Genomic DNA, 48,043 nt, shown 5'->3' with positions numbered 1-48,043 from the left:
CCGCACAGGGGCAACGCTAATAGACCACTAACAAAACAAGGAAAGGCCAAAACCCTAAGAGCACGGACAAAAGCGCCGCACAGGCAAAAAATCAACCCTGCCGAAGGCAATACCCAGCAACAGCATCCAACACCCCTTCATCCTCGCCAACGGCAACAGCACACCGAATCTCGACAGCTGGATACACCCCCCGACACCTCTCAATCACCTCCGGCAGATCCCTCCGCACATGCCCACCTTGCCCAAAAAACACAGGCACAACAGTCACAACAGAACACCCGTCGGAGACAAGATCCCCAACAGCAGTAGGCAAATCCGGCTCCATCAACTCAAGAAAAGCCAACAAAACCGCCCCGGCATCAGAGCCGCGCGCAGCGCGAACCTTCTCAGCAAGCCTCTCAAACGGCTCCCGCCACCGCACATCCCTTGCGCCATGCGCAAACAAAACAAGTCCATGCGTAGCCATGACAAAGGCCCCTAATGGCGATCAACCCACTTCAACCCGACCAGCCCGAGCACGAGATAAACAAGCCCAGGCGTAGCCGCGGTCAACGGCGCAGGCCACGTATTCAACGTGCCGATATGCGAGAACAGCGTATTGAACAGCTGGAAACTCATCCCCAGCATGATCCCGCCGAAAACCTTCACCCCCACCACGCCGGCACGCGTATGCAGATACGCAAACGGCAACGACAACACCAGCATCACGAACACCGCAAACGGATACAGCAGCTTGCGCCACAGCGCAATTTCATACCGCTGCGTGTCCTGATGATTCTCGGTCAAATGCTGGATGTAGCGGAACAGGTTGAACATCGACATCCGGTCCGGCGACACCAACAGCACCGACAAGATCTGCGGCGTCAGTTCCGAACGCAGCGAATACGCCGGCAACGCCACCTGCTTTGCACGGTACACCGGATTCAATGCATCTGCCGGCGTGCCCGCAGGAGGGGGGACGTCGATCAGTTGCGTGTCCGTCACATCGGTCAGCTGCCAATGACCTGGCGGCTGATACGTGCCGCTCTTCGCAATCCGTACGTTCGAGAGACGGAACTGCGAATCGAATTCGTAAATGCGCACGTTGCTGATCGTCGCGTCCGGCTTCAATTCGCCGACGTTGACGAAGCGCGTCACCTGCTCGCCGTCCGCGCGCGCCGTGAGCGTGTCCTTCACCCACACGCCCGACTCGAAGTTGCTCGATACCGACGACCCCAACGCCTCAAGCCGCACGCGTTCCGACAACTGATCCGTGTACGGGCCGACCACTTCGCCGATCAGGTAAGTCAGGAACACCAGCGGAATGCCGATCTTCATGAGCGAGCGCAGCGCCTGATTGGTGGCGAGGCCGGACACGCGAAAAATCGTGTACTCGGAGTTCGCCGCCATCTGCGCGAACACGTAGATTGCGCTGATCAACGCAGCAACCGGAATGATTTCGTAGAAGCGCGACGGCGTTTGCAGCGCGACGCGCAGCACCGCGTACTGGAACTTGTAGTTACCGTGGCCGACGGAATTCAGTTCGTTGATCAGGTCGAAGAAGAAGAACAGACCCGAAAACGCAAACAGAATGAAGATGAACGTGAGATAGATCTGACGCGCGAAGTACCTTTCATAGATGCGCATCGGTCAGCTCCCCTGCGAACGGCTGAACATCGCCCGCGTGAACAGCGGCCGGTTGCGCACGCGCAGCCAGAAGATGAACGCGACGATCACCGCCACGACAACGTGCAGGCCCACCAGTCCAGCCGCGAACGACATCCTGCCTTGCTCGATCCACGACTGCACGACGTTCAACAGATTGGAATACGTCAGATAGATCAGGACGGCCATCACCAGATTGATCGTGCGGCTGCGCCGCGGGTTCTGGTGCGCGAGCGGAATCGCCAGCAGCATCAGATTGATCGCGATCAGCGGCAGCCCCGCGCGCCAGGCGAACTCGGCGAGATTTTCATCGGTAGGGTTACGCAGGAGCGTCAACGTGGGCAAGCTGGTGGTAGTGGGCGTATTGACGACCGGCTGGCTCTGGATCTTCAGGCCGTAGCGTTCGAATTCCATGATGCGGAAATCAGGGTGGCCCGGTTCGCCGTCATAGCGGCGGCCGTTTTCCAGCACGACAAAGCGGTCGCCGTTCTTATGAGTTTCGGTGTGGCCGGTTTTCGACACGACCACGTTGACCTTGCCGTTCTCCGTACTGGTCACGAAGACGTTCTCGACACGCGCCTGGTCGGGCGACATCTTCTCGATGAAGAACACGCGGTGGTTGGTGGCCGACTCGCGGAATTGACCCGGCGCGAGCAGCGAGACTTCGTCGCGCTGCTGGAAACGCGCGCGCAGCAGCTTGTTCTGCTGGTTCGACCACGGCCAGCCGACGAACACGAAGAACATGATGAGGATGATGATCGGCGTGGAAAAAATGGCGATCGGCTTGATGAATTGCGTCAGGCTGACCCCGGAGGACAGCCACACGACCATCTCGGAGTCTTTGTACCAGCGTGTCAGGACGAACAGGATCGACACGAACAGGGTCGCGACGAGCATGATCGCCAGGTAGCCGATCACAGTCAGGCCGATCAGGACCAGCACGTCGCGCGGGTCGATCTCGCCCGAGGCCGCGAGGCCGACGATGCGGATCATCATCGTCGTTAGCACGAGCGTGAGGAGAACCATGAACACGGCACCAGCCGTATACGCGAGTTCGCGCTGGAGGGAGCGTTCGAAGATCATTATTGATGATGAGGTGGGGCGCTCTCGGTGACGTACGGATTGGTTCCCGTCACGCCTCCGGTGCAGCCGCCGCGGGAAAAATAGCGGATAATTGCGGCTTTCATCCTAAGCCCAGATTTTATCCGAGGACAAGCGCGATGGACTTTAGCATAAAAGCCTGTGATTGGACCAAAGGCTCGTCAAACGGTTTCCTGACCGGGAAATCCGATTGCATCGTAATCGGCGTGTTCGAGTCGCAAACGCTCTCGGGCGCTGCGCTGGAGATCGACGCGGCCACCAAGGGCCTCCTGACCCGCATCATCAAGGCCGGCGACATGGACGGCAAGGCCGGCACCACCCTGTTCCTGCACGAAGTCTCAGGCATCGGCGCTTCGCGCGTGCTGCTGGTCGGCCTCGGCAAGCAGGATGCTTTCAGCCAGAAAGCCTACGGCGAAGCCGTGCGGGCCGCCTGGCGCGCACTGCTCGGCACCAAGATCGTCCAGGTCACCTTCACGCTCGCCCAACTGCCAATCCTCGAGCGCTCGGTCGATTGGGGCGTGCGCGCCGCGATCCTCGCGCTGCGCGAACTGAGCTACCGCTTCACGCAGATGAAGAGCAAGCCGGACAACGCGCCGCGCGCCCTGAAGCGCATCGTGTTCAGCGTCAACACCGGCGACGAGAAGGCCGCCAAGCTCGCGGCCAAGCAGGGCGCAGCGCTCGCCAATGGCATGGATCTGACGCGCGACCTCGGCAACCTGCCGAGCAACGTCTGCACGCCGACCTATCTTGCCAACACCGCGAAGAAGCTCGCCAAAGACTGGAAGCTGAAAGTCGAAGTGCTCGGCGAAAAGCAGTGCGAAGCCCTGAAGATGGGCTCGTTCCTGTCGGTCACGGCCGGCTCGGTCGAACCGGCCCAGTTCATCGTGCTGCAGTACCAGGGCGGCGCCGCGAAAGCCGCGCCGGTGGTGCTGGTCGGCAAGGGCGTCACGTTCGATACCGGCGGCATTTCGCTGAAGCCGGGCGAAGGCATGGACGAAATGAAGTACGACATGTGCGGCGCCGGTTCGGTGCTGGGCACGTTGCGCGCCGTCGCCGAAATGGGCCTGAAAATCAACGTGGTCGGCATCATCCCGGCCGTCGAGAACATGCCGTCGGCCACCGCCACGAAGCCTGGCGACATCGTCACCAGCATGAAGGGCCTGACGATCGAAGTGCTGAACACAGACGCCGAGGGCCGGCTCATTCTGTGCGACGCGCTGACCTATGCCGAGCGTTTCAAGCCGGCGGCGGTGATCGACATCGCCACGCTCACCGGCGCCTGCATCATCGCTCTGGGTCATCACAACAGCGGTCTGTTCTCGAAAGACGACGCGCTGGCGGGCGAGCTGCTCGATGCCTCGCGTGAAGCCTCCGACCCGGCCTGGCGCCTGCCGCTCGACGACGAGTATCAGGATCAGCTCAAGTCGAACTTCGCGGATCTGGCCAACATCGGCGGCCGTCCGGCGGGCAGCGTGACGGCCGCGTGCTTCCTGTCGCGTTTCACTGACGCGTATCCGTGGGCCCACCTGGACATCGCCGGCACCGCGTGGAAGAGCGGCGCGGCGAAGGGCGCCACTGGCCGCCCGGTGCCCTTGCTCGCGCAGTTCCTGATCGACAGGGCCGCGGACGGTCGCGCTGCACAATGACGCATTGCAGTAAGCTTGCAGGCGTTGCTGTAGACGCAAAGCGGAGCCGCCGATGACGAGAATCGATTTTCACTCGAACGTCGGCGATTCGCTGCTGTATGCGTGCCGCCTGATCCGCAAGGCGTATCAGGCGGGCCAGCCGACCATCGTGCTGGCGGAGCCCGAGCGTCTGCGGGCTTTCGACGAGCAGTTGTGGACCTTCTCACCCCTCGACTTCGTGCCGCACTGCATGGCGGGCACGGCGCTTGCCGCGCAAACGCCAATCGTGCTGGCCTCGAACCTCGATGATGTGCCGCATCATCAGGTGCTGCTCAATCTCGGCGCCACGGTGCCGGCGCAATTCGCCCGCTTCGAAAGATTGCTGGAAGTGGTCGGTAACGCACACGACGAACTCGCGGCTGGCCGCGAACGCTATCGTTTCTATCGCGATCGCGGCTATGCTTTGAACAACTACAAGCAAGGCAGTTAGGCCCCCAGCCGGGTCCTATTTCGCCCGCGTCGCGTGATGTTTTTGTCGGATGGATTCGACGCGCGCGCGGCCTGCCTCGGCTTGGACTCAAACACGGAGAGCGCGCGTGTCCGATCCTAACGATAGTTCGATCCCGGTTTTGAACGAGATTCTCGTGCCGGGCAATCCCGCCCAAGCGCGCCAGGCGGAGGGCGGCGCAGCGGCGCCGACTACCCAGCCAGTGTCCGATCGCGCCACTGCGCAAGAACCGGTCCTTACGCCGGAACCCACACACGAGCCTGAGCCGGTGCCTGCGCCTGCGCCAGAATCCCAGCATGCGCCAAAGGAGCCGACGCTCGCGCCGGAGCCCGCGCACGTGTCGGAGGAAGCGCATCCGGCCGAGCACCACGCCCACCCGAAAAAGCGTTCGAGGGCACACCACGCTTCCGATCACCGGCACGGGCATGAGCCGGCCATGGCGCCGTCAGCAGGCGTCTTCGATCGGGCTGAACCGCATGCGCCGATCGAGGCGGGTACGATCGTGCCGCCGGATATCGCTTATGAAACGCAGCCGCAACCGAACCTCGATGCCGATGTCATCGCCGAACGTCTGCGCGGACGGTTCGCGGGTTTTCTGACGGGAGATGGGCGCGGCGTCATCGAAGCGCGTTGCCGCGATGCGTTGCAGGATCACACATCCTGGCTCGTCAACCAGATCACGCGCGAAGTGGCGCTGGCGCTGGAGACTGAATTGACCGGCTGGGTCAGGGAAGCGGTCGATCAGGAGATCGCGCGGCGCTCGGGCAGCGCCTGATCGTGGCCGAGGGCGCGCCGCGCTACGGGCGCTCTCACCGCTTTCATCAAGCGGTGTTCATTTGAGTCTTCGTTTACGTGTGATTATTTGAGCGTCAGCACCCAGCTCGCCAGCGTAGCCGCCTGATCGGGCGTGAGTTGCGTATTCGCGGGCATCGGCACCGCGCCCCACACGCCCGTGCTGCCATCCAGAATCTTGTGCTTCAGATAGGTGGCGGCATCTTCGCGGCCGGCATATTTCGAGGCGACGTCATGCAGCGCCGGTCCCATGAATGGACGCGTCACCGAGTGGCAGCTCATGCAGTTTTCTTGCTGAGCCAGCGCGAGGGCGGCGGGCACCTCCGCGTGCGCCGCCGGACTGCCGGCGCCTAACATAGCGCTCAGCACGCTGGCCGACGCGAGCGCTGCATACGACATTGATTTCATTCTGGTCTCCGTCGGTGCAGATGCCCGACTCGTGGTCCACGCATTATAAAAGGAAAGGGGCGCACGGTTTCCCGTGCGCCCCTTTGCGCTTTTTCGTAACTGACGCAGCCGATATGGCGTTGAGCGATGCTACGCATTAGCCCCGGCGAATCGAGGTGAATCGAGGCGGATCAGCGTAGTGTGCTCAATGCCCGCTTAGCCCGTCACTGCGCCCTTGTTGGCCGGCAGCGCCAACGCGGAGTACTTCGCCAGCACGCCACGCGTGTAGCGCGGCTTCGGTTGCTGCCATGCAGCGCGGCGGCGTTCCAGTTCGGCGTCGTCGATGTTCAACTGCAGAAGCAGCTTGTGCGCGTCGATCGTGATCGAGTCGCCTTCCTGCACGAACGCGATCGTGCCGCCCACGAACGCTTCCGGCGCCACGTGACCGACCACCATCCCCCAAGTGCCGCCCGAGAAGCGGCCGTCGGTGATCAGGCCCACGCTTTCGCCGAGTCCCTTACCGATGATTGCGGAGGTCGGCGCGAGCATTTCCGGCATGCCGGGGCCGCCCTTCGGGCCGAGGTAGCGCAGCACGACCACGTCGCCGGCGACGATCTTGTCGGCCAGAATCGCTTCCAGCGCGCTTTGCTCGTCGTCGAACACGCGGGCCGGGCCGGTGATGACCGGGTTCTTCAGGCCGGTGATCTTGGCGACGGCGCCGTCTACGGCGAGGTTGCCCTTCAGGATCGCCAGATGGCCTTCCTTGTACAGCGCCTGCTCGATCGGGAAAATCACCTGCTGATCGGCGCGCGGCTTGCTCGGCACGTCCTTCAGCTCTTCGGCGATCGTCTTGCCGGTGATCGTGATGCAATCGCCGTGCAACAGGCCCGCGTCGAGCAGGATCTTCATGACTTGCGGAATGCCGCCGGCCTTATGCAGATCGGTCGCCACGAACTGGCCCGACGGCTTCAGGTTGCAGATCACCGGCACCTTCTTGCGCATGCGCTCGAAGTCTTCGATGGTCCATTCCACTTCAGCCGCGTGGGCGATGGCGAGGAAGTGCAGCACGGCGTTGGTCGAGCCGCCCGTCGCCATCAGCACGGCCACGGCGTTTTCGATCGCCTTCTTCGTGACGATGTCGCGCGGCTTCAGATCCTTCTTGACCGCTTCGACCAGCACGCGTGCCGATTCGGCTGCCGAGTCGACCTTTTCCTGGTCCGGATTGGCCATCGTCGACGAATAAAACAGCGACATGCCCAGCGCTTCGAACGACGAGCTCATCGTGTTGGCGGTGTACATGCCGCCGCACGAACCCGTAGACGGGCACGCGTTCTTTTCGACCCCTTCAAAATCTTCTTGCGACATGCGGCCGGCCGTGAACTCGCCCACGGCTTCGAACGAGGACACGATGGTCAGGTCGGTGCCCTTCCAGTTGCCCGGACGGATCGTGCCGCCATACACGTAGATGCTCGGCACGTTGGTGCGCAGCATGCCGATCATGCCGCCCGGCATGTTCTTGTCGCAGCCGCCGATCACCACCACGCCGTCCATCCACTGGCCTTGCACGCACGTCTCGATGCAGTCGGAGATGACTTCGCGCGACACGAGCGAGTACTTCATGCCTTCGGTGCCCATCGACATGCCGTCCGAAATCGTCGGCGTGCCGAAGATCTGCGGATTCGCGTCGGCGCCCTTGACCGCGGCGACGGCCGCGTCGGCCAGACGTTGCAGGCCGGCGTTACACGGCGTGATGGTCGAGTGGCCGTTGGCGATGCCGATCATCGGCTTGTCGAAGTCGGCCTTTTCGTAGCCGAGTGCGTAGTACATCGAGCGGTTCGGTGAGCGCGCCACGCCTTGCGTGATGTTCTTCGAACGACGGTTGTATGCCATGGGGAACTCCAATCTGTTTTGTTTTGATCCGTGCTGCGTGTGCGGGACTCAAGTGCTGCCGCAGAGGCTTGCGGTGACGCTGCAATGCGTTGCCGGCGGCGTCGGCCGATACGGCGGTTCTGGTCAGTTCAGTTTAGTTCCGACGCGTTGCGCAAGGGTGCAGTTTTGCGAAGCGCGTGTCCAATATATTATTCAGGCTCGATTAGGTCGTAAAATGTATTAATCATGTTGCCTACGATTCCTGACCTGCGCCAGTTGCGCTATTTCGTGACCGTCGCCGAAGAAAAGCACTTCGGGCGGGCAGCCGTGCGTCTTTCCATGACGCAGCCGCCGTTGTCGCAGGCGATTCGGGCACTGGAGGACACGCTCGGCGTCGAGTTGTTCGCGCGCACCAAGCGCTCGGTGGAGCTGACTCCGGTGGGCGCTGACCTGTTGCCCGAAGTGCAGCGCCTGCTGGCGAGCGCCGAGGGGCTGCGGCCGCTGGCGCAGAGCCTCGCGCGAGGCGAGGCCGGGGCGCTCTCGCTGGCTTTCGTCTCAACGGCGGATTACGGCCTGCTGCCGCTACTGCTGCGTGATTTCGGCGCGCGCCATCCGCGGGTGCGCCTCGAACTGACCGAAGCCACCAGCGACGTGCAGATCGACGAACTGGTGGCCGGGCGAATCGACGCAGGTCTTGTGATCGCGCCGCTGCCGTCGCGCCATGCCACCCAGCTCTCGTGGCTGCCGATCGCCCGCGAGCCGCTGGTGATCGCGATGTCGACGGACATGGCAAAGCGCGTGGGCAGTGCCGCGGGCTCCAGGGTTGACTCGCCCGCGGAGTGGCTGGATACGCCCATCAGCCTGCGCGACGTCGCCGACGAGCCGCTCGTGATCTTCCCAAGACGTCTGGCGCCAGGCTTTTATGACATCATTATGGATTGCTACGGCGTGGCGGGCCTCGCGCCCCGGGTCGGCCAGGAGGCGATCCAGATGCAGACGATCGTGAGCCTCGTGTCGGCCGGGATGGGCGTCGCACTGGTGCCGCAATCGTTGCGTAATCTGCGCCGCACGGGTGTCGTGTACCGGCCGCTCTCCGAATCGGTGCCGGCGATCGAGACGGGTTTGGTCTGGCGCACGGCGGAGGTGAGTCCGGTGCTGGCCGGCTTCATCGAGATCGTGCGGGCGCATGCGGCCACCATGGAGGCGCAGTTCGCGGCGCCTCGTGTTTAGGCGAGCTTAGGTGAGCCGCTGCCGCGAACGCATTGCAAGCGGAACCGTCCAACGCATGCGCCGCATGATGCGCACACCGCCGGCTGCTACTTGAAACCCGACTAGAAATCCGCTTCTGAACCTGAACTGCCCATAACAACACGATGCTCATTCACCCGAATTTCGACCCCGTTGCCATTCATCTGGGGCCGCTTGCTGTGCGCTGGTATGGACTGATGTACCTCGTTGCGTTCATCGCGGCGATCGTCGTCGGCCGCTTGCGGCTGCGTTTGCCGTACGTCGCCGCGCAAGGCTGGACCGCTAAAGATATCGACGACATGCTGTTTTATGGCGTGCTCGGTACGATCCTCGGCGGCCGGCTCGGCTATGTGCTGTTCTACAAGGCGAGCTTTTACTTCGCGCATCCGCTCGACATCTTCAAGGTGTGGGAAGGCGGTATGTCGTTTCACGGCGGCTTCCTCGGTGTCACGCTGGCAATGGTGCTGTTCGCCTATCAGCGCAAGCGCTCGTGGCTGCAGGTCACCGATTTCGTCGCGCCGATGGTGCCGACCGGGCTCGCAGCAGGGCGCCTCGGCAACTTTATCAACGGTGAGTTGTGGGGCCGCGTGACCGACCCGTCGGCGCCCTGGGCAATGCTGTTTCCAGGCGCCGCGCCGGACGACGCCACGTGGCTCACCACTCATCCGCAACTGGCCGCGCAATGGCATCTGAACGAAGTGTTCGCGCAATATCACATGCTGCCGCGTCATCCGTCGGAGTTGTATGAGATCGCGCTCGAAGGTGTGGCGCTGTTCTTCGTGCTGTTCTTCTTCTCGCGCAAACCAAAGCCGTTGGGCGCGATTTCCGCGGTGTTCCTGATCGGCTACGGTCTCGCGCGTTTCACGGTGGAATTCGCGCGTGAGCCGGACGATTTCCTTGGGCTCCTGGCAATGGGTCTCTCGATGGGCCAATGGCTCTCGCTGCCAATGATCCTCGTCGGCATCGGGATACTGGTGTGGTCATATCGCCGTGCGCGGCGTGAACCGGCGCAGCCAGTCGGCGCAAACTGAGCGCTACGTTTTATCGTAGTGAGAAGCCAACAAAAAAAGCCACGGCATGCCGTGGCTTTTTCTTTTACAGCAGGACATCTGGTGTAAAACGCGTTACTTCATCTGCACCGAGCCCGACACATTGACCGTGACAGTCGACGTGCCGCCTTCGATCGGCACCGGCGCGGATGCCTTCGCATCGGCACCCATTGCGCGTGCGCTCATCATCATCATTGGGCGCGGCATGACACCGTTGTGCCCGACGTTGACCTCGCGAATCGAATAGCCGTTGTAGCCGAATGCCTGCGCCGACGAAGCGGCTTGCTCGCGGAACGACTTGATGGCTTCGCCGGTGAGCTTCTGCTCCGCGGCACGCTGCGCTTCCGGCGACAACGAGAACTGCACGTTGCCGACCTGCATGATCGATGCCATCTGGCCCGCGAGCTTCGACGCCGCGGCGAAGTCGTGCGATTCAAGCACAACTTCAGTACGGCCGCGCCATGCGGAAATGCGGCCGTCACGATCGGTGGACGGGTAGATCGAGAAGGAGCCGGTGCGAGCCGTTACGCCGTTCACGCCCTTGGCTTTTTGCAGCGCCGCATCGGCGCGTTGGTTCAGCGTGGAGGTGAGCACGGACGGATCACTCGCTTCCTGCTCATAGAACAGCGTGATATCGACGACGTCTTGCGGCACTTCCGAGCTTGCTTGCGCATTCAGCGACAGCACGCCCGCGGGTTGATATTGCGTCACGCCCTGCGCGCGGGCCATGGCCGGCGTCAACGCGAGCGCAGCAGGCGCGGCGCATACGAGAGCGAGAGCGAGTGCACGTGCGGTGTTTTTCGTCATTCTTGGACTCCTTGCTTGAACAGGTTGTGCACGATTGGAGCGAACGCCATGCGCGTGGCACAACGTTTGCGAGTCCGTTAGGCGCTTGTAACCTGAGCTTGGTTCCCTAATTTGACGTTTGCTGAACGTTTGTGTTCATCGGCCACAGACATGCGCGTGACACAAGCGGCAACGGGTCACGTGCGCGTATGCAAGGTCAAACAAGACGTTTGGTGATGAAGCGCCATTCAGCTTCGGTCACCGGTGTGATCGACAGGCGGTTGCCTTTGACGAGCACACGCATGTCCTTCAATTCTTCATGCTCGCGCAGCGCGGCAAGCGGAATCAAGGGGATCTTCTTCTTGAACACAACATCGACGAGTAGCCAGCGCGGCGTTTCCTGCGACGACTTCGGGTCGTAGTAGGGGCTCTTCTTGTCGAATTGAGTGGGGTCCGGATACGCGGTGGACGATACCTCCGCGAGCCCCGCAATGCCCGGCTCCGGGCAACTCGAGTGATAGAACAGCACACCGTCGCCGACCTGCATCATGTCGCGCATGAAGTTGCGCGCCTGATAGTTGCGCACGCCGGTCCACGGCAACGTGTGGTGCGGTGCCTCTGCGAGATGGTCGATGCTTGCTTCGTCCGGTTCGGACTTCATTAGCCAGTAGCGCATGAATCGAGTTGAACGTTAAAGGTTTGATACAGCAAGAAAAATCGAGGCCCAAAGAAAAACGGCACCGAACCGAAGTCCGATGCCGTTTGAATAAGGTCCCCGCCTTAGCCGCTAGGCCGGCATCCTGAACCGGGAGTTCAGAATTGGTCGCAGTTAGCAGCACTTCGGGTACATCAGACAGAGTGACGCGCACACCCGTGCTACAAATTTCCACAACCGTGCACATGGCATTGGTTCAAGGAATATATGACCTTGGCGAACCAGGCAGGGAAGTCAAACCGATTGAATTCAAGACGTTTGCATGAATCTTTGCTCATGCACCTCGTTTGAATCCGCAGCCGATCTCAGGACCGGCTACAAGATACTTTTACATGCTGTACTGCTGAATCACAGTACCCAGTTGCTCGTTCATTTGGTGCATTGTACGCCGGATTTCTTCAGCGGGAAATGCTTCTCCGTGCCGCACGCTGCTTTGCAGCTTAAGCAGTTCTGATGCCAGCGACAGCGCGGCCATGACGGCAATGCGATCCGTGCCGCGCACGTTGCTGCTATTGCGGATCTTCGACATCTCGGCGTCGACGCGAGCAACCGCTTCAAGCAACGCGCCTTCAGTTTCCGGCGAGCAGGCGAGACGATAGGGCACGCCGAGAATCGATACTTCGATCTGCTTGGTGGTCATGCATTTTCTCCATGGCGGGTGACGTCGCTCTCCGCTTCTTCCTCATGCGGCGCGGCCTCGAGCAGATCGAGCTGATTATCAGGCTCGCTGTGCGCGCGGGCCCGCGGCAGTTTTTCGAGGATCGCATTGAGGCGCACCTGTGCGTCGTCGATCTTTGCCGACAGCGCGTCGCGTTCCGCCTGCAGCGCATCGCGCTCCTCGCGCATCAGCGCGAGTTCCGTGCGCGTGGCCTCGGCTTCGGCACGCGTTTGGGCGAGCTGATCTTCGAGCGCGAGCCGCGCTTCATTGTGGCGTTGGCTGATCGTGATCAGCTTGCCGATATTCTGTGAAAGTGTTTCGAGTTCGGTGAGCATCTGCTGCGTCCTCTAAAGACATCGCATTTTAGCGCGGAATGTCGCAGGTTCCGACAATTGTCTCGTTTCGAGACGTAACAACATCGCTTTGTGCCGGCTTTTATCGACCATATGATGAAAAACAACTCATGCATCGGACAATAACCTGCACTTAACAGAACAGTTTGCGCACGGATTAACCATTCTTGACGGACCCGAGGGCCGCTCCTAAACTGGCCGCACTTTGGTGCCCGCGCGCGCTTTTCCACAGTGTGCGCAGTTAAACGGGAAGCAGGGCGCGCGCTTCGCCTGAACGCGCCAACCTGCGCTGCCCCCGCAACGGTAAGCGACCGCATTCGTCATGCAGGTCGATCCTGATCGCGTGTTTGATGCTTAACACGCGAGTGTGCCACTGCGCGTCACGCGTGGGAAGGCGGGATCGATGTGTCGCCAGCCCGGATACCGGCCAGAGGGAGAGGCTCGTTCCCGCGCAAACGTAAAACAACGCGGGCGCCTCGTTACGCATCGGCCCGCGGGGAAGCGGGCCGCGCACGCTATCCACAGGAATGTCATCCCATGCTGTCCCCTATCGCTCGCGCGGCGTTGCTCGCCTTTGCGAGCCTGCCGCTCGTCGTGCATGCGCAAGCTGCTTCTTCTCCGTCGCCGTCTTCATCTTCTTCTGCCGATACGGGGGCGAGCGGTTCGTCAGCCGCGGTGTTGTCGCCCGTTGTCGTGACCGCGGAGCGCGGGCCGCAACCGCTCGCCGATGCGATCCCGCAGACCACGCTGTTCGACCAGCAGGACATCGCCGATACGACCGCGACCGATTTGCCCGGCCTGCTGCAACTCGCGCCCGGCGCGCAAATCTCGCGCACCGGTGGTCCGGGTTCCACGACGAGCCTGTTTCTGCGCGGCGCGTCGTCGACGCAATCGCTTTTGCTGATCGACGGCGTGCGGGTCGACTCCGTGAGCCTGGGCGCGCCGCAACTCGCGCAGATTCCGCTCGACCAGATCGATCACGTCGAAGTGGTGAATGGCAACGTGTCCGCGCTTTACGGCTCCGGCGCAATTGGCGGCGTGGTGCAGGTGTTCACCAAAGACGGCGGCGACCATCCGCCGCGTTTCAATTTTTCGGTGGGCTATGGCAGCTATCACACGCAGACGCAGCAGGCCGGCGTGAACGGCTCGCTGGATAAAGACGGCAACACCACCTTCAGCATTTCGCTCGCGCGTTCGAAAGACGACGGCTTCTCGTCGCTCAATCCGTCGCAGGCGCCCAACGCGAATCCGAACGCGAACGGCTATCTGAACGAAAGCATCTCGGCTTCGCTGCGTCACAAGTTCAGCGACAAGTGGGACGCGGGAGTCACCTATTTCCAATCGAACGGCAATAACAGCTATGACAACGCGTACGGTGTGCCGACCGATCTGAACAACCTCTACAGCAAAGTGCGCCAGATGTCGGTGTTCGCGAACGGCAAACTGACCGACCGGTGGACCACGCACTTCATCGTTTCCGAAGGCGACGACCGCAGCGTGGCGAATACCAACGGCATCTACAACGGCCGCTTCGATACCGACAATCGCCAGTACACGTGGCAGAACGATTTTGCGCTCGCCGCGCAGCAGAAACTGCAGGTCGGCTATGAGCATCTGGATCAGAGCCTCGACTCGGATACATTCACTGCGCCCGACCGGCATGTGGATTCGGGCTTTGTCGGCTACACGGGGCGCTTTGGGCGCAATCAGATTCAGGCCAACGTGCGGCGCGATCAGTATTCCGATTTCGGCGGGGCGAACAGTTACTATCTCGGCTACGGTTTCGATATCACCGAGCATTGGAAGGCGACTGCAAGCTATTCGGATTCATTCCGCGCGCCGAGCTTCGACGATCTGTACTATCCGCTCAGCGGCAATCCGTCGATCCAGCCCGAGCGCAGCCATTCGATCGAAGCAGCGTTGCAGTACGCATCGAACGCGCTTGGCGTGATGCGTCTGAGCGCGTTCCAGACGCGTTATTCGAATCTGATCGACTACGAGCAGGTTACGCCCGGCATCTTTTTGGCCGAGAACGTCGGCCGTGCGAAGGTGCAGGGGCTTGAAGGATCGTGGAGCGGCCATATGGGCAAGACCGACGTGCGCGCGTCGCTAACGCTGCAGAATCCTGTCGACCTCGATAGCGATACCGATCTCGTGCGGCGTGCAAGGCGCTTCGCGTCGCTGGCGGTGAATCGCAGCATTGCAGGGTGGCGTGTCGGCGGCGAGTGGATCGTCAGCGGCGCGCGTGAAGATAGCAGCGGCACGCTGGGCGGCTACGGCGTGGTGAATCTGTCGGCGCGCTACAACATCACGAAGGCATGGTACGTCGCCGCGCAGATCCAGAACCTGTTGAACAAGGACTATGAAACGGCCTACTCGTATAACTCGCTGCGGCGCGGTGCGTATGTCACGGTCGGTTGGCAGCAGCAATGACGAACGTACTTGCACGAGAACGCGCCGATGAACCGTAGCTCGAGCCCGATGCCCACGACCACGTTGCGCGTGATGAGCGCAAAGCGCGCGGCCGCGATCTGGCTCGTGCTCGCGGCAATCGCGCTGGTTGTGCTGATGGCGTCGCTCGCACTGGGCAGTGTGTCGCTCGCGCCGGCGCGCGTGTTGGCGGCGTTGCTGCCGTCGCACGCGTCGCATGTGGCGTCCGGCGATCTTGCCGGCGAGATCGTGCGCACGCTGCGTTTGCCGCGCGCGCTGGCCGGCTTCGCGTGCGGTGCGTTGCTTGCGCTGGCGGGGGCGTTGCTGCAAGTGCTGTTGCGTAATCCGTTGGCCGAGCCCTACGTATTAGGCGTGTCGGGTGGCGCGGCGACGTTCGCGCTGGTCGCGATGATCGCCGGTTGTGCGTGGTGGATCGTCGACGCCAGCGCATTCGCCGGCGCATTCGTGTCGATCCTGCTGGTGCTCGGACTCGCACGCCGTGAATTGTGGCGGGGCGAGCCGCAGGATACATCGCCGCGTTTGCTGCTGACCGGCGCGGTAATCGCGGCCGGCTGGGGCGCGGTCATTACCCTGTTGCTTAACCTTGCGCCGGACAATCGGCTGCGCGGCATGCTGTTCTGGCTGACCGGCGATCTGAACGGCGGCGCGATGCCATGGACAGCGCTCGCCGCGCTCGGCGTCGTGCTGATGGCGATCGTACCCGCTGCGCCGCGTCTGAACGTGCTGCTGCGGGGCGATGCCGCCGCGCAGGCGCTCGGTGTTGCGGTGATGCCGCTGCGCCTGCGCGTGTATCTGGTGGCGTCGCTGGCGGCAGCCGCGGCGGTGACCACAGCCGGCACGATCGGTTTTGTCGGGCTCGTCGTGCCGCATATGTTGCGGCTCGCGTTCGGCAACGATCAGCGCATGCTGCTGCCCGCAGCGGCGCTCGGTGGCGGTGTCGCGGTGATGGGCGCGGACCTGATTGCGCGTACGGTGATCGCACCGGCGCAATTGCCGGTCGGCGTGATCACGTCGATCGTCGGCGTGCCCGTGTTCCTGTGGATGCTGTTGCGCAGGCGCCGATGATGAACGCACACAACGCTCCGCATTCGGCGCTTAGCGTGCAACGCCTGACCTTGCGTGCGGGCATGCGCACCTTACTCGACGCATTCACGCATACGTTCTATGCGGGCGAGATCTGGTGCATCGCGGGCCCCAACGGCGCGGGCAAGACGACCTTGCTATCCACGCTTGCCGGTCTGGCGCAGCCATCGGCGGGTCATGTCGAACTCGACGGCGTGCGTCTCGCCGACTGGCAGCCATTGCCGCTCGCGCAGCGTCGCGCGCTGATGCCGCAAAGCGCTGCGGACGCCTTCAGCGCGACCGTGCTCGACATCGTGATGCTGAACCGCTTTCCGCATTTGACCGGCTGGGGTTGGGAGGGCGAGGCCGATCGCGCGGCCGCGCATGCCGCACTGGACGTTTTGGGCCTCGCCGCATTCGCTGCGCGCGACGTGCTGTCGCTTTCCGGTGGCGAACGTCAACGCGTTGCGCTCGCGGGGGTGTTATGCCAGGAAGCGCCGTTGTTGCTGCTCGACGAACCGCTCTCGCATCTGGATCTGCACCATCAGATCGACTGTCTCGAAGCGCTGACCGCCTGGACACGCGAACCTCGGCGTACAGTGATGTTTTCGTGCCACGACTTGAACCTGGCGCGCCGCTTCGCAACGCATGCGTTGCTGCTCGACGGCAACGGCGGCGCGTATGCCGGGCCGGTGCACGACGTGCTAACGCCGACGCTGACGAGCCGTGCGTTCGGCTATCCGTTGATTCTGATTCGCGACGGCGAGCATGAGGCGCTGATTCCCGCGCCGCGCTCGCGTCACGAATCGCCTGCGGCGCATGACACGTCAGCAGGCTAAGCGCTTGATAAAAACACTCTCTTTTCTAGAAACGTCTATGACTTCTTTACCAGGATTGCCGGGATTGCCGGGATTGGCGGGATTGACCGAAGTCGAACCGCTCGATCAAACGCTGCGTGCCGAACTGCAACACATCATCGATACCAAGACCAAGCCGCCCGGCAGTCTTGGGCGGCTGGAAACGCTCGCGCGCCAGATGGGGCTGATCCAGCGTACGACGCACCCCACGGTCGCACGTCCTGCGATGATTGTGTTCGCCGGTGACCACGGTATTGCGCAGGAAGGTGTGAGTCCGTATCCGCAAGCGGTGACCGCGCAAATGGTCGCTAACTTTCTCACGGGCGGCGCGGCGATCAATGCGTTGAGCCGCGTCTCCGGCGTCGAGCTCGAAGTGGTCAACTCAGGCATTGCCACGCCGCTGCCTTCGACGGAGGGTCTCATCGACATTCCGGTCGCAGCCGGCACGCGCAACTTCGCGCACGAACCCGCCATGACGCACGAACAGGCGCTGACCGCGATGCAGGCGGGTGCGGCTCGCGTGCGGCATCACGCGGCGCTCGGCACGAATGTGATCGGCTTCGGTGAAATGGGGATTGCGAATACGTCGTCGGCCGCGTGTCTGATGAGCCGCTTGTGCGGCGTGCCGATCGACGAATGCGTAGGCCGCGGGACCGGTCTCGACAACGCGGGGCTTGCAAAAAAGCGCAACGTACTCGCCTCTGCAGTCGCGCATCACGCGGCGTCCAGCGATCCGCTCAACGTGCTCGCCACCTTCGGCGGCTTTGAAATCGCCATGATGGTGGGGGCATACCTTGCTGCCGCGCAAGCGCGTATGACGATCCTTGTCGACGGTTTTATCGCAACCTCGGCGTTGCTGGTGGCCGATGCGTTCGCACCGAACGTCCGCGAGTATTGTGTGTTCGCGCATGCGTCGAATGAGGCGGGGCATCGGCGCATGCTCGATCATTTCGGTGCGCTGCCGTTGCTTTCGCTCGATATGCGTCTCGGCGAAGGCACCGGCGCGGTACTCGCGGTGCCGTTGCTGCGCGCAGCAGCGGCGTTCATTAACGAAATGGCCAGCTTCGAATCGGCCGGTGTCGCCAATCGCGATGCGTGAGCCGTTATACGAAGCGCAGTCATACAGAAACGTGCGTTCGGCTCACTCATGAATCCGCTCGCTGAACTCCGCTATTTCTTCACGGCGCTCGGCTATTTCACGCGCGTGCCTGTGCCGCGCTGGGTCGGCTATGAGCCGCACTATCTGAATGCGGCGGCGCGTTATTTCCCGCTCGTCGGTCTATTGGTCGGTGGATTGAGCGCGCTGGTCTATCTCGCGGCGTTGCATGTCTTTCCCGCGGGCGTGGCGGTGCTTCTGTCGATGGCGGTGTCGCTTCTCGTCACCGGCGCATTTCACGAGGACGGACTCGCCGATTGCGTCGATGCGTTCGGTGGCGCCTATACGCGCGAGGACGTGTTGCGCATCATGCATGATTCGCGCATCGGCGCTTTCGGCGCCATCGCGCTCGTGATTGCGCTAGCACTGAAGTGGCAAACGCTCACCGCGTTGCCGCCGATGCGCGCCGCAAGTCTGATGATTGCAGCGCATGCCGCGAGCCGTGTGTTCGCCATCAGCTATCTGGCCACACTCGACTACGTGCGAGCCGAAGGCAAAGCCAAACCGGTTGCGCAACGCTTGAGCGGCCCCGCGTTGCTCTGCGCCGCGGTGTTCGGTCTGCCCTTGTTGTTCTGGCCGAACTTGCTGGATTCGCCGAATTGGCGCTTCGCCTGCGTGACGCTTGTCATACTGGTGGCGTTGCGCTTTGCATTGGGCCGCTATTTCGTCAGACGCATTGGTGGCTACACCGGCGACTGCCTCGGCTTTGCGCAACAGATCTTTGAACTGAGCATCTACCTCGTGGGGCTCGCATGGATATCGTCCTGATCCGTCATCCTGCCGTCGCGCTCGATTCAGGGGTGTGCTACGGCCACAGCGACGTAGCGCTCGCCGAAGACGTCGAGATATCGGCAAGTGCTCTTGCGCTGAAACTGGCGACCTTGCAGATACCGCCGCCGCGTGTGCTGATGTCGAGTCCGTTGACGCGTTGCGCGACACTAGCTGCGGTCATGGCGAACGATTTCGGTTGCGCGCTCAGTCACGACGATCGTCTGAAGGAAATGAATTTCGGCGATTGGGAGGAGCAGCGTTGGGACGCAATCGATCGCGAACTGCTCGACGCCTGGGCGGCCAACTTCGAGCACGCGCGTGCGCATGGCGGCGAGAGCGTCGCGCAATTCGTCGCGCGGGTGCGAGCGTGGTTCGACGCGTTTGCGCTGACGCGCGAGTTGTCGCCCGCGTACGTGGTCACGCATGCCGGCGTCATACGGGTGATCGCTTCGCTGGTGCTGGAGGTGCCGGTGGAAAGCTGTCTGCGCTGGTCGTTGGAGATGGCGGGGATTGTCTGGCTGCGCAGGGATGATGAGACGCAGCAGTGGTCGTTGGTGAGGTGGAATGTGTGAGGGAAGAAGCTTGGTTCCCGCAGTCCGCCGAATCGCGTCAGTCCAGCCTTATTCGTGACACTTTTTCAGGGAATTTGTCGCGAAAACAGAAATAGTGACACTTTTAGACGAAAAAAGTGTCGCGATTCGTGCGATTTGTGCCACAATGCCATGAAAAGTGTCGCGATTATGAGTTATCGCGACACATTGGCAAGAGGTGGCGCGTATGAACAGCAGTGGCATCAAGCAGGAACTGGATCTGATCGAGCAGCTCATCGCGGCAAGCGCCGAGGGGCGAGGCGTTCGTGCGCTTGCCGCGGCACTTGCCGGGCGCCGCCATCCCATGCAACGCCGTACGCTGCAACGTCGTCTTGACGTGTTGCTCGAAACGGGCCGGATCGTCTCGGAAGGTGCCGGCCGGGCAGTGTCCTACAAGCAGGCTGCGGCTCCTGCCGTGGCTGTTTCCCCCACCCAGCCTATCGCTGGCGCAAGCACTTCCGGCGAGGCCTACGTGCCCGTATCGAGTGCGGGCCTCGAGGTGCGCGCGGAAGTGAACAGGCCGCTGCACGAGCGCCGGCCGGTCGGCTATAACCGTGCGTTTCTCGAACGCTATCGTCCGAATCAGGATGCGTATCTATCGCAAGCGCAGCGTGAACGGCTGCATGAATGGGGCCGCACGTCGGCGGATGTGCGGCCGGCCGGCACATACGCACGCGACATCATGAGCCGGCTTCTGATCGATTTGTCGTGGGCGTCGTCGCGGCTCGAGGGCAATACCTACACGCGGCTCGACACCGTGCGGCTGATCGAGCAAGGGCACATTGCGGAAGGCAAGGACGCTCAGGAAACGCAGATGATCCTGAACCACAAGGCCGCGATCGAAATGATCGTCGAGAGCGCGGACGAAGTGGGCTTCAATCGATTCACCGTACTGAATCTGCACGCGATTCTCTCCGACAACCTGATGTCCGACCCGTTCGCCAGCGGCCGTTTGCGCGCGCGCGAAGTGGAGATCAGCGGCACCGTATTTTTTCCGCTCGCCGTACCGCAGCAAATCGCGGAATGCTTCGAGGCGGTGTTGAACAAGGCCGCCCAGATCGACGATCCTTTCGAGCAGGCTTTCTTCAGCATGGTGCATCTGCCCTATCTGCAGCCGTTCGAAGACGTCAACAAACGGGTCTCGCGTCTGACCGCGAATATCCCGCTGATCCGGCAGAATCTGTGTCCGCTGTCGTTCATCGACGTTCCCGCAAAGGCCTACGTCGACGGCACGCTCGGGGTGTACGAGGCCAATCGCGTCGAGTTGTTGCGCGATGTCTTCATCTGGGCGTACGAGCGCTCGTGTCAGCGTTATCTGGCGATTCGACAATCTATCGGCGAGCCGGACGCGTTTCGCCTCAAGTATCGCAATGCGTTGATACAGGTCGTGCAGGAGGTGATTCGCGGCGGCCTTGCTGGTACGCGCGGTGAGATTGAAACGCTCGCACAGAATCAGGTGGATGCGGCGGAGGTATCTTCGTTCGTCGATGCGATTCAGTCCGATCTCGATCAACTCTACCTGGGTAATGTTGCGCGCTATCGGCTGCGGCTTTCCGAATTCGAACACTGGCCGTTCAAGCGGGCGGACGCCGTCTCGCGCTAACGCGGCGCTGCCTGCTTCACAGCTTTCGCAGCGGTATCACTGCGTGCCGTTCTTCCTGCGCGAGCGCGCTAGCTCCAGGTCTTCGCACATTTGCTTTGCCCCCTGCGCTATACGAGGCGCCGGCCGGTTGATCAGATCGCCGTCGATGGCGAACAGATTGTTGTTCGCCACTGCTTTAAGGCTCGGCCACGCGCGCCATGTATCGAGTTGCGGCAAGGCGGTGTCCGGTTTGGTTGCGCCGGGTGCCGCGGTGACGATCGCTTCCGGATTCGCGGCTAGCACTGCTTCGGTCGAGACGGTCGGCACCAGCGGTTCGAGTTTCGCAAACACATTGCGGCCGCCGCATAGCGCGATCACGTCGCTGACCATATGTTCGCCGTTGAGCGTCATCAACGGCTGATCCCACACCTGATAGAACACGCCGACAGGCGGGCGGCCCGCATAGTGCGTACGCAGTCGTGCGATGTCCTGACGGTATGCCGCCGCTGCGGTATCGGCGGTCGGCGAGGTGCCGAGCAATTGCCCGAGCTTCGATAGCGACACGGCAACATCGTCGAGATGATGCGGCTCACTGAAAAACAACGGCACATGCATCTCACGAAGGCGATCGAGCTGGCGCTGCGCATTGCCATGCCGCCATACGACGATCAGATCGGGCTTCAACGCGACGATTCGTTCGAGGTCGAGCGCCTTGTTGTCGCCGACACGCGGCAGTTGCTTCGCTTCGGGTGGATAGTCGCTGTAGGACACGGCGCCGACCAGTTTCGCGCCACCGCCCGCGGCGTACAGCAGTTCGGTGACGTGCGGCGCGAGACTGATGACGCGTTGTGCGGGAGCGGACAGCGTGACGGTCGCGCCGGTGTCGTCGGTGACGGTGATCGCGGCGTGCGCGTGCAACGTGCTCGCTCCAAGTGCTGCGGCGATGACGAAGCGCGCGAGTCGAATCATCGAACAGCCTCGCGCAGACTCTCTTCAAAGCGTGTCCATTCCGTGTCGCTGGCAGGCAGCCCGAAACGCACGCTGCCCGTTGCTGTGAAGAGGCGTGTCCACACGCCGCGTTGCGCTAACGCTTCATGCAGGGCGGCGGCGCGTGCGTCGTCGGTCCATGCGAAGAGCGGTGTGCTGTGCGTGGCGAAACCGTGTGCTTGCAACAGACTTACCAGACGGGCGCTCTCGGCTTCGAGCAGCGTGCGCATCTGCTGCTGCCACGCCACGTCTTCAAACGCGGCTTTGACGGCGTGACGAGCCGGGCCGCTGACAGTCCATGCCCCGAGCGTAAGCCGCAAAGCGTCGAGCAAAGACGGCGCACCGAGTACGAAACCTGAGCGCACACCCGCGAGCCCGAAGAATTTCCCCGGCGAACGCAGCACGATCAACCCATCGCGATGAGTACTTGCCGCGAGCGACGCCGAAGGCATCGTATCGGCGAATGCCTCGTCGATCAGCAGCGTGCCGCCGCGTGCGATGAGTTGCTTATGCCAGCGCAGCAGCTTGTCGGCGTTGAGATGTTCAGCGGTCGGATTGTTAGGATTCACGACGACAACGTGAGTGAGCGCGTCGGGTAAAGTGTCCCAGGACACATCCAGTGGCACGACCTCGTGCCCAGCACGCTCGAATGCGGGCGCATATTCGCTATATGTGAGCGGCGCGATGCCAACCCGGGCACGTGGCAAAAGCACCGGCAGTGCGCGAATCGCTGCCTGGCTGCCCGCGACGGGTAGCACATGGGCTGCATCGGGCGCGCCATAGTAACGCGCAGCGCAGGCTGCAAAATCGTCACCGTCGTCGGGCAGGCGGCGCCAGGCATCGGCGGGAACCGGCGGCACCGGATAGCCGTGCGGATTGATACCCGTCGACAGGTCGAGCCATTGCGCGTACGGAATGCCGTAACGCTCAGCCGCTTCGTGCAGATTGCCGCCATGAACCACGGCATTGAAGGTGGTGCCGGAATTGGTCGTGCGCTCAACCATTCGATCAACCATGAAAGGGCACACTCAGCAACGCCAGCACGATCAGCACAGCTAGCCAGAGAATGACCGTCCGTTCGACCAGCATCAATGCGGCCGTAACGTGACTGGCCTTCGCAGCGTGTCCGAAACCAAGCGTCGGCCTGTGTTCAAGCGTACCGTGATACACCGCAGGCCCGCCGATCAACACGTTCAGACTGCCAGCACCCGACGCCATGACCGGCCCGGCATTCGGACTGTCCCAACGCGGCGCCTGTTCGCGCCAGCAACGCAGCGCGGTGCGCGTGTCGCCGAGCAAGGCATAGCTCGCCGCTGTAAGGCGCGCGGGAATCCAGTTGAGCACATCGTCGATGCGCGCGGCGGCCCAGCCGAAGCGCAGATAGCGCGGCGTGCGGTAGCCCCACATGGCATCGAGCGTGTTGGCCAGACGGAACCCCAGTGCGCCCGGACCGCCCGCGATCGCGAACCAGAACAGCGCGCCGAAGATCGCGTCATTGCCATTTTCCAGCGCCGATTCGACGGCGGCGCGTGACAGCGCCGCTTCGTCGGCATGAGCGGTTTCGCGCGACACGATGCGCGAGGTCAAGAGGCGCGCTTGCGCCAGATCGCGCCGCGCCAGCGCCTCGGCGATCGGCGCAATGTGATCGTGCAGACTGCGTGCGCCGAGCGCGAACCACAGCAACACGACATGCACCGCGCAGGCCGCAAAAAAAGGCAGCACGGAGACGAGCCACCAGGCGATCAGCACCGGCGGCATCACCGTCAGCGACCAGGCGAGCAGCCCCTTGAGACGCAAGCGCCGGCCGGTGTTGTAGTGCGTTTCGAGGCGCATCGCCCATTTGCCGAAGCCGACCAGCGGATGCGCCGTGCGCGGCTCACCGAGCCAACGGTCGACGGCGACCCCTGCCGTTGCCAGCGTAACGATCAAAGGCAGCGACAGCATCACGCGCCTCCTGCTGTCTTCAAGGTGAGCGGCAGGCCCGCGACCATCATCGTGACGTGGGTGCTCAATGCGGCGATGCGCTGATTGAGCCGCCCGAGTTCGTCGACATAGAGGCGTGTTTCGGCGCCGAGCGGCACCACGCCCAAACCGATTTCATTGCTGACCACGATGATCTTGCCTCTGGCGTTGATGAGCGCTGCTTCGAAAGCGGCAAAGTGCGTGTGATAGTGATCGACCGGCAAGCCGTCGCCGTCAGGTGGGCATAGCAGGTTGGCGAGCCACAGCGTCAGGCAGTCGATCAGAATGCAGTGACCCGGCGCGTCGATTTGCGTGACGGCGCCGGCGAGATCCACGTCTGCTTCGTGCAAAGCCCAATGCGCTGGACGCCGCTCGCGATGATGCGCGATCCGCGCGCTGAATTCGGCGTCGTCGGCTACGCGCGCGGTGGCGATGTACGTGACGGGTAGGGCGCTGTCGTTCGCCAGTTTTTCGGCGTGCACGCTCTTGCCCGAACGGGCGCCGCCGAGAACGAAGGTGAGGTCGCGGGAAATCATCGCGTGATTGTACCGGCGTGCAGTGCGTGCCGGCACGATGGGATAATGCCGCGTTCATCGCCCGCATTCATTGTCCGCATTTGCCTATTTACCGCCCAAGCCGATATTCCGTGACCGCCATTTCGAACCCGCATGACGCCGTACCTGTGCCGCGCGGCACGCTGATGATTCAGGGCACCACGTCCGACGCAGGCAAGAGCACGCTCGTCGCGGGTCTGTGCCGGCTGGCACGCCGCGCCGGCGTGCGGGTCGCGCCGTTCAAGCCGCAGAACATGGCGCTCAATAGCGCGGTGACGGTCGACGGTGGCGAGATCGGCCGTGCGCAGGCCTTGCAGGCGGTGGCCGCGGGCATTGCCGCTCACACCGATCTGAACCCGGTGTTGCTCAAGCCGACGAGCGACCGTGGCGCGCAAGTGATCATCCACGGCAAAGCGCGCATGAATCTCGATGCACGCGCGTATCACGACTACAAGCCGGTCGCCTTCAAGGCTGTGCTGGAATCGTATGCGCGTCTGCAAGCGGCGTACGACACGATTTTTGTCGAAGGCGCTGGCAGTCCCGCCGAGATCAATCTGCGCGACCGCGATATCGCCAACATGGGTTTCGCTGAAGCGGTCGATTGTCCGGTCGTGCTGGTGGCAGACATCGACCGGGGCGGCGTGTTCGCGCATCTGACCGGTACGCTCGCGTGTCTGTCGGACAGCGAGCAGGCGCGTGTGCGGGGCTTCATCATCAATCGCTTCCGCGGTGATGTCAGTTTGCTCAAGCCCGGACTCGACTGGCTCGAAGCGAAGACCGGCAAACCGGTGCTCGGCGTGGTGCCGTATCTGCACGGTCTGACGCTCGACGCCGAAGACATGCTGCCGCCCGAGTTGCGTGCGGCGCACAGCGGCCAAAGCGACGATCCGAACCGGATGTTGCGGGTAGTCGTGCCAGTGCTGCCGCACATCAGCAATCACACGGATTTCGACGCGCTGCGCGCGCATCCGCAGGTCGATTTTCATTACGTGCGAAGCGGCACGCCGCCTCCGCCGGCCGATCTGATCATCCTGCCGGGTTCGAAAAACGTGCCGGGCGATCTGGCCTTTTTGCGTGCGCAAGGCTGGGACGCGGTGCTGCAACGGCATCTACGCTATGGCGGCCGCGTTATCGGAATTTGCGGCGGCATGCAGATGCTCGGACGCGAAGTGGCCGACCCGCACGGCGTGGAAGGCGCGCCTGGAACGAGCGCGGGCCTCGGCTGGCTCGACTACTCGACAGTACTGACGCGCGAAAAAACGCTCAAGAACGTGACAGGGCATCTCGCGCTGCCCGGGGCGCCCGAGGTAGCCGGCTACGAGATTCACATGGGTGAGACGCAGGGCCCGGCGCTCGGCTCGCCCGCGCTGCAACTGGGCGAAACGCCAAATGCGCATCCGGACGGCGCGATCTCGGCCGATGGCCAAATTCTCGCGACCTACGTGCACGGGCTGTTCGACACGCCGGCCGCGTGCGCCGCACTGCTGGCGTGGGCGGGACTGAGCGACGCCGAGAAAATCGACTACCCGGCGTTGCGTGAGGCCTCGCTGGATCGCCTGGCCGACACGCTTGCCGAGCACCTCGATCTTCCGAAGCTTTTCGCTGCGATTGGTTAAGCGAGCTTGACCGGATGGTGGTGATTAAATCCCATTGGGAAATAATCAAAGCCTAAGAGGCGGTTTTTCACCTCATTTGGTTCGAATACAGTCGTGACGTCGACGCCCGATGCGGGGCGTCTCCCTCTCGTAAAGGACTCGTCATGAACTCGAACCGCTCCGCCGATCTGGCCGCCTTGATCCTTCGTCTGGCCTTGGGCGTTCTCTATCTCGCGCACAGCTTGCAGAAGATTTTCGTTTTCACGCTGCCGGGAACGGCGCAGTTTTTCGTTTCGCTCGGCTTGCCAGGCTGGCTTGGCTATGTGACGGCGTTCGTCGAATTGATCGGCGGGATTGCGCTGCTGCTTGGCGCGCAGGTCCGCTGGGTCGCGCTGGTGCTGCTGCCGTTCATGCTCGGCGCAACGTCGCAGCATCTGCAGAACGGCTGGGGGTTCGCGTCGCCGCACGGCGGCTGGGAATATCCGGCTTTCTGGGCGGTGACTCTGGTTGTGCAGTCGCTGCTCGGCGCCGGTGCGTTGGCGCTGAGCGGTGCGAAGGCGCCGCGCGCAGTGGCCGCCTGATACGCCTCACCCAGGCACGAAACCGCGCCGGCGCTTCAGCGCGCCGGCAACAAAAAAGCACGCGCCGTGTGGCCGCGTGCTTTTTTTATTGCGTTGAGCGAGGCGTACTTCAGGCGTTCCGGGCATTCCGGACCCTGCGCCGCATCCCCCCGCGCCAATCAATCAATACAACACGATCTGCGTGCAGCGAAACAGCGCCATCGTTTTGCCGTTCGGATCGGTGACGGTGGCGTCCCACACCTGTGTGCTGCGGCCCAGGTGGACGGCCTTGGCGACCGCGCGGATCGTTCCTTCCGTCGCCGTGCCGAGAAAATTGCTTTTCAGTTCGATGGTCGTGAAATTGCGCGCCGTCTCGGGCAGGTGGGCGAGGCATGCATAGCCGCAGGCGGTATCGGCGAGGCCGATCACCGTGGCGGCATGCAAAAAGCCGTTCGGCGCCAGCAACTCCTCGCGCACGGCCAATTCAGCGGTCAGCGTGCCTTCCTCCAGCGCCAGAACCTGCACGCCCAGCAAGCCGGGCAGCTTGCCCTTCTGACGTTCGTGCAGGCGCTCGATGGAGTATTCCGGGCGAAGTTTGCTCATGAGATTCGGGTCCTCGATGGAAAAAATAGCGATGTAAGGCGGCCAATAGCCGTTTGGGGGCTTCGGCCCCAGTGAATTTGTCGATATTATCAACGGCTGGATCGGCGGGTGAACCTGAAACGGGCACGGATCAGGGCACATCGGCGCAAGTCAGAGCAAACTGCGCGGTAAACCGGCTGGCGGCGCCCAGCCTTCTTTCCGGGAGAATTCATGACGGTAATCGTGGTGGCGAATCCGAAGGGCGGCGTGGGCAAAAGCACGCTGTCCACCAATCTGGCCGGCTATTTCGCGTCGCAAGGGGAATGGATCGCGCTGGCGGACATGGACAAACAGCAGTCGTCGCACGCGTGGCTGTCGCTGCGGCCGCCTGCGCTGCCGGCCATCGAGACCTGGGAGGTCGACCTCGAGAACCCCGCCAAACCGCCCAGAGGTCTGGAACACGCGGTCATCGACACGCCGGCCGGCTTGCATGGCAATCGCCTGAATATCGCGCTGGATCTCGCCGACAAGGTGATCGTGCCGCTGCAGCCGTCGATGTTCGATATTCTCGCCACCCAGGAATTTCTCGAGCGGCTGGCCAAGGAGAAGGCGGTCAGGAAAGGCGCGATCGAGATCGGCGTGGTGGGCATGCGCGTTGACGCGCGCACGCGCTCAGCGGAGCAGCTGCATCGCTTTGTCGAGGGCTTGAAGCTGCCGGTGCTGGGTTACCTGCGCGACACGCAGAATTACGTGCAACTGGCGGCGCACGGCCTGACTTTGTGGGACGTCGCGAAAAGCCGTGTGGAGAAGGATCTGGAGCAATGGCAGCCGATCATCCAGTGGACCAACGGCGCCGTTAAGAAGGCTTGAAATGAATGGCAGGCGGCGTGGCCGCCCGCTACCCGGAACCGTGTCGTGCGGTGAAAGGCCGGTTCAGATCCGGCTCAGGTCCAGTTCTGGGTCGGCACGTGATCGCGGCTGCCCTTGATCTTGTTGTTGTCGTCGACGAACACCAGATCCGGTTTCCAGCCTGCCTTCAATTCCGCTTCGTCGACTACGGCGAACGCCGCGATGATCACCAGATCGCCCAGCTGAGCACGCCGCGCGGCCGAACCGTTTAGCGAAATCATGCCGCTGCCGCGTTCGCCCTTGATCGCGTACGTCGAGAAACGCTCGCCGTTGTTGATATTCCAGATGTCGATCCGCTCGTTTTCAATAATGTTCGCGGCTTCCAGCAAGTCTTCGTCGATCGCGCACGAACCTTCGTAGTGCAGTTCGCAGTGCGTGACCGCGACGCGATGGATTTTCGACTTCAGCATGTTGCGTTGCATGACCAATCCCTTGTGCTTCTAATGCGTGTTTGCGCAGCCTAAGACGGCTTCAGATTTCGAGGTTGTCGATGAGACGGGTGGTGCCGAGCTTGGCGGCAGCCAGCACGACCAACTCCGCATTCATGTCTTGCGCGCCCGGCGCCAGCAGATTCGAGCGCTTGCGCACTGCGATGTAATCCGGCTGCCAGCCGCGCGCGGCCAGTGCCGCCATCGCCGCCTGTTCTAGTTTTGCGAAGTCGCGATCGCCGGCAAGCACCGCATCGCGCACGCGATTGAGCTCGGCAGCCAGCATCGGCGCCTCGGCGCGTTCGGCCGTTTCCAGAAAGCGGTTGCGCGAGCTGAGCGCGAGGCCGTCGCTATCGCGCACGGTTTCCGCGGCGATGATGTCGGTCGGCAGCGCGAACTGATGGCACATGCTGCGCACGATCATCAACTGCTGGTAATCCTTCTTGCCGAACACCGCGACGCGCGGCTGCACGCACGACATCAGCTTCATCACCACCGTGCACACACCCTGGAAGAAGCCCGGCCGGAATTCGCCCTCGAGGATGTCGCCCAGATCGTGTGGCGGATGCACGCGGTACTCCTGCGGTTCCGGGTACAGATCCCGTTCCGTCGGCGCGAACAGCACATAGACGCCTTCTTTCTGCAGCTTCTCGATGTCGGCTTCGAGCGTGCGCGGGTATTTGTCGAAATCTTCGTTCGGGCCGAACTGCAGGCGGTTGACGAAGATGCTCGCCACCACCGGATCGCCGTGCTGGCGCGCGAGGCGCATCAGCGACAGATGGCCCTCGTGCAGATTGCCCATGGTCGGCACAAAGGCGGTGCGATTCTGGCCGCGCAACTGGTCGCGCAATTCATGGATCGAGCTGATGACTTTCATGATCGGACAGGGATTTCCTCGCGCGGCGCGAGACTCGGTTGGCGCAAAAACTCAGGTTTTCGCGTGGCCCGCGGCCTCACTGGTAATGACAGGTTCGGAGCGCGGGATTGTAGTGGATTTGCTCCCGGGGTGCACCGAAAGGAGGCGTCTGCGGCAGCGCTGGCGCATGCAGGCCCCGTTTTGCGGCATCAGGCCGGCAGATAGGCGAGGCGCACATAGATCGGTGCGAACGGCTCGGCCTGCGTGATTTCGATGAGCGACTCGCGGCACAACTCCAGCATGGCGATGAAGTTCACCACGACCACCGGCACGCCTTTGCTCGTGTCGAACAGGTCCGAGAACTCCATGAAGCGCGCGTTCTGCAGTCGCCGCAGGATCGTGCTCATGTGCTCACGCACCGACAATTCCTCGCGCGAAATCTTGTGATGCTGAACGAGTTTGGCGCGCTTGATCACGTCGGCCCACGCGGCGCGCAGGTCTTCGCTGTCCACATCCGGGAACCGCGGCGTGATGCTTTGCTCGATATACACCTCGGCGCGCAGGAAATCGCGGCCAAGCTGCGGCAGATGGTCGATGCGCTGCGCGGCGAGCTTCATCTGCTCGTATTCGAGCAGGCGGCGCACCAGTTCGGCACGCGGATCTTCGGCTTCGTCGCCGCTATCGGCCTTCTTCACCGGCAACAGCATGCGCGACTTGATCTCGATCAGCATCGCGGCCATCAGCAGATACTCGGACGCGAGTTCGAGATTGGTCTGGCGCAGCTGGTCGACGTAGCCGAGATATTGGACTGTGACATCCGCCATGGGGATGTCGAGCACGTTGAAGTTCTGCTTGCGGATCAGGTACAGCAACAGATCCAGCGGGCCTTCGAACGTTTCGAGGAACACTTCGAGCGCGTCCGGCGGAATGTACAGATCCGTGGGAAGCTTGAAGAGCGGCTCGCCGTACAGGCGTGCGAAAGCGATGCCGTCTACAGTGTCCGGCGTCGAATCGGTGGCGGGCGCGGCAAGCGCGGCGTCAGGCGCCTGTGCGGCGCCCTTTGCCTCGTCGGCGTGACTCACGCGCTTAGAAGTTTTGATAGTACGAGTAAGGCGTCTGCTCCACGCGCGAGGCTTTCTGCTCGGCGCGTTCTTCGAGGTCGATCGGCTGTTTGTCCCACAGCAGCGACCGGCCACGGCGCTGCTCAGCTTCCAGATTCGGTTTTTGTTGCTTGAGCTGGTTCAGGAACTGGGTGATGTCCGATTGATACATGGCTAGACGTCCGTGGTTTGGGGAATGGCGGCTGCTTGGCGGGAACAAACGGGAACAAGCGCGAACCCGCGCGGCATCGCTCCTATTCCATAATTTTACCGCATGCGCCGCGCGTGGTCGAAAAACGATGGGCGGCGCGAGCGGCCGGCATGCAAAAACGCCTGGAACCCCCGCTGCCGCGATGCGTCAAAGGCGGGCGCGTCGTCGGCGAGGCGGTGTGCGAAGCGGAACCGTGCGTCCATGTGGAAATCACTACGCATGCGGCATGGGGCGCGGCACACTGGGCCAAAACGCCTACCAGGTCTCATACGGCAAACGCCCTTTTAAGAGATGGCGCGGTCTCGCCGATGTGGTCAAATAGCGAGCTTCGGCCGCCGCGGCGAGCCCGAGCGACAGAATTCATCAACCACGGCCGGAGGTCCTGTTTGGCGGGGTGTGCGATCGAAGAGCCGCATAGGCGGCGCGGCAAAACCGGTGACGAGCGAGGGCCGCTGACGCCCATTCGGCGCTGGCTGCACGCGTGGCTCGCGTTCGGCATCGTCATGCTCATGCTTGCCTCGGTCGACGCGCACGCGGCGCGCCGCCCGCCAGCCAGCTACAAGGTCGATATCGAAGCCACGCCGCGCTCGCTGCGCAAGCTGCTCGAAGCGCATCTGGACGTGGCGCGCTTCGCCAAGCGTCCCGACATCAGCGACGACCAATTTGAGTTTCTGATCACGGCCACCCCGCAGCAGGTGCGCGATCTGGCCGCCACGCAGGGTTATTTCTCGCCGGTCGTGCGCACCGACGTGCGAACCGTCGACGACCAGAAGCGTGTGACGGTGAGCGTCGATCCCGGCCCGCAAACCCTCATCACCTCGATTTCGCTATCGTTTCGCGGCCCGGTGCTGACCGAAGACCCGGCGCAGGAAAATGCCGCACGCTTCGCGTTTTCACTGCACGAGGGCGACCCGTTTTCGCAAGGCGACTGGGACGACGCGAAAAACGCTTCGCTCAAGGCGTTGCAGTCGCGCCGTTACCTGGGCGCGAAGATCTACCACTCCGAAGCGCGGATCGACCCACGTACGCACGAAGCGAAATTGTCGGTGACGTACGAGAGCGGCCCGACCTTCACGATGGGCAAGCTCGACGTATCCGGCACGCGGCGTTATCCGGAACAGATCGTCGACAACGTGAATCCGATTTCGGAGGGCGATATCTACGACGTGCAACGCATCGCCGAATTGCAGCGGCAGTTGCAGAACACGCCGTACTACGCGAGCGTGGCGATCGACGTGGACAGTGATCCCGCCAAACCGGTCGAGACGCCGATGCACGTGAAGGTGTCGGAGTATCCGTACAACAGTATCCGCGGCGGCGTGGGTTATTCGACCGACAACGGCCCGCTGATCCAGGGTTCGTATTCGTATCTCGACACCTTTGGCAAAGCGTGGCCGTTCACGGTCGACGGCCGCATCGACCAGATTCAGCAGTACGGGCAAATCCAGCTCGCGATGCCGCCGGGGCCGCGCGCGTGGACCAATAGCGTGCTGGCTTCCTACACCACGACCGACGTGTCCGACACACGCATCTACAGTATCCGCGGCGGCGTGCAGCGGGCCCGGACGTCGCAGTTCATCGACTACAACTACGCGATCCTCTATTACCAGGACCGGCTCGACCAGAATGCGGCCGCACCGACCACCAGTCGCGCTCTGGTGCCGTCATGGTCGTGGACCCGTCGCAATACCGACGATCCGCTGTTCCCGCGTTCGGGCAACCTGATTCACGTCGAAGCGGGCTTCGCGGTCAAAGGCGCGCTGACCGACCAGACGTTCGCGCGCGGCTACGCCCGTGGCCAGCAGTACCTGCCGATCGGCAGGGAAGACCTTGTGCTGATCCGTGCCGAACTCGGCGGCGTGTTCACGAGCGGCAGTTCGAGCGGGATTCCGGCTTCGCTGCTGTTCCGCGCGGGCGGTTCGAATTCGATCCGTGGCTACAGCTATCAAAGTATTGGTAATAACGTCGACGGTTCGGTGCTGCCCACCAAGTATCTCGTGACCGCGTCGGCGGAGTACCAGCATTGGTTCAATCACGACTGGGGCGCCGCCGCGTTCTTCGACGTCGGCACCGCCACCGATACCTGGGGCGAGAAAGTCTTTTATCCCGGCGTCGGCGTTGGGGCGCGCTGGCGCAGCCCGGTCGGCCCGGTCAACGTCGATGTCGCCTACGGGATCCGCAATCGGAGCGTGCGGCCGTACCTGACCCTCGGCATCGCCTTCTGATGGAAAGCCGCTTTTACATGATCCACGCATGACCACGGACGTTTCCGCCCAACCTCCCGCGCAGCCGCCCGGCGCTCTTCCGCCAGGAGAGCCCGGACAGCAGCCTCCGTCCGATGCGCCGCCGCCCAGGCGCCGTCGCGGGCGGTTGTTGCTGAAAACGCTTGCGTGGATGGTCGCCGTGCTGGTGCTGCTGGTCGCTGTGGCGATCGGCCTGCTGTACGGCGCGCTGACGACTGAGCGTGGCACGGCTTACGCGTGGCAGGCGGCCGTCAAACTGCTGGGCGGCAAGCTGACCGGCACGCTCGAGAGCGGCGCTATCGCCCGCGGCGTGCAACTTCGCCAGGTACGCTGGCGCAGTCTCGACGGCAGCGGCACCGATATCCAGATCGACCGCGTGGCCGGTCGCTGGGAACTGACGCACAAGCCTTGGCGCTTCGCGATCGACTATCTGCATGTCGGTACGATCGATGCCCGTATCGGTTCATCGTCGTCGAGCAGCAGCGGGCCGCTGAAACTGCCGCAAGACTTGCGCTTGCCGATGCAACTCGAGGTGCGCGACGTGCAGGTCGACAAACTGCTGTTGCGCGAGGGCGGGTCGACGACCGAACTGTCCCGTTTCATGTTCCATGGCCGCAGCGACGGCCGGCACCACGAGGCCGCGATCGAGCGGCTCGACACGCCGTTCGGCGCCGTGACGGCAACGGCGAAGCTAGATGGGGTGCGGCCGTTTCCGCTGACCGGCGATCTCGGCTATTCGGGCAAGGTCAACGACGAGGCGGTGCAGGTGGGCGGCCATCTGAGTGGGTCGCTGGAGAATCTCATCGCCGAACTCGACGCTAGCGGCATGAAGCTCGCCGGCCATGCGCGAGTCGAGGCCACGCCGTTCGGCGACGTGCCGTTGCAACGCGCCACGCTGACTTTTGATCACATCAACCCGCAGGCGTTTGCGCCAGGCGCACCGTTGGCGGATCTGGCCGTGCGGGCTGAACTGCAGCCGGTGGGGCAGGATGCGGCTGGTGGCGTGACGTTGGATGCGGCTAGTGGCGCTAGTGCGGCCAGTCGGGTGGGTGTTGCCGGCGCGGCAAATGCGGCGAGTGCGGTGAGTTCGGCCAGCGCTTCCCGCGCCGCGAGCACCGCCGGCGCCAGCAGCGCTACTGGTATTGCCGAGCCGCAACACGTTGTCAAAAACGGCAAAGGCGGCGTCAACACCGATGCAGCAGCAAAAGCCGCAGCGGGGTTCGCCGTCGCAGGTCATATCTCGATCGTCAACGCCAAACCTGGTGCGATCGACCAGAACCTGCTTCCTGTGATCGATGCCAACGCCGACGTGCGGCTCGACGCGCAGGCGCAGCGCATTTCGAACCTGATGGTGCGGCTCGTGAAAAGCGCCACGCTTACTGGCGGCGGCGCGCTGACTGGCAAACGCGGCCAGTTCGATCTGCAAGTTGCCGGACTCGACCTGAACGCACTTGAAGCGACCGTGCGGCCTACCCAGCTTTCCGGTCCGATCGGCATCCGTCTGAACGACGACGTGCAAAGCCTGACCCTCGATCTCGCCGACCCGAAAGCGGCGTTGCGCGCGCAAGGCAAGGTGACCTTCGATCCCGCGCGCTTGAGCTTCAACGACGTGCGTGTCACATCGGGCAAGGGCCGCATCGATCTGTCCGGTGCGCTTAAGCACGACGCGAATTCCACCTACAACCTGAAAGCGCAGCTGACTGATTTCGATCCGTTGACGCTGACTTCGCAGATGCCGTCCCGCACGCCGGTAACGGGCCCGGCGCCTGCGGCAAGTACTGCCAAAAACGTGAAAGGTGCGAAAGTCGCACAAGGCGCGGCAGAAGCGGGCAGCACCGCCGGTGCGAAAAGCGCTGCCCCTGGCGACAAGGCCGCCGCCGTGGTGAAGAACACCGCCAAGGCCGCCGTGCGGACCGAAGTGGTTCAACGTAAAACGCCGCCGCCCAGACACACTGCGCCGCCTGCCCACAAGATCGAGGCACGCGTGAACGGCACGCTCACCGCGGCCGGCATGCTCGGTCCGGTCTTCACGACCAAGGCCGAATTCAAACTCGGCCCGAGCGTCTACGACGGCCTGCCGTTGACGGGCGGCGGCGTGGTCCAGTTGTCCGGCTCGCGGATTCTGCCGAGCCGCGCGAATCTCTCGGTGGCGGGCAATCAGGTGGATTTGCAGGGCAGCTTCGGCGCGCGCGGCGACCGGCTGCGTTTCCGGGTCGATGCGCCGGAACTTGAACGCCTTGGTTTCGGGCTCGCCGGTCTTATCGCCGCGGATGGCGACGTCACCGGCTCGTTCGCGCATCCGAATGTCGTGCTGAACTACAAGGCGGACAGTGTGGTGTTCAGCAGTAACCGCATCGGCCATGCGGAAGGTCACGCCGAACTGCGCGACGGCGCAAACGGCGCGCTCGTTTTCACGACCGACGCGCGCAATCTCAGCGCCGGCGGCGTCGATCTCACCACGCTCACGGCGCGCCTGTCCGGCACGCGTGCCAACCATACGCTGGAGGCGGCGGCCACCGGCAAATTGCAGGATCGTCCGCTCGATCTGACGCTCGCCGCCAACGGCAAATTGACTGAAGCACGTGATGGCACGCGCTGGGACGGCACCGTGACCCGTCTGCAGAATCGCGGCACACCGGCGTTGAATCTCGAGTCTCCGCTCGCCGTGAGCGCCGGGCCGAACCGCCTGACGCTCGGTGCGACCCGCCTCACGCTCGAAGGCGCGGTGCTGAGCCTGAAATCGTTCGCGTTCGACCACGGCAAGATCCAGTCCGCGGGCACCTTGACCGACATTTCGCTCGCGCGCCTGCAGGATCTGCGGCGGCAAATCACCGGCGAGCCACCGGCTGTCAAAACCGATCTGATATTCGACGGTGACTGGGATTTCGCGCTCGGCAGCACAGCGAGCGGCCACGTCCAGCTGAAGCGTCGCAGCGGCGACGTCACGGTCGAGATCGGCCGTGGTCTAGCCTCGCTGGGCATCACGGATATGACCGCGCGCGCTGAATTCAGCGGCGGCAACCGGTTGAATGCGACTGTCCACGCGCAGGCCAGCCGGATCGGCGTGATCGACGCCGACGCGCACACCACACTCGTGACGCGCGACGGCTTCCTGACCGTCAACGAGGAGGGCGCGGTCAGCGGAAATGTGAATGCGAATGTGCCGTCGCTGAAAACGACCGGCGGGTTGTTCGGGCCGAGCTATCTGCTCGACGGCCATCTCGCGCTGAAACTCGCGCTCGGCGGCACGGTCGCCAAGCCGAACCTGACGGGGTCGCTGATCGGCGATGGCTTGTCGGCGACGATGGTCGACCAGGGTGTGCAGTTGAAGGACGGTGTGGTGCGCATCGCGCTCTCGCAAAATCTGGTGGACTTCCAGCAGGTGGAGTTTCACGGTGCGAGCGGCACGCTGCGCGCCACCGGCCGTGTGCGCCTGGATGGCGCGGAGCCGGATTTGACCGCGAGTATCGTCGCGGACAAGCTGGAATTGTTCGCGGCGCCGGACCGCAATCTGTCGCTATCAGGCAGCGCGAGCGTGGCGAACGCGGGGGCACAGGGCGGCATGGCGATCAACGGTAAATTCGTGGTCGATCACGCGCTGTTCGATATGCCGGAGCAGTCCGCGCCGAAGCTTGGCGACGACGTGGTAGTGGTGCGTCCGGACGGCACGGTGGCGGGCGAGCGGCCACCGCCGCAGGTCGCGGGCACGAACAAGCCAATCGGTCCGTTCGCGCCGCGCGCCAATATCGACATCAGTCTCGGCAACAGCTTCCGTTTCCGCGGCATGGGCGCGGATCTCGGCCTGAGCGGCACGATCACCGCGATGAGCGCGCCGAACCTGCCGTTGCGCGCGGTCGGCAATGTCCGCGTGACGCAGGGCTCGACCTATACCGCGTTCGGCCGCAAGCTCAACATCGAGAATGGCTTCTTCACGTTCAACGGTCCGGTGGCCAATCCGGGGATCAACATCCTCGCTATGCGCCGCAATCAGCAGGTCGAGGCCGGCGTACAGGTCACGGGCACCGTCCAGTTCCCGGTCGCGAAGCTGGTGTCCGAGCCGAACGTGGCGGATAACGAAAAGCTCTCGTGGCTGCTGTTCGGACACGGCACGGATCAGGGCAACAACCTCGGTCAGCAAAGCACCATGACGACTGCGCTCGCCCTGCTCGGCAGCGCGAGTGGCAAACGGATCGCGCAGACCTTCGGGCTCGACGAGTTTTCGATCGGGCGAAGCGAAGTCGGACTGACCGATCCGCAAGTGGTGATGGTGTCGAAGGCGATCAACGAGTGGCTCGTGGTGGGCTACGAGCAGGGTCTGCAGTCGGCGAGCAATGCGATCAAGGCGACGGTGAACCTCACGCGCTATTGGTCGGTCGCGGCGTATGGCGGCACGTTCGACGGCTTAGAATTGCTGTACACGCGGCGCTTCGATCAGATCCGGTGGTGAGCTGATCAAGGCCACGACACAAAAGAAAACGGCACGCCTTTTAAAGCGTGCCGTTTTTGTTGATGCCTGCAGCGTTCGACGCCGCGCGCTTTACTTCACGCGCATGCCCGGCTTCGCACCGCTATCCGGCTCGAGCACGTAGAGGCCCGGTTCGGCTTTCTCGTCAGTGGCCGAAGCCGCCAGCACCATCCCTTCGGACAGACCGAACTTCATCTTGCGCGGCGCGAGGTTCGCGACCATCACCGTCAGCTTGCCGACCAGTTGCTCCGGCTGATAGGCCGACTTGATGCCCGAGAACACGTTGCGAGTCTTCTCTTCGCCGATGTCGAGCGTGAGTTGCAGCAGTTTGTCCGAGCCTTCCACCGCCTTGCAGTCGACGATCTTCGCGATGCGCAGATCGACCTTGACGAAGTCGTCGATCGAGATGATGCCGGGCGCTTCATCCTTATCGGCGGCGGCTGCTTTCGCTGCCTTCGATTTGGCCTTGGCATCCGCCGGCGCCGCGGCTTCCGGCGTGGCTTGCAGCGAGTCGCGATTCGCTGCGATGAGCGCCTCGATCTGCTTCGGATCAACGCGCGTCATCAGATGCTTGTACGCGTTGATCGGGCGCGTGGAGGAGAGCGGCACGTTCGCGTCGGCCCACACCAGCGGTTCGATGCCGAGGAAGGCTTCGACCGCTTCCGCCAACTTCGGCAGCACCGGCTTGAGCGCCAGCGACAACAGGCGGAATGCCTCGATGCTTACGCTGCAGGTTTCGTGCAACGCGACCGCATTCGCCGCGTCTTTCGCCTGATCCCACGGCTTGGCGGAGTCGACATACGCATTGACCGCGTCGGCCAGTTCCATGGTCTGACGCAGCGCGCGGTTGTACTCGCGCGCTTCGTAGTTCGCGGCGATTTGCGGCACGGCGGCGCGCAGCGTGGCGAGCAGCGGATGTTGCATTGCGCTGTCCTGCACGCGGCCCTCGAAACGCTTGATCAGGAAACCGGCGGCGCGGCTCGCGATGTTCACGTACTTGCCGACCAGATCGCTGTTCACGCGCGCCTGGAAGTCGTCGAGGTTCAGGTCGAGGTCTTCCATCGTGCTGTTCAGCTTGGCCGCGAAGTAATAGCGCAGCCATTCCGGATTCAGCCCCGTGTCGATCACGCTTTGCGCGGTGATGAACGTGCCGCGCGACTTCGACATCTTCGCGCCGTCCACCGTCAGGAAGCCGTGTGCGAACACGTTGGTCGGCGTACGGTGGTCCGAAAATTCGAGCATGGCCGGCCAGAACAGCGTGTGGAAATACAGAATGTCTTTGCCGATGAAGTGGTACTGCTCGGCGGTCGAGCCCTTGCGAATCCACGCGTCGAAGTCGAGGCCGCGCTTGTCAGCGAGGTTCTTGAAGCTCGCGTAATAGCCGATCGGCGCATCCAGCCACACGTAGAAATACTTGCCCGGCGCGCCCGGAATTTCGAAGCCGAAATACGGCGCGTCGCGCGAAATATCCCAGTCGGCGAGCTTGGCTTCGCCGGCGTCGCCGAGCCATTCGCGCATCTTGTTGGTGGCTTCCGGCTGTGCCAGACCGCCCACCCAAGCGCGCAGGAAATTCTCGCAGCGCGGATCGGACAGGCGGAAGAAGTAGTGCGTCGAAGTCTTACGAATCGGTGTGGCGCCTGAGACGACCGAATACGGATTGATCAGATCGGTCGGCAGATAAGTCGAACCGCATACTTCGCAGCTGTCGCCGTATTGATCTTTCGCGCCGCACTTCGGGCATTCGCCCTTGATGAAGCGGTCCGGCAAGAACATTTCCTTGACGGGGTCGTATGCCTGTTCGATGTCACGCGCTTCGATCAAGCCGGCTTCCTTGAGCGCCAGATAGACCGATTCGCTCAGCACGCGATTCTCTTCGGAATCGGTCGTGTAGTAATTGTCGAACGAAATCCCGAAGCTGTCGAAATCGCGCTTGTGTTCCTGCCAGACGCGGTCGATCAGCTGCTTCGGCGTCAGACCTTCCTTTTCCGCGCGCAGCATGACCGGGGTGCCGTGCGTGTCGTCGGCGCCCACGTAGTAGACCTCGTGCCCGTGCATTCGCAACGTCCGGACCCAGATGTCCGTCTGGATATATTCAACCAGATGGCCGATATGGATTTGCCCGTTCGCATACGGAAGGGCCGACGTGACGAGAACCTGGCGACGGCCTGACGGCGCGCCTGCGGAGAGATCGGTTGCGGGTGCTGACATAAGGATGGTGGGAGCCTGCGGTGGGACGAAACGTTGATTCTAGCAGGGCCGGCGTTTGGCGCGGGCTGGGCCGCCTGGGCCGCGGCTGGGTCGCTGCAAGGGTAGGGTGGTGGTGTGTCCCTTAGGGAGATTCCTGCGGAACGAAAACCGAGCGCCCAAAAAAAACCGGGGCTATTAACCCCGGAGCAACAACGACAAGAGGAGAATGGTGACGCGGCGGCTTCGCCAGCCACGTACCGTAAAGACAGACCGCGGATTTTCGGCAGAGTTCGAAATTTTTTTCGTTCTCGTGCGAGATTTTGTTTCCCGCGCTTTTTTACTGCTTACCGGACGCCTCCGGCCAAAGTGGCAAACTTGCAAATGCAGCCGCCCGGCGCCCGGTTGCTTCTCCCTCTTTCAGGCTGTGCCCTTATTGCGTGGCGTGCTGAGCCGTGGCGCGCAGATAGATTTCCACGCGGCGGTTTGCGGCACGGCCTGCTTCGGTGTTGTTGTCAGCGACCGGCTGGTTCTGGCCCATGCCTTGTGCCGACAGGCGTTGCGGCGCAACGCCGCGTTGCCCCAGATAACCCGTCACGCTTTCCGCGCGATTGACCGACAGCGTCTGGTTGTAAGCCGGCTGACCCGTGCTATCCGTATAGCCGATCACCTGGGCGATCAGTTCCGGATTCTGCTGCATGGTCTGCGTCAGTTGATCCAGCACCGGCGCGAACGACGGCTTGACCGCGTAGCTGTTGGTGTCGAACGTGACCGAGCTCGGGATGTTCAGCTTGAGCGAGCCGTCGGGCTGCTCGGTGATCTGCGTGCCGGTGCCCTTGGTGGCGCCCGACAGCTTGTTGTGAATGGCTTGCCAGTTGTAGCCGGTGATGCCCCCCACCGCCGCGCCGACGCCTGCGCCGATCGCCGCGCCCTTGCCGCCGCCGAAGATTGCGCCGAGTGCCGCGCCCGTGCCGGCGCCCACGCCCGTACCGACGGCCGTGTTAGTGCCTTGTTGGGTTGCGCAGCCAGCCAGCAACGAACCGGCAACGGCAAATACAGCCAGGCGAGTCATGAGTTTTGCGTTCATTTTCTGTGTCCTCTTGAGTGAAGCGAGTAAAGCGGGTGGAAGCGATAAATCTATCCGTCGGACGTGACGGCCGTAAAGCGCGCAAGTCGACAATATGAGAATCCTGCGTCTTCCCTGGTCCCGGTCCGACAGCGGAGAAGGGTCTTCCGGCAAGGCTTGGCGCCAACCACTACAATGATGACTGAAGTACGCAGCGATGCGACCCCATGGCGTTCCGCCTGCCCGAAGGGTGCACGGCACGCCTGGTTTTAGCAATGCTGCCTAACAATTTTTTTCAAATTCTGGCGCGTGGCGGAGACTTGGATTCCACCGCGCCGCAAGTGTTCCCCACGGAGTGTCAATGAGTATCGATCGGGCTTTGGTCGACGCTGCCCTCGCGGCCGTCACTGACCCCAACACGGGCAAGCCCTACGCGGCTGCCAGGAACATCAGGAATGTGGCCGTGGAGGGTGACACGGTTAGCCTCGAGGTGGTACTCGGCTATCCGGCCAAACGGCAGTTTGAAGCGATTCGCACGCAATTCATCGAAGCGCTGAAAGCCGTTTCCGGCGTGGCAAACGCGCGCGTCGAGGTGTCCCAGCAAATCGCCGCGCATACCGTGCAGCGCGGCGTCAAACTCTTGCCGAACGTTAAAAACATCGTCGCGGTGGCGTCGGGCAAAGGCGGCGTCGGCAAGAGCACGACCGCCGTGAACCTCGCGCTGGCACTGGCGAGCGAAGGCGCGTCGGTCGGCATTCTCGATGCGGACATCTACGGCCCCTCGCTGCCGATGATGCTCGGCATTACCGGCCGTCCGGAATCTCCCGACGAAAAGTCGATGAACCCGATGACCGGCCACGGCTTGCAGGCCAACTCGATCGGCTTTCTGATCGAGCAGGACAACCCGATGGTGTGGCGCGGCCCGATGGCCACTTCAGCGCTCGAACAGCTGCTGCGGCAGACCAACTGGCAAGATCTCGACTACCTGATCGTCGACATGCCGCCGGGCACCGGCGACATTCAGCTGACCTTGTCGCAGCGCGTGCCGGTGACGGGCGCCGTGATCGTCACGACGCCGCAGGACATCGCGCTGCTCGACGCGAAGAAGGGTCTCAAGATGTTCGAGAAGGTCGGCATTCCGATCCTCGGCATCGTCGAGAACATGGGTATGCATATCTGCTCGAACTGCGGCCACGAAGAGCATATCTTCGGCGCGGGCGGCGGCGAGCGGATGGGCAAGGAATACGGTGTCGACGTGCTCGGCAGCCTGCCGCTCGACATCGCCATCCGCGAGCAGGCCGACTCCGGCAAACCCACCGTCGCGGCGGACCCGCAAGGGCGCATCGCGGAGATCTACCGGTCGATCGCGCGCAAGGTTGCGATCCATATCGCCGAGCGGGCGCGCGACATGACCTCGAAGTTTCCCAGCATCGTCGTCCAGAACACCTGACTCGCCGTTCGGACAAGGGGTTAAAGCGGGGCCAAGTCGCCAATTTGCGGCTGGTCTCGCGGTATCATGTCGACTTCACAAGTTCGGCTCGGCGGCCGCAGGGGCGGCCACCAGGCCGGCAAGAGGATCGCATGGGAAAACGAATCGACGGGCAGGCGGTGCATGCGTTCATCGTCCTGGCTGCCAGCAGTGTGCTGTTATGCGGCTGTAGCACGTTCCTGAGACCACAGGAAAAGCGTGCTGACGCGCAGTTGCTGCCCACCGTGGGCAATCAGGCACGCGGTCTCGTCACGTTCATCGAGCGTTCGGACGGTGTGCAGGTTACCTACAATCTCTCCGGCTTGCCGCCCGATAGCGACCACGCGTTGCAGGTGCATGAGCGTGGCGACTGCAATGCCGCCGACGGCTCCAGCGCCGGCCCGGTGTTCTCGCCGGCAGCCGAGCGTCTGAAAACCGGCGCTCGGGTCGAAGGCGATCTCGGCAACATCCACGCGGACGCGAACGGCGTGGCCACCGGCTTTATCGTTGCGCCGGACGTGTCGCTCGACGGCATCCGCTCGGTGTTGCAACGCGCGGTTCTGCTGCATCACGACGCGACCGACCCTTACGCGTATCCGCAACACGGCGCGGGTCCCGCGCTGGCATGCGGGTTGATTCGCCAGTAAGGGCAATGTCCTGCAGGTCTCATCCGGCGCAAGCGGTTTGCCGTTTGAATGGCCTTGCGGCAAGCCTTTTGCGATGCCGGGGACGACTCTCAGGTCCCTTCCGCGGCAGCATTCTCCTGATCGCGTAAAATAAGCGCCTTTCGGCGGGGGCGCCCAGCCCGGAGCGCGTAGTCGGCGGCGCCCGGCCCGGACCTTATGCCGGATCGTTACCCGTCACACATCTGTCACTCAAGTCGAGCAGCGTTCACCTATGACTATCAAATCCGACAAGTGGATCCGGCGCATGGCCGAGTCGCACAACATGATTGAGCCGTTTGCACCGGATCAGGTCCGCGTCTCCGAAGACGGCCGGAAGATTGTCAGCTACGGCACCTCGAGCTACGGCTACGACATCCGCTGCGCCGACGAATTCAAGATCTTCACCAACATCAACTCAACCATCGTCGATCCGAAGAACTTTGACGAGAAGTCGTTTGTCGACTTCAAGGGCGATGTCTGCATCATCCCGCCGAATTCGTTCGCGCTGGCCCGTACCGTCGAGTATTTCCGCATTCCGCGCAGCGTCCTGACCGTGTGTCTGGGCAAATCCACGTATGCGCGTTGCGGGATCATCGTGAACGTGACGCCGTTCGAGCCGGAATGGGAAGGACACGTCACGCTCGAATTCTCGAATACGACACCTTTGCCTGCGAAAATCTACGCGAACGAAGGCGTCGCCCAGGTGCTGTTTTTCGAAAGCGACGAAATTTGTGAAACGTCGTACGCGGATCGCGGCGGCAAATATCAAGGTCAGCACGGCGTCACGTTGCCCAAGACGTGACGTCGGCAGCGTACTGACCCACCAGCTATTCGGGTGACCGCTGCTTAGTCAAATGCAGCGGTCGTTCTTTTTGGAGAATCGCCCATGAAGTTTCGTTTTCCCGTCGTCATCATTGACGAAGATTTTCGCTCCGAGAATATCTCGGGTTCCGGCATCCGGGCTTTGGCCGAAGCTATCGAGAAAGAAGGCGCGGAAGTGCTCGGGCTGACGAGCTACGGCGACCTGACTTCGTTCGCGCAGCAGTCGAGCCGCGCGTCGTGCTTCATCCTCTCGATCGACGACGACGAGTTGCTGCCGTACGTCGATAACGTGGTGGTGGAAGGCGAGACGCCCGAACTGGCGGCCGCGATCATCGCGCTGCGCGCGTTCGTGACCGAAGTGCGCCGCCGCAACGCCGATATTCCGATCTTCCTGTACGGCGAAACGCGCACCTCGCGCCACCTGCCGAACGACATCCTGCGCGAACTGCACGGCTTCATCCACATGTTCGAGGACACGCCGGAGTTCGTTGCGCGCCACATCATCCGCGAGACCAAGGTGTACCTGGATTCGCTCGCGCCGCCGTTCTTCAAGGAACTGGTGCAGTACGCGGATGAAGGCTCGTATTCATGGCATTGCCCGGGGCACTCGGGCGGCGTCGCGTTCCTGAAGAGCCCGCTTGGCCAGATGTTCCACCAGTTCTTCGGCGAGAACATGCTGCGCGCCGACGTGTGTAATGCCGTCGACGAACTCGGTCAGCTGCTCGATCACACCGGCCCGATTGCCGCCTCCGAGCGCAATGCGGCGCGCATCTTCAGCGCGGACCACGTGTTCTTCGTGACAAACGGCACCTCGACCTCGAACAAGATCGTCTGGCATGGCACGGTTGCACCGGGCGATATCGTGCTGGTGGACCGCAATTGCCACAAGTCGATCCTGCACGCGATCACGATGACCGGCGCGATTCCGGTGTTCCTCACGCCGACGCGCAATAACTTCGGCATCATCGGCCCGATTCCGCGCAGCGAGTTCGAGCCGGAAAACATTAAGAAGAAGATTCTGGCGAATCCGTTCGCCCGCGAAGCGTTGGCCAAGAATCCGGACCTGAAGCCGCGCATCCTGACCATCACGCAGAGCACTTATGACGGCGTGATCTACAACGTCGAGATGATCAAGGAGATGCTCGGCGACTGGCTCGACACGCTGCACTTCGACGAAGCGTGGCTGCCGCATGCCGAGTTCCACGAGTTCTATCAGGACATGCACGCGATCGGCGCCGGCCGTCCGCGTATTGGCGCACTGGTGTTCGCCACGCACTCCACGCACAAGCTGCTGGCCGGTATTTCGCAGGCTTCGCAGATCGTCGTGCAGGATTCGAAGAACAGCCGCTTCGACAAGCATCGCTTCAATGAAGCCTATCTGATGCACACGTCGACCAGCCCGCAGTACGCGATCATCGCCTCGTGCGACGTGGCCGCGGCCATGATGGAAGCGCCGGGCGGTACGGCTCTGGTTGAAGAATCGATTGCCGAAGCGTTGGATTTCCGCCGCGCGATGAGCAAGGTCGACGCCGAATACGGCGACGACTGGTTCTTCAAGGTGTGGGGCCCGGAGACGTTCGCGGAAGAAGGCATCGGCTCGCGCGAAGACTGGATGCTGCGCCCGAACGATGCGTGGCACGGCTTCGGCCCGCTCGCCGACGGTTTCAACATGCTGGACCCGATCAAGGCGACCATCGTCACGCCGGGTCTGGATATGGACGGCGGCTTCGGCGAGTCCGGCATTCCGGCTGCGATTGTCACGAAGTATCTGGCCGAGCACGGCATCATCGTCGAAAAGACCGGCCTGTATTCGTTCTTCATCATGTTCACCATCGGCATCACCAAGGGCCGCTGGAACTCGATGGTGACTGAGTTGCAGCAGTTCAAGGACGACTACGACAACAACCAGCCGCTGTGGCGCGTGCTGCCCGAGTTCGTCTCGCATCATCCGATGTACGAGCGTGTCGGTCTGCGCGATCTGTGCGAGCAGATCCATAGCGTGTATCGCGCGAACGACATTGCGCGCCTGACTACCGAGATGTACTTGTCGAGCATGGAACCGGCAATGAAGCCGTCGGATGCGTTCGCCAAGCTCGCGCACCGCGAGATCGACCGGGTACCGATCGACGAACTCGAAGGCCGCGTCACGTCGATTCTGTTGACGCCGTATCCCCCGGGTATTCCGCTGCTGATTCCGGGCGAGCGCTTCAACAAGACCATCGTCAACTATCTGCGTTTCGCGCGCGAGTTCAACGAGCGCTTCCCGGGTTTCCACACGGATATCCACGGGCTTGTCGGCGAAACCATCAACGGGCGCATCGAATACTTCGTCGATTGCGTGCGCGCCTGACGATGTGGGTGGTGAAGTCCCTGCTGGGTGCTGACGGCTGGCGGCGCGCGTTTGGCGCGCTGACCCTGACATCGGTGCTGTCGGTGGCCGCGCTCGGCATCGCGCCGCTTCAGGCGCATGCCGAAGTCGCCGCTGCCGACCCGATCGACGCGTCGATGCGCACCTGTCTGGCGCGCAGCGACATGTCGTCGACGGCGGGGCAGGTGCAGTGTATGGACAACGCGCGGATCGGCTGGAAGGCCGCGTTGGACGGCGCGTGGCAGCAGCTTCAGGCGAAGTTGCCGCCGGCGCAGCGCAAAGCATGGGAAAAGAGCCAGGCAAGCTGGCTGGCCTCGCGCGATGTCGAGAAGCAGTTGCTCGCTGCCGTGTTCGAGACGACGCACGGCACGATGTATGTGCTGGCCGAAGCCGATATGCAATTACAGCCGGTGCGTGACCGCGCGCTTGCGCTGCGCAGCGCCCTGGCCAAGGTCAGCGCCGGCGGCGGAGACTCACCGCGCCGTCTGCGCGCCTGTACGGCGGACGCGCAATGCGAGCACGCGATGTTCGATCTGAACCGCTATTACCGCCGCTTGCAAGCGAAGATGCCGGCGCGCTCGCGCCCGACGCTTGTGCGTGCACAAAAGGCCTGGACTGCGTATCTCAACGCCGCCACGCCGGTGATCGATGAAAACAGCCGCATCGATATCATCGGTGCGCGGGTGGCGACGCTCAAACGCTTGTCGGAGACGGTCGGCAACAGCTGAGTGTTCGCGGCTTACGTGAGCACATGGCTTTCGGCTTGCGACGCGGGCCGCGCAACGGCCGGCTCTCCTAGCAGATCACGCATGGCGTCTTCGATGCCGAGCGACATCGATTCGAGCGCGAGGTCGTTGTCGTCGATGCCGAAGGGCTCTTCGATCTGCGCGGCGATCGCTTCGTGCGCCATGAAGGTGTACGCGACGAACACCGCGAAGACTGGCGTGAAGATCCCGATGCTGTCGACCAGTCCGAACGGCAGGGACGCACAGAAGAAATACACCGTGCGGTGAATCATCACCGAGTAGGCGAAGGGCAGCGGCGTCGACACGATGCGCTCGCAACCGCCGATCACATCCGACAGACCATTCAGATTCCGATCGAAGGCGAGCACTGCCATCGGATCGATCGCGCCTGTTTGCGCGTGGCGCTGCACCCATTCCCCGAGAAACAGCAGGAGTGTTGCCGGTTTGTAGCGCGACGCTATGACGCGGTCAAACAGCGTCTTGGGCAGGCGTGCGGCGAGATCTTCGCGCGGGTCGCTGTCGCGGAGCTGGTGGCGTAGGGCATGGGGGAGGGCGCTGAGGGCGGCGACGAACTCCTTGATGTCTTCCTTTGGCAGCTGTTTATTTTGCAACGTGAGGGCCTGGCGGGTGAGCGAGCGGGACTCGTTCAGGAGCTGGCCCCAGAGCTTGCGGGCTTCCCACCAGCGGTCGTAGCTGGCGTTGTTGCGGAAGCCTAGAAACACGGCTAACGCTATGCCTAGCAGGGAGAATGGGGTGGTGGTGTTTAGGTTGAGCGAGACTGGCAGCAGGTGGTCGTGGGCGGCCACGGCGACGATCGCGATGCAGAAAATGAGGAATAGCCTGGGCAGCAGTTGCGGGAGGACGGAGCCTCTCCAGGCAAGCAGCATGCGGAACCAATGGAGGTGGGGGCGGATGATCATCGCAGCGGGGTTTTTGCCTTCGGCGGGTGGGGGTCTATTATCGCTAATGGCGGTGGGGCATGGTTTTTTTTGCCTTTGGCGGCGGCATTGGCCGTGTTCTTAGGGCTTTGGCCTTTCCTTGAATTGTTAGTGGTCTATTAGTGTTGCC

The 48,043-nt window shown here is 62.8% G+C and carries 43 protein-coding genes, 1 other RNA gene and 1 riboswitch; of the genes, 22 read left to right on the top strand and 22 right to left on the bottom strand.

The window, feature by feature from the left end:
* Positions 1–91: 91 nt before the first annotated feature.
* The 3 genes from M0D68_RS35510 to lptF are packed head-to-tail and all read right to left on the bottom strand — an operon-like array spanning position 92 to position 2,727.
* Entirely contained in the window at positions 92–466 is a 375-nt protein-coding gene (locus tag M0D68_RS35510) for a sirohydrochlorin chelatase (RefSeq protein ID WP_211705762.1), read from the bottom strand.
* Between the two features lie 11 nt (positions 467–477).
* Positions 478–1,626: an LPS export ABC transporter permease LptG gene (gene lptG, locus M0D68_RS35505; RefSeq protein WP_054035129.1), complete on the bottom strand. Its 1,149-nt coding sequence runs from the start codon at positions 1,624–1,626 to the stop codon at positions 478–480.
* A 3-nt stretch (positions 1,627–1,629) separates the two neighbouring features.
* Complete coding sequence (lptF, locus tag M0D68_RS35500) at positions 1,630–2,727, bottom strand: LPS export ABC transporter permease LptF (protein ID WP_093636190.1); 1,098 nt, start codon at positions 2,725–2,727, stop codon at positions 1,630–1,632.
* A gap of 137 nt (positions 2,728–2,864) precedes the next feature.
* Between lptF and M0D68_RS35495 the strand changes: the two genes are divergently transcribed.
* The 3 genes from M0D68_RS35495 to M0D68_RS35485 all read left to right on the top strand — a co-directional run bounded on the left by M0D68_RS35495 (position 2,865) and on the right by M0D68_RS35485 (position 5,653).
* Complete coding sequence (locus M0D68_RS35495; protein ID WP_266226793.1) at positions 2,865–4,391, top strand: leucyl aminopeptidase; 1,527 nt, start codon at positions 2,865–2,867, stop codon at positions 4,389–4,391.
* A gap of 52 nt (positions 4,392–4,443) precedes the next feature.
* Positions 4,444–4,860, top strand: a complete 417-nt coding sequence (locus M0D68_RS35490) for a DNA polymerase III subunit chi (RefSeq protein WP_211705763.1) — start codon at positions 4,444–4,446, stop codon at positions 4,858–4,860.
* 106 nt (positions 4,861–4,966) lie between these two features.
* Positions 4,967–5,653, top strand: a complete 687-nt coding sequence (locus M0D68_RS35485) for a DUF2486 family protein (RefSeq protein ID WP_266226792.1) — start codon at positions 4,967–4,969, stop codon at positions 5,651–5,653.
* Positions 5,654–5,736: 83 nt separating this feature from the next.
* On the opposite strand, the gene M0D68_RS35480 is transcribed toward M0D68_RS35485, so the two are convergent.
* Positions 5,737–6,078: a c-type cytochrome gene (locus tag M0D68_RS35480; RefSeq protein WP_200618767.1), complete on the bottom strand. Its 342-nt coding sequence runs from the start codon at positions 6,076–6,078 to the stop codon at positions 5,737–5,739.
* A gap of 195 nt (positions 6,079–6,273) precedes the next feature.
* Positions 6,274–7,947 (bottom strand): dihydroxy-acid dehydratase, encoded by a 1,674-nt coding sequence (ilvD, locus tag M0D68_RS35475; protein WP_200564325.1) that lies wholly within the window; start codon positions 7,945–7,947, stop codon positions 6,274–6,276.
* A gap of 225 nt (positions 7,948–8,172) precedes the next feature.
* Here ilvD and M0D68_RS35470 point away from each other — a divergent pair, with 225 nt between their 5' ends.
* Complete coding sequence (locus M0D68_RS35470) at positions 8,173–9,156, top strand: LysR family transcriptional regulator (protein ID WP_200650721.1); 984 nt, start codon at positions 8,173–8,175, stop codon at positions 9,154–9,156.
* Positions 9,157–9,299: 143 nt separating this feature from the next.
* Positions 9,300–10,205 (top strand): prolipoprotein diacylglyceryl transferase, encoded by a 906-nt coding sequence (lgt, locus tag M0D68_RS35465; RefSeq protein ID WP_256456164.1) that lies wholly within the window; start codon positions 9,300–9,302, stop codon positions 10,203–10,205.
* Between the two features lie 93 nt (positions 10,206–10,298).
* Here the strand turns inward: lgt and M0D68_RS35460 are convergent, their stop codons facing one another.
* The 5 genes from M0D68_RS35460 to M0D68_RS35440 all read right to left on the bottom strand — a co-directional run bounded on the left by M0D68_RS35460 (position 10,299) and on the right by M0D68_RS35440 (position 12,717).
* Positions 10,299–11,030 carry an SIMPL domain-containing protein gene (locus M0D68_RS35460; RefSeq protein WP_093636208.1) on the bottom strand — a complete coding sequence of 244 codons (732 nt, stop codon included), beginning with the start codon at positions 11,028–11,030 and terminating at the stop codon, positions 10,299–10,301.
* A 196-nt stretch (positions 11,031–11,226) separates the two neighbouring features.
* Entirely contained in the window at positions 11,227–11,685 is a 459-nt protein-coding gene (locus tag M0D68_RS35455) for an EVE domain-containing protein (RefSeq protein ID WP_054035123.1), read from the bottom strand.
* Between the two features lie 92 nt (positions 11,686–11,777).
* A non-coding RNA gene (gene ssrS / locus M0D68_RS35450) (6S RNA) lies at positions 11,778–11,959 on the bottom strand.
* 93 nt (positions 11,960–12,052) lie between these two features.
* Positions 12,053–12,364, bottom strand: a complete 312-nt coding sequence (locus M0D68_RS35445; protein ID WP_054035122.1) for a cell division protein ZapA — start codon at positions 12,362–12,364, stop codon at positions 12,053–12,055.
* A complete protein-coding gene (locus tag M0D68_RS35440; protein ID WP_054035121.1) occupies positions 12,361–12,717 on the bottom strand; it encodes a hypothetical protein in 357 nt (118 codons plus the stop codon). Before M0D68_RS35440 ends, M0D68_RS35445 begins: the two co-directional genes overlap by 4 nt.
* Positions 12,718–12,924: 207 nt before the next feature.
* Positions 12,925–13,182: riboswitch (cobalamin riboswitch) on the top strand.
* Positions 13,183–13,272: 90 nt separating this feature from the next.
* Between M0D68_RS35440 and M0D68_RS35435 the strand changes: the two genes are divergently transcribed.
* The 7 genes from M0D68_RS35435 (at position 13,273) to M0D68_RS35405 (ending at position 21,225) form a co-directional block, all read left to right on the top strand.
* Positions 13,273–15,168 carry a TonB-dependent receptor gene (locus M0D68_RS35435; protein ID WP_266226791.1) on the top strand — a complete coding sequence of 632 codons (1,896 nt, stop codon included), beginning with the start codon at positions 13,273–13,275 and terminating at the stop codon, positions 15,166–15,168.
* 27 nt (positions 15,169–15,195) lie between these two features.
* Positions 15,196–16,251 carry an iron ABC transporter permease gene (locus M0D68_RS35430; RefSeq protein WP_266226790.1) on the top strand — a complete coding sequence of 352 codons (1,056 nt, stop codon included), beginning with the start codon at positions 15,196–15,198 and terminating at the stop codon, positions 16,249–16,251.
* Positions 16,248–17,087 carry an ABC transporter ATP-binding protein gene (locus M0D68_RS35425; RefSeq protein ID WP_093636610.1) on the top strand — a complete coding sequence of 280 codons (840 nt, stop codon included), beginning with the start codon at positions 16,248–16,250 and terminating at the stop codon, positions 17,085–17,087. The genes M0D68_RS35430 and M0D68_RS35425 overlap by 4 nt, the downstream gene beginning before the upstream one ends.
* Positions 17,088–17,124: 37 nt before the next feature.
* Positions 17,125–18,204 (top strand): nicotinate-nucleotide--dimethylbenzimidazole phosphoribosyltransferase, encoded by a 1,080-nt coding sequence (cobT, locus tag M0D68_RS35420; protein WP_266226789.1) that lies wholly within the window; start codon positions 17,125–17,127, stop codon positions 18,202–18,204.
* Positions 18,205–18,252: 48 nt separating this feature from the next.
* A complete protein-coding gene (locus M0D68_RS35415; protein WP_200650725.1) occupies positions 18,253–19,029 on the top strand; it encodes an adenosylcobinamide-GDP ribazoletransferase in 777 nt (258 codons plus the stop codon).
* A complete protein-coding gene (gene cobC, locus M0D68_RS35410; RefSeq protein ID WP_200618758.1) occupies positions 19,014–19,604 on the top strand; it encodes an alpha-ribazole phosphatase in 591 nt (196 codons plus the stop codon). The genes M0D68_RS35415 and cobC overlap by 16 nt, the downstream gene beginning before the upstream one ends.
* A 205-nt stretch (positions 19,605–19,809) precedes the next feature.
* Positions 19,810–21,225, top strand: coding sequence for a Fic family protein (locus tag M0D68_RS35405; RefSeq protein ID WP_266226788.1), 1,416 nt, complete (start codon positions 19,810–19,812; stop codon positions 21,223–21,225).
* Between the two features lie 36 nt (positions 21,226–21,261).
* Here the strand turns inward: M0D68_RS35405 and M0D68_RS35400 are convergent, their stop codons facing one another.
* From M0D68_RS35400 to cobU, 4 genes are read right to left on the bottom strand one after another with little or no spacing between them, the layout of a single operon-like run.
* The gene (locus M0D68_RS35400) at positions 21,262–22,173 is read right to left on the bottom strand and encodes a cobalamin-binding protein (protein ID WP_256456168.1); all 912 of its coding nucleotides are present in this window, start codon (positions 22,171–22,173) and stop codon (positions 21,262–21,264) included.
* Complete coding sequence (cobD, locus tag M0D68_RS35395; protein ID WP_266226787.1) at positions 22,170–23,207, bottom strand: threonine-phosphate decarboxylase CobD; 1,038 nt, start codon at positions 23,205–23,207, stop codon at positions 22,170–22,172. The genes M0D68_RS35400 and cobD overlap by 4 nt, the downstream gene beginning before the upstream one ends.
* Positions 23,200–24,135 carry an adenosylcobinamide-phosphate synthase CbiB gene (gene cbiB, locus M0D68_RS35390; protein ID WP_266226785.1) on the bottom strand — a complete coding sequence of 312 codons (936 nt, stop codon included), beginning with the start codon at positions 24,133–24,135 and terminating at the stop codon, positions 23,200–23,202. Before cbiB ends, cobD begins: the two co-directional genes overlap by 8 nt.
* Positions 24,135–24,689 carry a bifunctional adenosylcobinamide kinase/adenosylcobinamide-phosphate guanylyltransferase gene (gene cobU / locus M0D68_RS35385; protein ID WP_211703052.1) on the bottom strand — a complete coding sequence of 185 codons (555 nt, stop codon included), beginning with the start codon at positions 24,687–24,689 and terminating at the stop codon, positions 24,135–24,137. The genes cbiB and cobU overlap by 1 nt, the downstream gene beginning before the upstream one ends.
* Before the next feature lie 164 nt (positions 24,690–24,853).
* Here cobU and M0D68_RS35380 point away from each other — a divergent pair, with 164 nt between their 5' ends.
* Both M0D68_RS35380 and M0D68_RS35375 read left to right on the top strand, forming a co-directional pair.
* Entirely contained in the window at positions 24,854–26,323 is a 1,470-nt protein-coding gene (locus tag M0D68_RS35380; RefSeq protein ID WP_266226794.1) for a cobyric acid synthase, read from the top strand.
* Between the two features lie 143 nt (positions 26,324–26,466).
* Positions 26,467–26,883, top strand: coding sequence for a DoxX family protein (locus M0D68_RS35375; RefSeq protein WP_266226784.1), 417 nt, complete (start codon positions 26,467–26,469; stop codon positions 26,881–26,883).
* 162 nt (positions 26,884–27,045) lie between these two features.
* Here M0D68_RS35375 and M0D68_RS35370 read toward each other — a convergent pair whose 3' ends face one another.
* Positions 27,046–27,465: a PaaI family thioesterase gene (locus tag M0D68_RS35370; RefSeq protein ID WP_266226783.1), complete on the bottom strand. Its 420-nt coding sequence runs from the start codon at positions 27,463–27,465 to the stop codon at positions 27,046–27,048.
* A 210-nt stretch (positions 27,466–27,675) separates the two neighbouring features.
* Here M0D68_RS35370 and M0D68_RS35365 point away from each other — a divergent pair, with 210 nt between their 5' ends.
* Entirely contained in the window at positions 27,676–28,314 is a 639-nt protein-coding gene (locus M0D68_RS35365) for a ParA family protein (RefSeq protein WP_200618753.1), read from the top strand.
* A 74-nt stretch (positions 28,315–28,388) separates the two neighbouring features.
* On the opposite strand, the gene panD is transcribed toward M0D68_RS35365, so the two are convergent.
* The 4 genes from panD to M0D68_RS35345 all read right to left on the bottom strand — a co-directional run bounded on the left by panD (position 28,389) and on the right by M0D68_RS35345 (position 30,909).
* A complete protein-coding gene (gene panD / locus M0D68_RS35360) occupies positions 28,389–28,775 on the bottom strand; it encodes an aspartate 1-decarboxylase (protein WP_046566452.1) in 387 nt (128 codons plus the stop codon).
* Positions 28,776–28,824: 49 nt separating this feature from the next.
* Entirely contained in the window at positions 28,825–29,658 is an 834-nt protein-coding gene (panC, locus tag M0D68_RS35355) for a pantoate--beta-alanine ligase (protein ID WP_093636237.1), read from the bottom strand.
* A gap of 188 nt (positions 29,659–29,846) precedes the next feature.
* On the bottom strand, positions 29,847–30,719 hold the full coding sequence (locus tag M0D68_RS35350) for a ScpA family protein (RefSeq protein WP_093636239.1): 873 nt from the start codon (positions 30,717–30,719) through the stop codon (positions 29,847–29,849).
* A 4-nt stretch (positions 30,720–30,723) separates the two neighbouring features.
* Positions 30,724–30,909 carry a DUF3460 family protein gene (locus tag M0D68_RS35345; RefSeq protein WP_054035105.1) on the bottom strand — a complete coding sequence of 62 codons (186 nt, stop codon included), beginning with the start codon at positions 30,907–30,909 and terminating at the stop codon, positions 30,724–30,726.
* Positions 30,910–31,334: 425 nt separating this feature from the next.
* Between M0D68_RS35345 and M0D68_RS35340 the strand changes: the two genes are divergently transcribed.
* The gene (locus M0D68_RS35340) at positions 31,335–33,173 is read left to right on the top strand and encodes an autotransporter assembly complex family protein (protein WP_211705764.1); all 1,839 of its coding nucleotides are present in this window, start codon (positions 31,335–31,337) and stop codon (positions 33,171–33,173) included.
* A 28-nt stretch (positions 33,174–33,201) separates the two neighbouring features.
* Complete coding sequence (locus tag M0D68_RS35335; RefSeq protein WP_266226781.1) at positions 33,202–37,638, top strand: translocation/assembly module TamB domain-containing protein; 4,437 nt, start codon at positions 33,202–33,204, stop codon at positions 37,636–37,638.
* A gap of 90 nt (positions 37,639–37,728) precedes the next feature.
* On the opposite strand, the gene metG is transcribed toward M0D68_RS35335, so the two are convergent.
* Together metG and M0D68_RS35325 are read right to left on the bottom strand one after the other, a co-directional pair.
* On the bottom strand, positions 37,729–39,864 hold the full coding sequence (gene metG, locus M0D68_RS35330) for a methionine--tRNA ligase (RefSeq protein WP_200650733.1): 2,136 nt from the start codon (positions 39,862–39,864) through the stop codon (positions 37,729–37,731).
* 409 nt (positions 39,865–40,273) lie between these two features.
* The gene (locus tag M0D68_RS35325; protein WP_093636247.1) at positions 40,274–40,927 is read right to left on the bottom strand and encodes an OmpA family protein; all 654 of its coding nucleotides are present in this window, start codon (positions 40,925–40,927) and stop codon (positions 40,274–40,276) included.
* Between the two features lie 340 nt (positions 40,928–41,267).
* Between M0D68_RS35325 and apbC the strand changes: the two genes are divergently transcribed.
* From apbC to M0D68_RS35300, 5 genes are all read left to right on the top strand, one after another.
* Positions 41,268–42,356, top strand: coding sequence for an iron-sulfur cluster carrier protein ApbC (gene apbC, locus M0D68_RS35320; RefSeq protein ID WP_200650734.1), 1,089 nt, complete (start codon positions 41,268–41,270; stop codon positions 42,354–42,356).
* Positions 42,357–42,487: 131 nt separating this feature from the next.
* Positions 42,488–43,021 carry a superoxide dismutase family protein gene (locus M0D68_RS35315; protein WP_093636251.1) on the top strand — a complete coding sequence of 178 codons (534 nt, stop codon included), beginning with the start codon at positions 42,488–42,490 and terminating at the stop codon, positions 43,019–43,021.
* A gap of 250 nt (positions 43,022–43,271) precedes the next feature.
* Positions 43,272–43,841, top strand: a complete 570-nt coding sequence (gene dcd / locus M0D68_RS35310; protein WP_028200499.1) for a dCTP deaminase — start codon at positions 43,272–43,274, stop codon at positions 43,839–43,841.
* Positions 43,842–43,925: 84 nt separating this feature from the next.
* On the top strand, positions 43,926–46,211 hold the full coding sequence (locus tag M0D68_RS35305) for an arginine/lysine/ornithine decarboxylase (protein ID WP_093636253.1): 2,286 nt from the start codon (positions 43,926–43,928) through the stop codon (positions 46,209–46,211).
* A 2-nt stretch (positions 46,212–46,213) separates the two neighbouring features.
* The gene (locus tag M0D68_RS35300; protein WP_200650735.1) at positions 46,214–46,957 is read left to right on the top strand and encodes a lysozyme inhibitor LprI family protein; all 744 of its coding nucleotides are present in this window, start codon (positions 46,214–46,216) and stop codon (positions 46,955–46,957) included.
* Between the two features lie 11 nt (positions 46,958–46,968).
* On the opposite strand, the gene M0D68_RS35295 is transcribed toward M0D68_RS35300, so the two are convergent.
* Complete coding sequence (locus M0D68_RS35295; protein WP_200618747.1) at positions 46,969–47,895, bottom strand: bestrophin family protein; 927 nt, start codon at positions 47,893–47,895, stop codon at positions 46,969–46,971.
* Positions 47,896–48,043: the final 148 nt, after the last annotated feature.

Origin of the sequence: Paraburkholderia sp. SEWSISQ10-3 4 (genome assembly GCF_030464785.1) — a bacterium.
In the GTDB taxonomy this organism is placed as follows: Bacteria; Pseudomonadota; Gammaproteobacteria; order Burkholderiales; family Burkholderiaceae; genus Paraburkholderia; species Paraburkholderia aspalathi.
This window is presented reverse-complemented; position numbering and strand designations above follow the sequence as displayed.

What these genes read in the sequence shown, in the direction of transcription:
- M0D68_RS35510 (WP_211705762.1), bottom strand. Translation starts at nt 466, where the DNA reads ATGGCTACGCATGGACTTGTTTTGTTTGCGCATGGCGCAAGGGATGTG.
- lptG (WP_054035129.1), bottom strand. Translation starts at nt 1,626, where the DNA reads ATGCGCATCTATGAAAGGTACTTCGCGCGTCAGATCTATCTCACGTTC.
- lptF (WP_093636190.1), bottom strand. Translation starts at nt 2,727, where the DNA reads ATGATCTTCGAACGCTCCCTCCAGCGCGAACTCGCGTATACGGCTGGT.
- M0D68_RS35495 (WP_266226793.1), top strand. Translation starts at nt 2,865, where the DNA reads ATGGACTTTAGCATAAAAGCCTGTGATTGGACCAAAGGCTCGTCAAAC.
- M0D68_RS35490 (WP_211705763.1), top strand. Translation starts at nt 4,444, where the DNA reads ATGACGAGAATCGATTTTCACTCGAACGTCGGCGATTCGCTGCTGTAT.
- M0D68_RS35480 (WP_200618767.1), bottom strand. Translation starts at nt 6,078, where the DNA reads ATGAAATCAATGTCGTATGCAGCGCTCGCGTCGGCCAGCGTGCTGAGC.
- ilvD (WP_200564325.1), bottom strand. Translation starts at nt 7,947, where the DNA reads ATGGCATACAACCGTCGTTCGAAGAACATCACGCAAGGCGTGGCGCGC.
- M0D68_RS35470 (WP_200650721.1), top strand. Translation starts at nt 8,173, where the DNA reads ATGTTGCCTACGATTCCTGACCTGCGCCAGTTGCGCTATTTCGTGACC.
- lgt (WP_256456164.1), top strand. Translation starts at nt 9,300, where the DNA reads ATGCTCATTCACCCGAATTTCGACCCCGTTGCCATTCATCTGGGGCCG.
- M0D68_RS35460 (WP_093636208.1), bottom strand. Translation starts at nt 11,030, where the DNA reads ATGACGAAAAACACCGCACGTGCACTCGCTCTCGCTCTCGTATGCGCC.
- M0D68_RS35455 (WP_054035123.1), bottom strand. Translation starts at nt 11,685, where the DNA reads ATGCGCTACTGGCTAATGAAGTCCGAACCGGACGAAGCAAGCATCGAC.
- M0D68_RS35445 (WP_054035122.1), bottom strand. Translation starts at nt 12,364, where the DNA reads ATGACCACCAAGCAGATCGAAGTATCGATTCTCGGCGTGCCCTATCGT.
- M0D68_RS35440 (WP_054035121.1), bottom strand. Translation starts at nt 12,717, where the DNA reads ATGCTCACCGAACTCGAAACACTTTCACAGAATATCGGCAAGCTGATC.
- M0D68_RS35435 (WP_266226791.1), top strand. Translation starts at nt 13,273, where the DNA reads ATGCTGTCCCCTATCGCTCGCGCGGCGTTGCTCGCCTTTGCGAGCCTG.
- M0D68_RS35430 (WP_266226790.1), top strand. Translation starts at nt 15,196, where the DNA reads ATGAACCGTAGCTCGAGCCCGATGCCCACGACCACGTTGCGCGTGATG.
- M0D68_RS35425 (WP_093636610.1), top strand. Translation starts at nt 16,248, where the DNA reads ATGATGAACGCACACAACGCTCCGCATTCGGCGCTTAGCGTGCAACGC.
- cobT (WP_266226789.1), top strand. Translation starts at nt 17,125, where the DNA reads ATGACTTCTTTACCAGGATTGCCGGGATTGCCGGGATTGGCGGGATTG.
- M0D68_RS35415 (WP_200650725.1), top strand. Translation starts at nt 18,253, where the DNA reads ATGAATCCGCTCGCTGAACTCCGCTATTTCTTCACGGCGCTCGGCTAT.
- cobC (WP_200618758.1), top strand. Translation starts at nt 19,014, where the DNA reads ATGGATATCGTCCTGATCCGTCATCCTGCCGTCGCGCTCGATTCAGGG.
- M0D68_RS35405 (WP_266226788.1), top strand. Translation starts at nt 19,810, where the DNA reads ATGAACAGCAGTGGCATCAAGCAGGAACTGGATCTGATCGAGCAGCTC.
- M0D68_RS35400 (WP_256456168.1), bottom strand. Translation starts at nt 22,173, where the DNA reads ATGATTCGACTCGCGCGCTTCGTCATCGCCGCAGCACTTGGAGCGAGC.
- cobD (WP_266226787.1), bottom strand. Translation starts at nt 23,207, where the DNA reads ATGGTTGATCGAATGGTTGAGCGCACGACCAATTCCGGCACCACCTTC.
- cbiB (WP_266226785.1), bottom strand. Translation starts at nt 24,135, where the DNA reads ATGCTGTCGCTGCCTTTGATCGTTACGCTGGCAACGGCAGGGGTCGCC.
- cobU (WP_211703052.1), bottom strand. Translation starts at nt 24,689, where the DNA reads ATGATTTCCCGCGACCTCACCTTCGTTCTCGGCGGCGCCCGTTCGGGC.
- M0D68_RS35380 (WP_266226794.1), top strand. Translation starts at nt 24,854, where the DNA reads ATGATTCAGGGCACCACGTCCGACGCAGGCAAGAGCACGCTCGTCGCG.
- M0D68_RS35375 (WP_266226784.1), top strand. Translation starts at nt 26,467, where the DNA reads ATGAACTCGAACCGCTCCGCCGATCTGGCCGCCTTGATCCTTCGTCTG.
- M0D68_RS35370 (WP_266226783.1), bottom strand. Translation starts at nt 27,465, where the DNA reads ATGAGCAAACTTCGCCCGGAATACTCCATCGAGCGCCTGCACGAACGT.
- M0D68_RS35365 (WP_200618753.1), top strand. Translation starts at nt 27,676, where the DNA reads ATGACGGTAATCGTGGTGGCGAATCCGAAGGGCGGCGTGGGCAAAAGC.
- panD (WP_046566452.1), bottom strand. Translation starts at nt 28,775, where the DNA reads ATGCAACGCAACATGCTGAAGTCGAAAATCCATCGCGTCGCGGTCACG.
- panC (WP_093636237.1), bottom strand. Translation starts at nt 29,658, where the DNA reads ATGAAAGTCATCAGCTCGATCCATGAATTGCGCGACCAGTTGCGCGGC.
- M0D68_RS35345 (WP_054035105.1), bottom strand. Translation starts at nt 30,909, where the DNA reads ATGTATCAATCGGACATCACCCAGTTCCTGAACCAGCTCAAGCAACAA.
- M0D68_RS35335 (WP_266226781.1), top strand. Translation starts at nt 33,202, where the DNA reads ATGACCACGGACGTTTCCGCCCAACCTCCCGCGCAGCCGCCCGGCGCT.
- metG (WP_200650733.1), bottom strand. Translation starts at nt 39,864, where the DNA reads ATGTCAGCACCCGCAACCGATCTCTCCGCAGGCGCGCCGTCAGGCCGT.
- M0D68_RS35325 (WP_093636247.1), bottom strand. Translation starts at nt 40,927, where the DNA reads ATGAACGCAAAACTCATGACTCGCCTGGCTGTATTTGCCGTTGCCGGT.
- apbC (WP_200650734.1), top strand. Translation starts at nt 41,268, where the DNA reads ATGAGTATCGATCGGGCTTTGGTCGACGCTGCCCTCGCGGCCGTCACT.
- M0D68_RS35315 (WP_093636251.1), top strand. Translation starts at nt 42,488, where the DNA reads ATGGGAAAACGAATCGACGGGCAGGCGGTGCATGCGTTCATCGTCCTG.
- dcd (WP_028200499.1), top strand. Translation starts at nt 43,272, where the DNA reads ATGACTATCAAATCCGACAAGTGGATCCGGCGCATGGCCGAGTCGCAC.
- M0D68_RS35305 (WP_093636253.1), top strand. Translation starts at nt 43,926, where the DNA reads ATGAAGTTTCGTTTTCCCGTCGTCATCATTGACGAAGATTTTCGCTCC.
- M0D68_RS35300 (WP_200650735.1), top strand. Translation starts at nt 46,214, where the DNA reads ATGTGGGTGGTGAAGTCCCTGCTGGGTGCTGACGGCTGGCGGCGCGCG.
- M0D68_RS35295 (WP_200618747.1), bottom strand. Translation starts at nt 47,895, where the DNA reads ATGATCATCCGCCCCCACCTCCATTGGTTCCGCATGCTGCTTGCCTGG.